Here is a 56,200-nt window from a genome sequence, read left to right on the forward strand (position 1 = left end):
CGGCTCTGGCCAGCCGGCGGCCAGGTCGCCGAGCTCGCCGGCCATGAAGGAGACGACCGAGTCGGGGATGTCGTAGTTCTGCGGGTTCTCTTCGAAGTCGGCCGGGTCGGCGTGCGCGGCCGCGAGCTGCAGGGCGAGGTCGCCGACGACCTTCGACGACGGCGTGACCTTCGGGATGCGGCCGAGGATGCGGTTCGCGGCGGCGTACATGTCCTCGATGAGCTCGAAGTCGTTCGCGAGGCCGAGGGAGATCGCCTGCTGGCGCAGGTTGGAGAGCTGCCCGCCGGGGATCTCGTGCCGGTACACGCGGCCCGTGGGCGCCGGCAGTCCGGACTCGAACGGGGCGTACAGGCCGCGCACGGCGGCCCAGTACGGCTCGAGGGCCGCGACGTTCTCGAAGTCCAGCGCGGTGGCCCGCTCGGTGTTGTCGAGCGCCGCGACGAGCGCGGAGGCGGACGGCTGGCTCGTGGTCCCGGACATGGGGGCGGATGCCACGTCCACGACGTCGGCGCCGGCGCGGGCGGCCGAAAGCAGGGTCGCGAGCTGGCCGCCCGCGGTGTCGTGGGTGTGCACGTGCACCGGCAGCTCGAACTCCTGGCGCAGCGCCGTCACGAGCTTCTCGGCCGCGGCGGGCTTCAGCAGCCCCGCCATGTCTTTGATCGCGAGCATGTGGATGCCGGTGCCGACGAGCTTCTCCGCAAGCCGCAGGTAGTAGTCGAGGGTGTAGAAGTCCTCCTTCGGCGAGTTCAGGTCGCCGGTGTAGCACAGCGCGCCCTCGGCGATCGCCGTGTCCTGGCCGAGGACGGCCTCGATCGCGGGCCTCATCTGCGCGACGTCGTTGAGCGCGTCGAAGATGCGGAACACGTCCACCCCCGTGCTCACGGCCTCGGCGACGAAGGCATCCGTCACCTCCGTCGGATACGGCGTGTAGCCGACCGTGTTGCGGCCCCGCAGCAGCATCTGGATCGCCACGTTCGGCAACGCCTCGCGCAGCGCGGCCAGCCGCTCCCACGGGTCCTCACCGAGGAACCGCAAGGCCACGTCGTAGGTCGCCCCTCCCCACGCTTCCACCGAGAACAGGCCAGGCGTGAGCCTCGCAACATAGGGCGCGACCGCGAGCAGGTCCTTGGTACGCACCCGGGTCGCCAGCAGGCTCTGATGCGCATCCCGGAACGTCGTGTCCGTCACCCCGAGCGCCGTCTGCGCGCGCACCGAACGGGCGAACGCCGCAGGGCCCAGCTCCAGCAATTGCTGCCTGGTGCCCGCAGGCGCCGGAACGGAGAGATCCAGCTTCGGCAGCTTCACCGCCGGGTCGGCGACGCCGAATGGCCGCTCGCCGTGCGGCTTGTTCACCGTCACGTCCGCGAGCCAGTTCAGGATCTTCGTGCCCCGGTCCTGCGACGGCCTGGCCCTCACCAGATCCGGCCGGTTGCCGATGAAGTCCGTCGCGATCTCACCGCGCACGAACTCCGGCTCCTCCAAAAGCGCCTGCAGGAACGGGATGTTCGTCGACACCCCGCGGATCCGGAACTCGGCCAGCGCACGCCTGGCCCGGGACACCGCCGCCTCGAAGGTGCGGCCCCGGCAGGTGAGCTTCACCAGCATCGAGTCGAAATGCGGGCTCACCTCGCTTCCCGTGCCCATCGAGCCGCCATCCAGCCGGATCCCCCCGCCGCCCGGCGAGCGGTACGTCGTGATCGTGCCCGTGTCGGGCCGGAAGCCCGCAGCCGGGTCCTCCGTCGTGATACGCGTCTGAAGCGCGAAGCCGTTCACCCGCACGCTGTCCTGCGACAGGCCGATCTGCGCGAGCGACTCCCCCGCGGCGATCCGCATCTGGGTCTGCACGATGTCGACATCCGTGACCTCCTCGGTCACCGTGTGCTCCACCTGCACCCGCGGGTTCATCTCGATGAACACATGCTCGTTCCGCCGCTGTCCCGCGGCCTCGACCAGGAACTCGACCGTGCCCGCGTTCTGGTACCCGATCGACTTCGCGAACGCCACCGCATCCCGCAGCAGCGCCTGCCGCACCTCCTCATCCAGCTTCGGCGCCGGCGCGATCTCCACCACCTTCTGGTGCCGCCGCTGCACCGAGCAGTCCCGCTCGAACAGGTGGATCGTCTCCCCCGAAGCATCCGCGATGATCTGCACCTCGATATGCCGCGGCTTCAGCACCGCCTGCTCGAGGAACATCGTCGCATCGCCGAACGCGGAATCCGCCTCGCGCATCGCCTCCTCGAGCGCGGGCCGCAGCTCGGCCTTCGTGTCGACCCGGCGCATGCCCCGCCCGCCGCCGCCCGCGACCGCCTTCGCAAAGATCGGGAAGCCGATCGACTCCGCCCCCGCCACCAGCTCGTCGATGTCGGTGGAGGGAGCCGTGGATGCCAGCACCGGAACGCCCGCCGCGATCGCATGCTCCTTCGCGGTCACCTTGTTCCCCGCCATCTCGAGCACCTCCTTCGGCGGCCCGATGAACGCGATCCCCTCCTCCCGGGCGGCCTCCGCCAGCTCCGGGTTCTCCGACAGGAATCCGTAGCCCGGATAGATCGCGTCAGCACCCGCCTGCTTCGCCACCCGGATGATCTCCGCCACATCCAGATACGCCCGAACCGGATGCCCCGGCTCGCCGATCTGATACGCCTCATCCGCCTTCATCCGATGCAGCGAGTTCCGGTCCTCATACGCGAACACCGCGACCGTGCGCGCCCCCAGCTCGAACGCCGCCCGGAAACCGCGGATCGCGATCTCCCCACGATTGGCCACGAGGATCTTCCGGAACATGCGCACTCACTTCCCGTCGGTGTGCTGACCATGCTAGAGGACGCTGTTCCGTCGACTGCCGGTTTTGTATACAACTGCGGCACTCGGCTCACAATGTATACATCACGGACGCGCAGCTACGTATAATTCGGCCATGCGAGCGAGCGACACCGCCTATCAGCGCCTCAAGGACGACATCATCCAGTGGCACCTCGAGCCGGGGACGCTGCTCGGCGAGATCGAGACCGCGCAGCGACTCGGCGTCTCCCGCACCCCGGTGCGCGAGGCGCTCTCGCGCCTCACCGCCGAGGGGCTCGTCGCCACAGGCAGCGGGCGCACCGCCATGGTCGCCCTCGTCTCGACGGCCGACGTGATGCAGCTCTTCGAGTACCGCGAGGCGCTCGAGACGCAAGCCGCCCGCCTCGCCGCCGGCCGCCGGGACACGGCCGTGTTCGAGGGTCTTCGCGAGCGCTTCCTCGAGGGACCGGGCGCCGACCACAAGCCCCAGGCCGAGCGGCCGTACTTCCTCGCCGACAAGCTCGACGAGGCGATCGACGCCGCGATCGGGAATCCGTATCTCGTCGGCGCGCTGCGCGACCTGCGCGGCCATCTCGCCCGCTACCGCCGCAACGCGCACACGAACCCCGTGCGCCTCGAGCAGGCGACGAGGGAGCACCTGCTCATCGTCGAGGCGATCCTCGCGGGGAACGCCACCCTCGCCGCGCAGGCGACGGCCGTGCACCTGCACCAGAGCCTGCAGAACATCCTCAGCACCGTCCCCGCGCTGCAGCGGGAGCCGGAGCCGACGGTCGCAGCGGTCTAGATGTATGTATACAAACTGGCGGTCCCTCGCTAGCATGGCGTCGTAACGCGACGGGCAGAGCAGCAGCTCCCGTTCAGCCGCTGACACCGTAGTCAGACCCCCGGCTGAGACCGCGGCACGGAAGGGTAAAACAATGGCGTTCACCACAGAATCGGTCGCAAGCATCGTCGGGCAGAAGGGCGAGCCCGTCGAGAGCTCCTGGACATCGAAAGATGCCCTGCTCTACGCGCTGGCCGTCGGCGCGAGCCAGGACGCGCCGTTCGACGAGCTCGAGTTCACGACCGAGAACGGGCCGAAGCCCCAGCTCGTCGTGCCGTCGTTCATCTGCGTGGCCGCGAAGGGCGGCAAGATCCCGGGGCTCGAGATCGATCTGCGCAAGCTGCTGCACGGCGGTCAGAGCTTCGAGCTGTTCGGCGAGCTCAAGCCGGACGGCCGGGTGCGCACCGTCGGCACGGTCGACAGCATCTACGACAAGGGCTCGGCGGCCGTGGTGAACACGAGCTCGGAGATCTATGACGCCGACACCGGCGAGCTGCTCGCGAAGACAGGCGGGGCGATGTTCCTGCGCGGCGAGGGCGGCTGGGGCGGCGAGCGCGGCGAGGACGAGCCGTGGGCGCAGCCCGAGCGCGAGCCGGACGAGACGGTCGTGTACACGACGCGCACCGACCAGGCTCTGCTCTATCGGCTGACGGGCGACCGCAACCCGCTGCACAGCAACCCCGAGTTCGCGAAGCTCGCCGGCTTCGAGCGGCCCATCCTGCACGGCATGTGCACCTACGGCTTCACTGTGCGCGCCCTGCTGCACGCGGTCGCGGGCGGAGACCCGAACCGCTTCGGCCGCTTCAGCGCCCGGTTCTCGAAGACGGTCACCCCTGGCGACACCCTCACCGTCTCGATCTGGAAGACCGAGGGCGGCGCACTGTTCCAGACGGCCAAGCAGACCGGCGACGTCGTCATCGACCGGGGGGTGCTGACCCTGCGATGAACGCTCTCGACGGAATCCGCGTCCTCGACTTCAGCTCGGGCGTCGCCGCCCCGATCGTCGGCATGTTCCTCGCCGACTTCGGCGCCGACGTCATCAAGGTCGAGCCGCCCACGGGCGACCCCTCGCGCTCCAAGCCCGGGTTCGCCGTGTTCAACCGCAACAAGAAGAGCGTCGTCGTGGACATCGACGACGGCGACGACCGGCAGTGGCTCGAGGCGAGCGTGCGCGGCGCCGACGTCGTGATCCTCGGCGCCGGCCAGGAGCTGCGCGACTGGGGAGCCGAGGTGGAGTTCGCCGCGCGACGCAACCAGGCCCTCATCACCGCGAAGCTGCCGGGCTTCCTGGCCGGCACCTACCCGTGGGGAACGGACAGCGAGTCCAACGGCCTGCTCTCGGCGGCGGGCGGCCAGGCGACCCGGCAGTCGTCCTACGAGGGCGGCCCCGTCGACTCCCCCTCGAGCTTCATCCTCTACGACCACGGCGCCTGGGCGACGACCTGCGTCGTCGCGGCGCTCGTCGAGCGGGAGAACTCCGGTCGCGGCCAAACGGTCACCGTCGGCGGCATGAACGGCATCGAGATCGGGACGATCGGCACTCTCACCGTGAACCCGAACGTGCCGACGCCGCCGACGAACCTCGGGCCGGTCGGCCGGCATCCGACCTACCGTCAGTTCCAGACGAGTGACGGCTGGATCTCGTCGGGGGCACTGGGCGCCAAGTTCGAGCTGCGCCTGCTGAAGGCCCTGGGCCTCAACGAGCTGCTCGATGACCCGCGCATCGAGGGCATCACCCAGCGCATGCTGCTGCCCGAGAACATGCCGTGGGTGACCGAGACCATCGAGGCGAGCTTCCGTGCGCGCACGACGGACGAGCTGCTCGAGATCTTCGAGACGATCGGGATTCCTGCCGGCCGCGTCCGCAGCCGCGACGAGTGGCTCGACGACGAGCAGGTGAAGGCGATCGGCATGAGCGTCGAGGTCGATGACCGCGAGCGCGGGAAGGTCCTCATGCCCGGAGTGCCGATCGTGCTGACCCGCACGCCGGGGCAGGTGCGCACGGGGGCGCCGCGACTCGGCCAGGACACGGGCATCGAGCCGTGGCCGGCGAAGCGCACGGTGAGCGAAAGCGAAGAGCGCTTCGTCGCGGGCCCTCTGAAGGGCATGCGCGTGCTCAACATGGGCACCTTCGTCGCGGGGCCCATGGCCGGGTTCCTGCTCGCCGAGCTGGGCGCCGACGTCATCAAGGTCGAGCCGTTGACCGGAGACCCGTTCCGTCCCTCCGCCTACACCTACAACCGCGGAATGCGCTCGATCGCGATCGACCTCGCCTCCCCCCAGGGCCGCGATGCGTTCCACGCGCTGGCGAAGCACGCCGATGTCGTCATGGACTCCATGCGCCCCGGCGTGATGACGAAGCTCGGCATCGACTTCGACGCCCTCTCGCAGACCAACCCGCAGATCGTGACCACGTCGCTGTCCGGCTTCGGCGAGGGCGGCCCGCTGACCGGCAAACCGCTCGTCGACATGGTGGTGCAGGCGATCTCGGGAATGATGTCGTCGCAGGGCGGCGACGACACGCCGGTCGCGAACACGATGCCGATCAACGACGTCACGACCGGCGCCCTCACCGTGCTGATGATCACGCTCGGCTACTTCAACCGCCTGCGCACCGGCGTCGGCCAGCGCTGCTGGAACTCCCTCATCGGGACGGCCACCTACCTGCAGTCCGCGGAGCTCGTGCGCTTCGACGGGCGCCCCGAGCCGTGCGTCGGCGGCCGCGACTTCCGCGGCCCGCACCCGCTGCAGCGCTACCACCGCGCCGCGAACGGCTGGATCTACCTCGACGCCTCCGACCTCGACGAGGACGAGGCGCTGGCGCGGCTCAGGAGGATCGGGGTGAAGACCCTCGACGCGCTCGCCGAGTGGATCTCCGAGCTGACCTGCTCGCAGGCGGCGCACACCCTGCAGAGCGCCGGGCTGCGCGCGGTGAAAGCGCGCGACGTCACCGAGGTGCTGCGCGATCCGCTGCTGATCGAGAAGGACATCATCCACTTCCGCAACGCCGCGGACGGCTCGTCGTTCGCGGTCCCCGGCTGCTACGGGCAGTTCAGCCGCACGCAGCGCCGCGGCCCGCTCTCGCCGGCGGGTGTCGGCGAGAACAGCGTCGAGGTGCTCGAGGCGGCCGGCCTCGATGCCGAGGTCATCGACGAGCTGATCGCCGACGACGTCGTGCGCGTCGGCGGCAAGATGGTGCACACGCTCGGCATCGCGTACCGGTAGCGGCACGACGAAGAGAGGGGGGCGGATTCCTCGCGGAATCCGCCCCCCTCTCTTGTATGCGCGCTACACACGCTCCTTCACGGGCACGTGCCGCTCCGCCGGCCCGTTGTACGCGCTCAGCGGGCGGATCAGCGAGTTCGACGCCAGCTGCTCGATGATGTGCGCCGTCCACCCGGTGACCCGGCTGGCCACGAACAGCGGCGTGAACTGCTCGGTGTCGTAGCCGATCAGGTGGTAGGCGGGGCCGGACGGGTAGTCGAGGTTCGGCTTGATGTTCTTGCGGCTCGCCATGGCCGCCTCGAGGGCGTCGTAGAGGTCGAGCAGCTCCTGCGCCTCGTACTTCTCGATCAGGGTGTCGAGGGCGGCCTTCATGGTCGGAACACGGGAGTCGCCGTTCTTGTACACCCGGTGGCCGAAGCCCATGATCTTGCGCTTGCCGGCGAGTGCCTCGTCGAGCCACTCCGCCGCGCGGCCGGCGGTGCCGATCTCGTCAAAGGTGTGCATGACGGCCTCGTTGGCGCCGCCGTGCAGCGGCCCCTTCAGCGCGCCGATCGCACCGACGACGGCCGAGGAGAGGTCGCTCAGGGTGCTCGTGATGACCCGCGCCGTGAACGTCGACGCGTTGAAGGAGTGCTCGGCGTACAGGATCATCGAGGCGTCGAACGCCTTCTCGACCACCGGGTCGGGCTCCTCGCCGAAGGACATCCACAGGAAGTTCGCGCTGTAGCCGAGGTCCTCCCGCGGCGGGACGAGCTCCTGGCCGCGTCGGCGGCGCTGGTCGTAGGAGACGATGGCCGGCAGCTTCGCGAAGAGCGTGAGCGCCTTGGCGAGGTTGGCCTCGGGGCTGGCATCCCCGGCCCTCTGATCGCTCGCGCCGATGAAGCTCACCGCCGTGCGCACGACGTCCATGGGGTGCGCGGAGGCCGGCAGCGCGTCGATCACCTGTCGCACGGCGGGGTCGAGGGCGCGCTGGGCGCGCTCCTCCGCGCTGAACCGAGCGGCCTGCGCGGAGTCGGGCAGCTCGCCGTGCCAGAGCAGGTAGGCGACCTCCTCGAAGGAGCAGTTCGCCACCAGCTCGGGCACCGGGTAGCCGCGGTAGAGGAGCGAGTTCGTCTCCGCATTGACCTTCGACACCGCGGTGTAGTCGACGACCACGCCCGCGAGGCCCTTGTGGATCTCTTCGTCTGCCATGTGCTGTGTGCCTTTCCATCGGGTCAGTTGGCGAGGACGCCGGGGATCTGGAAGTTGAAGACGCCGGCGTCGAAGTGGTTGTACCCCTCGTAGTCGATGAGCTCGTACAGCTCGGCGCGGTGCTGCATCTCGGGCAGCAGCCGGGTGAGCGCGCCTTCCGCCTGCAGCTCGTCGAGACCGCGCAGCGCAGCGCCCATCGCGAGCCGCAGCAGCGAGACGGGCCAGATGACGATGCTCACCCCGACGTCGCGCAGCTGGGACACCGTGAAGAGCTCGGACTTCCCGAACTCGGTCATGTTCGCCAGGATCGGGACGCCGACGGCCTCGCGCACCGCCTGGAACTCCGCGAGCGAGGTCATCGCCTCGGGGAAGATCGCGTCGGCGCCCGCGTCGACCAGCGCCTTGGCGCGGTCGATGGTCGCCTCGAGCCCGGCGACGCCGCGCACGTCGGTGCGCGCCATGATCAGGAGATCCGGGTCGCGGCGCGCGTCGACCGCCGCGCGGATGCGCTTCAGCGCGGTCGGCTCGTCGACGACCTCCTTGCCGTCGAGGTGGCCGCAGCGCTTCGGGTTGAGCTGGTCCTCGATGTGCAGGCCGGCGACGCCGGCATCCTCGAGCTCCTGCACCGTCCGCGCGACGTTCATCGGCTCGCCGAAACCCGTGTCGGCGTCGACCAGCGCGGGCAGCTCGGTCATCCGCGCGATCTGATGCGAACGCCCGGCGACCTCGCTCAGGGTCGTGAGGCCGATGTCGGGCAGGCCCAACTCGGCCGACAGCACCGCTCCCGAGATGTAGACGCCGTCGAAGCCGCGCTGCTGGATGAGCCGCGCGGCCAGCGGGTTGAAGGCGCCGGGGAACTGCAGCAGCTCGCCCGAGGCGAGTCGCTCGCGCAGCTGCCGGCGCTTCGCGGCGGGTGTGGACATGGAGTACAGCATCAGAACAGCCCCCTGGGAAGCGGAACCGCGTCGAGGTAGCCCTCGCGCGCGGTGATGGTGAGACCGCCGAGCTCCTCGGCGGTGAGGTCGGGCAGGCGCTCGGCGGTGGCGAGGAACCGCTCGATCTCGTCGGGCTCCAGAGCGTCGGCCGCGAGGGTGCGGAACTTGCGCACGTAGTCCGGGCGCCGGAACGGTCGCGCGCCGAGCGGGTGGGCGTCGGCCACGGCGATCTCGTCGACGATGCGGGAGCCGTCGGCCAGGGTGATCTCGACGCTGCCGCCGAAGGCCTGCTCCTTCGGGTCGAGGGAGTGGTAGCGGCGGGTCCACTCCGCGTCCTCGGCCGTGGCGACCTTGCGCCACAGGGCGACGGTGTCGGGGCGGGCGGCGCGCTGGGGCGCGTAGGAGGTGACATGGTCCCACCCGCCGTCCTGCAACGCGACCGCGAAGATGTACGGCACGGAGTGGTCGAGCGTCTCGCGGGAGGCCTCAGGCGAGTACTTCTGCGGGTCGTTCGCGCCGCTTCCGATCACGACGTGCGTGTGGTTGGAGGTGCGCAGCAGAACGGATGCCACATTGCTCGGGTCCCGCAGCTCGGGGTGCTGCCTGCCGAGCCGGATCGCGAGGTCGATCCAGGCCTGGGCCTGGTACTCGGCGGAGTGCTCCTTCGTGAACGAGTCGAGGATCGCCCTCTTGGGCTCGCCCGGCCCGGGCAGCGACACCTCGTAGCCGGCCTCCGGCCCGTCCAGCAGCCAGGCGATGACGCCGTCCTCGCCCTCGTAGATGGGTGACGGACTGTTCTCGCCGCGGATCGCCCGGTCGACGGCCTCGATCGCCAGCTTGCCGGCGAACGCGGGCGCGAACGCCTTCCACGACGAGATCTCGCCCTTGCGCGACTGCCGGGTCGCGGTCGTCGTGTGCAGCGCCTGGCCGATCGCGTGGAAGACCGTCTCCGTCGGCAGCGCGAGCAGCGTGCCGAGGGCGGCCGCGACGCTCGGGCCGAGGTGGGCGACGTGGTCGATCTTGTGCGCGTGCAGGCTGATCGCACGGGCGAGGTCGATCTGAATCTCGTAGCCCGTCGCGATCGCCCTGACGACCTCGCGGCCCGAGAGGCCGAGCCGGCCGGCCGCGTGCTGCGCCACCGCGACCACGGGCGGGATGTTGTCGCCGGGGTGCGAGTACTCCGCCGCGAGGAAGGTGTCGTGGTAGTCGAGTTCGCGCACGGCGACCCCGTTCGCCCAGGCCGCCCACTCCGGGCTCGACCGGCGCTCCGGTGCGAGCCCGAACACGGTCGCGCCTGGTGCGTAGGGGTGGTCCACGGCCTGGGCGCGCGCGGCGGACACCGGCCGGCGGGTGAGGGATGCCGCCGCGACCGCCGCGTTGTCGATCACGCGGTTCACGATCATGTCGACGACCTCCGCCTCGACCTCGACCGAGTCGGTCGCCACCTCGGCGATCTTCCACGCGAGCTGTTGCTCGCGCGAGGACGCCTCGCTGCTGCGCAGGACGCGCACGGTGTGGGTTTGCATGGCTGCCGCCTTTCAGTCGCGCCAGATCGTGGCGGCGTCGGTCGTCTCCTGCGGACCCGGCCCGGGGGCGCCGGGCGCCGTTCGCGAGAACCGCGGGGCCGTGCGGTGCTGCACTACGCCGTCGATCTCGGCAAAAGTGCTGCGCGCGGCGAGGTGGTCGTTGCCTGGGGCCTCGGCGAACGACAGCACCGGCGTCGTGCACGCGTCGCGCCCGACGAAGATGTCGGTCCACTCGGCGCGGGTCTTCGCCCTGAAGGCATCCGCGAATCTCTGCTTGGTCTCCGGCCAGTGGGCCCGGTCATGCTGAGGGGGAAGGGAATCGGGGTCGATGCCGAGCCCGTCGAGCAGCTCCGCGTAGAACTGCGGCTCGATCGCGCCGACCGCCATATAGAGGCCGTCGGCGGTCTCGTAGACGTCGTAGAACGGGGCGCCGGAATCGAGGGTGTTGGTCCCGCGCTCGTCCGACCAGCCGCCGAGCGCCGGACCGCGCCCGCGCGAGGCCCAGACGAGGTGCGACAGCGCCACCGCCCCGTCGACCATGGCCGCGTCGACGACCTGGCCCTCGCCCGAGCGCTGGCGCTCGTACAGCGCGGCCAGGATGCCGAAGAGCAGGAACATCGAGCCGCCGCCGTAGTCGCCGACGAGGTTGATCGGCGGAACGGGCCGCTCGCCGCTGCGCCCGATCGCGTTCAGCACGCCGGTGATCGAGATGTAGTTGATGTCGTGCCCGGCGCGCGCCGACCAGGGCCCCTCTTGCCCCCAGCCCGTCATGCGGCCGTAGACGAGGCGCGGATTCCTCACGAACGCGTCGGCCGGACCGAGACCCAGCCCCTCCATCACCCCGGGGCGGAAGCCCTCGACCAGCACGTCGGCGCGAGCGACCAGCTCGAGCGCCTCCGCCCGGCCGCCCGCGTCCTTGAGGTCGAGCTCGACCAGCGCCTGACGGCCCCGGCCGAACGGGTCAGGGCGCCCCTGCCGCCACGTGCCGGGGCGCTGCACCCGCACCACGTCGGCGCCGAGATCCGCGAGCAGGATGCAGGCGTGCGGCCCGGGGCCGATGCCCGCGAACTCGAGCACGCGCAGCCCGGAAAGGGGGCCGAGCCCGCTCGGCGCACTCGTGACCATCGTCGCCTCCTCGCGAACCCTCACCTGGCGTCAGCAGGCGCGGCTTTGACATTACGCGCCGTCCCGCAACGGCACAAGCAGTTTGTATACACAGCGTCACAAGCATAGCTGTCAGGGCACGATTCCTCTCGAACAGCCCGCGAAGCTGTATACACTCAGAGGATGCGAGCTACCAGCCCCGCCCAGTACGCCGCGTTCGAGCTGGGCGCGGTTCCGCCCGTCGAGCAGCTGCGCGACGGGGTGTGGTCGATTCCGAATCCGATGCCCGGTCAGAGCAACGGTCTGACCTCCACGCTCTGCTACCTCATCGAGGGCGGCGACGGCGCCCTCCACCTCATCGACCCGGGACTCGGCCACGACGCGGGCTATGACGCCGTGGCCGACGGCATCGCGCGCACCGGGCACGCGGTAAGCGAGCTGGCCTCGATCGTTGTGACCCATCTGCACACGGACCACCTCGGTCTCGCCGCCCGCCTGCGCGCGGAATCCGGTGCATCCCTTGTTCTGCACAGGCGAGAGCAGTGGGCCATCGACCATGCCGACGAGCTCGGCACCCCGCTCGACGCGCAGCTGCTCGACGAATGGGGCGTTCCGGCCGAGCGCAGAGCCGAGCTGCTGGCCGTGCCGAGCACGGCGGGGCATCCGGTCGCCCCGATCCGCGCCGACGTGCTGGTCGACGGCGGCGGCGAGCTGCCCATCGCCGGCCGACGGCTGCGCGTGGTCGACACGCCGGGGCACACCCCGGGCAGCATGTCGCTCGTCGATGATGAGAGCGAGCTGGTGTTCACCGGGGACGCCCTGCTCCCCACGATCCACCCGGGCATCGGCCTCGGCGGAACGGTGAGCAACCCTGTGGGCGACTACCTGCGCTCGCTGCGCACGCTCGAGGAGCACGACGACTACGAGGCGTGCCCCGGCCACGAGTTCCGCTTCACCGAGGTGGCGAGCCGCTGCCGGACCACGGGCGAGCACCAGCTGCGCCGCTCCCGCGAGGTCGCTGCCGCTGTCGTCGACTCCCCTGAGGCGACCGTGTGGCAGCTCGCCTCACGGCTGCATTGGACGGCCGGCTTCGCCCAGCTGCGCGACTTCTATTTGCGCTCCGCGCTCGCACAGACGCAGATGCACCTCGACTTCGTCCGCTCCCCCGCCGCCGCGGAGTTCCTCACCCCGGCGTCCGCCGCGCCCGTCGATGCCTGAGCTGCGCCTCGAGCTGCGCGACCACGTCGCCGAGCTCATCATCGACAACCCTGAGAGGCGGAACGCGCTCAGCCCCGAGATGTGGATCCGGCTGCCCGAGCTGCTCGCCGCCCTCGAAGCGGAGGACGACGTCCTCGTGCTGGTGGTCAGGGGCGCGGGCGAGCACTTCTCGAGCGGCGCCGAGATCACCGCGCTCGACCGCATTCTGTTCGACCCCGCGCTGCCGGACGGCGGCCTCGTCAGCAGGGGCGAAGACGCCCTCGCCGCATTCTCGAAGCCCGTGATCGCTGCGATCGACGGCTCGTGCGTGGGCGGCGGCATCGGCCTCGCGGCCGCGTGCGACCTGCGCATCGCGAGCGACCGCGCGCGCTTCGCCGTGCCGCCGGCGAAGCTCGGCATCCTCTACCCCGTCGGCAGCCTCGAGCGGCTCGTCGCCCTGACCGGGGCCGCCGCGGCGAAGCGGCTGCTGCTCACCGCCGAGAGCGTGGACGCGAACGAGGCGCTACGGCTCGGGCTGGTCGGCGAGGTCGTTCCCGCCGCAGAGCTCCACGCGCGCGCCCACGAGCTCGCCGCGCGGATGACGCGGCTGTCGCAGTCCTCGCTGCGCGCGGAGAAGCAGATCATCGCGCTGTGCGGTGTCGACATGGCGGCCGCGCGGCGCGCCGATGCAGACTGGCAGGCGAAGGCCGGCGCCCTGCGGGATCGCGCGGAAGGCGTCGCCGCCTTCCGCGAGGGGCGGCCGCCGGAGTTCGCCACGACGGAGGGAGACCGATGACCCAGGAGGCGCCGCTGCCCGTGCAGCCGCTCGAAGTGACCTCTGAGGCGCTGCACGCGGCGTGGTACCGGCGGACCTTCCCGCCCGTCGAACGCGTCCGCGAGGGCATCTGGTCGATCCCGATCCCGTTCGCGGGGAATCCGATGCGCTACACGATCTGCTACGTCCTGAGGGGCGACGGCGAGAGCGTCATCGTCGACCCGGGCTGGGACTCAGCCGAGGGCTTCGATGCCCTGACGGCGGGCCTCGCCGAGATCGGCGTCGGGTTCGACGAGCTGTCCGGCATCCTGATCACCCACGTGCATCCCGACCACCACGGCCTGACCCATTTCGTCACCGCTGCGGCCCCCAGCGCCTGGATCGGCATGAGCGAGGTCGAGGCGGACTCGCTCGCGGCGCACCAGACGTCGGCGGCGGATGCCGACCAGGCGGCCTTCGCCGCCCAGCTGGCCGCCGCGGGCGTGCCAGAGGGCGACGGCATGCGCACCTTCCGCAGCCGGGACGGCAACCGGATCTTCGAACGGATGCCCGTGCCCGCGCTCCGGCTGCGCGACGGCGACCTCGTGCCGCTGCCGGGCAGGCGCGTCCGCGCCCTGCTCACCCCCGGCCACACGCCGGGCCACCTGTGCTTCGTGGACGACGAGGACGGAGTGATCCTCACGGGCGACCACGTGCTGCCCCGGATCAGCCCGAACGTCGGACTCCACCCGCATTCGGCGACGTCGCCGCTGCGTGCGTTCCTCGACTCGCTCGCGAAGATCGGCGACATCGACCACGAGGTGCTGCCGGCCCACCAGTGGAGGTTCCGCGGTCTGCCCGAGCGCGTCGCCGAGCTGCGCGAGCACCATCGGGCGCGCCTCGACGAGATCCTGGGGCACCTCGAGCGCGCGGCGAGCTCGGCCTGGGATCTCGCGCGCGGCCTCACCTGGGCGCACGGCTGGGACGGCCTCAACCCGATGCAGCACTGGTCGGCGGTGGCCGAGACGACCGCACACCTCGTCTACCTCGTCGAAGACGGCGTCGTCACGCGATCGGGCGAGGCGCCCGTTCTGTACGCGTTGGCCTGAAGTCGGGCTCGCGCTTCTCGAGGAACGCCGCGATGGCCGTGGCGTTCTCGCCGACCATGCGCAGCACCGAGATGCCCTCGGCCTCCCGGTCGAGGGTCGCAGCGTAGCCCGCGGTCTCCGCGAACTCGAGGTTGCGCTTCATCACGGCGAAGGCCTCGACGGGGCCGGCGGCGAGCCGCTCGGCGAAAGCGAGGCCCTCCGTCTCCAGCTCGTCGTCGGGCACGACCGACCGCACGATGCCGAGCTCGAGCGCCTCGCGGGCGCTGAGCCGCGGCGACAGCATGAGGATCTCGAGCGCGCGGGCACGGCCGACGATGCGCGCCAGCCCCCAGGTGGCGCCGTTGTCGCCGGAGAGCCCGATGCGCGCGAAAGCCGAGACGAAGATCGCGGACTCGGCCGCGATGCGGAAGTCGCAGGCGAGCGCCATGCCGAAGCCGGCGCCCGCCGCCGGCCCGTTCACGAGCGCGACCGTCGGCTTCTGCATCGCGAACACGGCGCCGGACCACTGCGCGTGCAGGCGGCGCATCTGCTCGACGCCGCGGATATGACTCGGGGCCTCCGCCTCATCGCCGTCGGCGCGCCGGTCGGCCGATTCCTGCAGATCGGCACCCGCGCTGAATGCCCGCCCCGCGCCGATGATGACGATGACGCGCACCTCAGGGTCGGCATCCGCCGCGCGCAGCGCCTCGGCGAAGTCCGCGGCGATGGTGCCGCCGATCGCGTTGAGCCGCTCGGGCCGGTTGAGCCGGAGGACGCGCACGCCGCCCGCCCGCTCGTCGACCTCGACGTCGCTCACCGCAGACGCTCTCGCAGGGCGGCGCGCGCCGCGTGATATTCGCGCTCGAGCCGGTCGACGATCTCGGCCACAGGGGCGACGTCGTGGATGCCGGACGCCGAGTGACCCGCGCTCCAGATGTCGCGCCACTCGCGCGGGCCGCCGGGGTTCCGCTCGGCGTAGAGCGGGCCGCCCGAGGCGCCCTGCACGCCGAAGTCGCGCGGGTCGAGCCCGTTGGCGACGAGCGACTTCCGCATCATGCTGACGTTCATTCCGGAGAACACGTCGGTCAGTTGGATGTCGTCGAGCTCGCTGTCGACGATCATCTGCTTGTACGCGGGCTGCGCGCGTGACTCGGCGCTCGCGATGAAGCGCGTGCCGAGGTAGCAGAGGTCGCAGCCGAGCGCCTCGGCCGCGAGGATCGAGGCGCCGTCGCTCACTCCCCCGGCCAGCACGAGGGTGCCGTCGAAGCGCTCCCGCACCGCGCGCACGAAGGCGAACGGATTCGCCCAGCCGGTGTGGCCGCCCGCACCGGCGCCGAGCAGCACGAGGCCGTCCACGCCGGCTTCGAGTGCGCGCTCGGCGTGGTGCACGGTGGCGACATCGGCCCAGACCTGGGCGCCCGCGTCGTGCAGGGCGGGCACCACGTTCTTCGGCGAGCCGACGCTCGTGATGACGATCTCCGGCGCGTGCGCCACGACGGCCTCGAGCTGAGCGGGCAGCTGGGTGTTCGACGGGTGCACGACGAGGTTGGGCACGTAGGGGGCGACGGATTCCCCGGCATCCGCCGCCTCGGCCAGCTCGCGCTCGATCCGCTCGAGCCAGGCGTCGAGCTCGCCCTCTCCGCGCGGGTTGCCGAGCGGGAACGCCCCGAGGACGCCGGCGCGACAGGCGGCGATCACGAGCTCGGGGCCGGAGACGATCAGCATGGGCGCCGCGACCACCGGAAGACGGAGGGACTGCACGCGGCCATGCTATCCATCGCCGATCGCGTTGTATACACTGGCCCGTGCGAGGGCGGTTCGACGACGAACGCCCGGCGGGCGGCACCGCCCCGGAGGGAGCACGATGAAGATCGACGGATTTCTCGGAATCACCCCGAACGAGGCGGTCGCCACTGCGACCGAACTCCGCGGCCTGGGCTATGACGGAGCCTTCACCGCCGAGGTGCAGCACGACCCGTTCGTCGCGCTCTCCCGCATCGCCGACCCCGAGCTCGGCCTCGACATCGGCACGAAGATCGCCGTCGCGTTCGCGCGCAGCCCGATGACACTTGCATACACAGCCCATGATCTGAACGAGTTGAGCGGCGGCCGGCTCAAGCTCGGCCTCGGCAGCCAGGTGAGCGCGCACATCACCAGGCGGTTCTCGATGCCGTGGTCGGCGCCCGCCGAGCGGATGCGCGAATACGTGCTCGCGCTGCGCGCGATCTGGAGCAGCTGGCGCACAGGCGAGCGGCTCGACTTCGAGGGCCGGCACTACCGGCACACGCTGATGACCCCGAACTTCACTCCCCCGGTGACGGCGCCGAACCCGCCGCAGGTGTGGATCGCGGCGGTCGGCCCGAAGATGACCGAGGTCGCCGCAGAGGTGAGCGACGGCATCCTGCTGCACGGATTCTGGACGCCCGAGTACATGGCGCAGGTGCTCGAACCGGCCATCGCCCGCGGTCTCGCCCGCGCCGGCCGCTCCCGCCCCGAGATCGAGGTCACCGCGGGGGGCTTCACCATCACCGGCAGCACCGAGCAGGAGATGGCCGAGCAGCGCGAGCGGGTGCGCGCCCAGATCTCCTTCTACGGCAGCACGCCCACCTATCGCGGCGTGCTCGAGGTGCACGGCTGGGGCGAGCTCGGCGACCGGCTGCACGAGCTGTCGGTGAGCGGTGCGAAGGACAAGTGGCAGCAGATGGCCCGGATCGTGCCCGACGAAGTGGTCGACGCGTTCGCCGTCACCGCCGAGCCCGCTCGGCTGCCCGCGGCGCTGTTCGAGCTGCATCGGCGTTGGGCCGATCGCGTCGGCGTCAGCAAGCCGGGCTCGGTGAGCGACGCGGACTGGGCGGCCGCGCTCGAGCCGCTGCGCGCCGCGCCGGGCCTCGTTGCGCGCTGACGTGACCGCGGCAGAAGAGCTCAACGATGTCTGAGTCGGATGCCGCCGCCGAACGGCTCGTGGCGGTCGACTGCCACGTGCACACCGTGCACTCCGGCGACTCCGTGCTCCGCGTCGACCAGCTGGGGGAAGCGGTGAGCAGGGCGGGGCTCGACGTGGTCTGCATCACCGACCATCACGCCGTCGACGGCGGCTACGAGGCGCTCGGTGCGGGGATCGGCGCGCGGGTCGTCATCGGCGAGGAGATCAGGACGCCGAAGGGCGAGATCATCGGGCTGTTCCTCACCGAGCGCATTCCCTATGTGCTGCAGCCCCGCGAGGTGATCCAGCTGATCAGAGAGCAGGGCGGCCTCGTCTATGTGCCGCATCCGCTCGACCCCGAGCGGCTCGGCATGCGCGCCGACACGATCAGGGAGCTGCACGCGGAAGGCCTCATCGACGTCATCGAGGGCTTCAACGCGAAGATCGAGCACCAGCTCTACAACGAGCAGGCACGGCAGCTCGCCGAGGAGCTCGGCCTTCCCCAGGCGGCCGGCTCCGACGCGCACGACCCGCAGGGCGTCGGCGCCGCCCGCGTCGTGATGCCGGACTTCGACGGCCCCGAGTCCTTCCTGCGCGGCCTCGCCGCCGGGCGGGTCTCCGGCGTCTTCACGCCGCACGCCCGCCGCTACGGAGCGAACACCTCCACCGTGCCGGCCGCGACGAGCTCGTCGATCTCCGACTCCGAGTAGCCGAGCAGCTCGCCCAGCACGTGGCGCGTGTCCTCGCCGAGCGCCGGCGCCGCCTTGCTCAGCGTCATGGGCGTCGCCGACAGCGTCGCCTCCGGCCCCTGATAGCGCACGGGGCCCATCACAGTGTGCTCGAGCTCCACGAGGTAGCCGCGGTGCAGCAGCTGCGGGTCCTCGAGCAGGTCGTACGGATCGTTCACGGGCGCGGCGACGACATCGGGCTGCAGCAGCGCGACGACCTCCTCGCGGGTCCTGGTCGCGGTGAACGCGGCGACGATCGTCTCAAGCTCGTCTTCATTGGCTTTGCGGGCGGCGAGGCTCGCGAAGCGGGGGTCGTCGAGCTCCGGCATCCGTATCGCCGCGCGCAGCGCGTCCCACTGCCCTTCGGTCTCGGCGGCGATCGCGACCCAGCGCTCCCGCACACCCTCTCCCCCGCCCTCCGGCCATGCGCCGTCGAGGCAGCGGAAGACGCCGTGCGGGGCCGCCCACGGCGAGCGGTTCCCGTCGCGCTCGGCGAGGCGGCCGTTCAGCTCGACGTCGAGCAGCCACGGCGCGAGGAACTGCAGCGCTCCCTCGTACTGGGCCACGTCGAGGTGCTGCCCCTCGCCCGTGCGCCGGTGATGGTCGATCGCGGCGATGAGCGCGGTCGCGCAGATGCGCTGGCAGACGAAGTCGGTGTACGCGCCATAGGGCGTGCTGGGTGCCCGGTCGGGCCACCCCGTCAGATTGCTGAACCCCGACATCGGCGCCATGACCGTGCCGTAGCCCGCGAAGGTGGCGCGCGGACCGTCCTGCCCGTTCATGCAGGTGGACAGCATGATGAGGTCGGGGTGCACGGCGACGAGGTCCTCGTAGGCGAGGCCGAACCGGGCCATCACGCCGGGGGTGAACGCCTCGATGACGACGTCGGCCCATTCGGCGAGCGCCAGGCCCACTTCGCGGCCGCCTGGTGCGGCGAGGTTCAGCCCGAGCCCCAGCTTCGATGAGTTGTAGTCGGCCCAGAACTGCGCGGAGTCGGGGCCCGGCTCGCCCTTGAACGGCGGGGCGAAGCGCAGCACATCGGGTCGCGTGATCGTCTCGGAGCGCACCACCGTCGCGCCGTAGTCCGCAGCGCTTCGGCGCGCTCTGCCCGGCGTCTGACGTGCCCGAGAGCGCCTCCATGGAGAAGTCGCGCTTCGCGATGCCGAGCTCGCCGAGATCGAGGCCGTTGGCGAGCAGGGACTTCGTGAGCATGTTCGTCTGCAGACCGGTGAAGGCGTTGGTGAGGTGGATGTCGTCGAGCTCGCTGGCGACGATCATGTCGCGGTAGCGCTCGTCGGCGTTCGACTCGGCCGCCGCGATGAACCGCGTGCCCATGTAGCCGAGGTCGCAGCCCAGCGCCCGCGCCGCCCACAGCGCCCAGCCATCGGACTGGCCGCCGGAGACGATGACGACCCCGTCGAACATCGCGCGCACGGCACGCACGAAGGCGAACGGATTCGCGAAGCCGGTCTGGCCGCCCGCGCCACCGGTCAAGAGCACGAGTCCGTCGACGCCCGCCTCGATGGCGCGCTGGGCGTGGTGCACGTTCGCGACGTCCGACCACACCTCGATGCCGGCGTCCTTGAGAGCGGGCAGCACGTGCGCCGGCGAGCCGACGCTCGTGATGACGGCCGCCGGGCGGTGGCGCACGATGGCCTCGACGTCCGCCGCGAGGCGGACGTTGGAGGGGTGCACGATGAGGTTCGGCACATACGGGGCGACGGATTCCCCGGCATCCCTCGCCTCATTCAACTCTCGCTCGATCCGCACGAGCCAGCGCTCCAGCTCGCCGTCGCCGCGCGGGTTGGCGGTCGGGAACGCGCCGAGGACGCCGGCGCGGCAGGCGGCCACCACGAGCTCAGGGCCGGACACGATCAGCATCGGGGCGGCCACGACCGGCACGCGCAGTGACTCCAGGAATGCGGGCCGCCGACGCACGGGTGGCCGCAACGGTGTCGTCGTTGACATCAGGCCCTGCACTTTCCGTCTGGGTATACAAACTATGCGCGCTTGCGGGGAATCTTGCCAGCGATCGCCGGATTTGTCGATGGTGCTGTATACACCCACGGTGTCGCGGGCTAATGTGCAATACAGGTCTGCAGACACCGATGTCTGCAGGTGTCCGGCACCCGATGTAGAGGGATTCCCAATGACTATCACTGCAGAGGCCGAGAGCGACACCTCGGCCGCAGGCTTCGAGGCGCGGGCCCGCGCCTGGCTGGAGGCCAACGTCGAGCGCGCTGGCGCCGTCCGCCGCACCCGCGGCGAGGAGCTCGTCGCCTACGAGAGGGCCCTTCAGGCCAAGATCTTCGATGCCGGCTTCGCGGCGCTGACGCAGCCCGAGGAGTACGGCGGTCAGGGCCTCGGTGAGCCAGAGCGGCAGGCGTGGGAGCGCGCGGCCGCCGACTTCGCCGTACCCCGCATGACGTACAGCGTGAGCCACGGCATGTGCGGCCCCATCATCAACCTGCTCGGCACCGAGGAGCAGAAGGCCAAGTACCTCCCCCGCCTGTGGCGCGGCGACGACCTGTGGTGCCAGCTGTTCTCGGAGCCGAGCGCCGGGTCCGACGTCGCCGGCCTGCGCACGAAGGCAGAGAAGGTCGACGGCGGCTGGCGCATCACCGGCTCCAAGGTGTGGACCACGAGCGCCCAGTACTGCGAGCGCGGCGTCATCGTCGCCCGCACTGACTGGGACGTGCCGAAGCACCAGGGCCTCACGATGTTCCTCATCGACATGAAGGCAGAGGGCGTGCAGGTCAACCCGCTGCGCGTCGCGACCGGCGAGAAGCCGTTCAACCTGATCTTCTTCGACAACGTCTTCGTGCCGGAGGAGGACCGCCTCAGCGAGCTCGGCAAGGGCTGGGACGCCGCCGTGGCGATGCTGCGCTTCGAGCGCATCTCGATCGGCACCGGCTCGACCCGGAGCGAGGGGCCGTATGCCTTCGACAATGTGCTCGCCGCAGCCAAGAAGCTCGGCCGCACCGACGAGCCGGGCGTGCGCGCCGCGCTCGCCGAGCTGTACGTGCTCGAGCAGGGCACGAGCCTGCTGTCACTGCGCATGCGCGCGGAGGCCGCCGCCGGCATCGCGCTCAACGCCCGCGGCTCGATCGCGAAGCTCGCGGGAGCGCAGGCCAACCGCCGCACCGCCGAGCTGGTCAGCGAGATCCTCGGCACCGCCCTCGTCTCATGGAGCGGCTTCACGCCCGAGGGCGACGGGCTCTACCCCGGCATCACGGCCATGTTCGCCGGCAGCGCGTCCTCCTGGACGGCCGGCGGAACCATGGAGGTCCAGAAGGGGATCATCGGCGAGCGCGTGCTCGGGCTCGAGAAGGACCCGCAGGTCGACCGCGGCATCCCGTTCACGCAGATCCGCCAGGGCGCGTAGCGCGGCTCAGGCATCCCTCGATCTCTCTCTCGATCAATAAGGAAGACAAGACATGGCACTCACGCTCACTGAGGAGCAACTCGATTTCAAGTCGGCCGTCGATGACGTGCTCGACAGCGCAGGCGACACCAAGCGCGTCCGGGAGGTGCAGGAGGCCGGCGCGCCGTTCGACGACAAGCTGTGGAAAGCGCTGGTGGAGCTCGGTGTGCCCGGCATCCTGGTCTCGGAGGACCACGACGGCCTCGGACTCGGACTCTCGGAGGCGTCCATCGTGCTGCAGGCGCTCGGCGCGCACATCTCGCCGACACCGTATCGCGGCCTCGCGATCGCGACCGCCGTCATCGCGAAGAGCGGCGACGGGGCGCTGGCCGACGAGGTGCTGCCGAAGATCGCCGACGGCTCGCTGCTCGTCGTCCCGGCCTTCGCCGAAGGCAACGGCGGGTGGATCCCCGCCGCTCCTTCGGTCACGGTCAGCGGCGGCGCCGTGAGCGGCACCAAGAGCTTCGTGCTCGACGGGGTGGCCGCGCAGGCGTTCCTGGTGCTTGCGACAGAAGGCGGCACGCAGGGGCTGTATTACGTGGAGGCCGGCGACGGCGTCGAGGTGACCAAGCTCGACACCCTCGACCGCTCGACCTCGGCCGCCTCGGTCGCCTTCGCGAATGCGCCGGCGCGCAAGGTCGCCACCGCCGACTTCGGCGAGCTGCTCGCCTACGCCGACGCGGTCGCGTCGACCGTCATCGCCGCGAACCTGTACGGCGGCTTCGCGAAGACGCTCGAGATCGCCGTGCAGTATGCGAAGGACCGCTTCCAGTTCGGCCGTCCCATCGGCTCGTTCCAGGGCGTCAAGTTCCCCCTGGCGGAGCTTGCGATGGAGGACGAGCTCGCACTGTCGATCCTGCGTCAGGCCACGACGGCGGCCGATGAGGACCCGGAGGACTTCGTCGTCGCCGGCCTCACGGCCCTGAGCAAGCTGCAGGGCATCGCTCTGGAGGGCGCCATCCGCCTCGTGCAGACACTCGGCGGCATCGGCTTCACCTGGGATCACGACGCACACCTGTATCAGAAGCAGGCCGCGACGGTGCGGCTCGTGCTGGGCACCCCGGCAGAGCGCTCTGAGAGGCTGGCGCAGGCGCTCGGCATCTGAACACGCAGAAAGGAAGGGCCCCGGAGCGATCCGGGGCCCTTCCTTTATTACTGCGTCAGTCCTCGACGATGATCTCCTTCTCGGGAGCGCCGGTCACCTCACTGGAGGCGAGCATCAGCTCCTCGGTGAGACCGCCCTGATACTCGGCGTTCTTGTGCACGATGGCCAGCACGAGCAGGATGCCGCCGCCGATGGCGCAGACGATCCACGACCAGGTGAAGGCGCCCGCAGACGGCAGGGAGCCCAGCGCGGGGCTGGCCTTCAGCGCGGCGGCGGCCGCCTCGGCGGGCAGCTGGTGGATCAGCAGGTTGCCGGCGAGCACGGCGGAGAACACCACGGCGCCGAAGGAGCCGATGCTCGCGAACACCATGGTGCCCGCAGCGGAGAACAGCGAGGCCTCCTTGTCCTTCGCGGCGTGCAGGTACGCGGCGTTGGCGGCCGAGTAACCGAGCGCGAAGGCGAAGCCCCAGATCGCCATGCCGAGCATGTTCGCCCACCAGGTCGAGTGCCACATCGCGAGAAACGCGAAGCCGATGATGGTGAGCAGGGCACCGAAGACCATCGTCTGCTTGAGCCCCAGCTTCGTCATGATCGGCCCCATGATGAATCCGCCGAAGAGCACGAAGAACGCGGTGGGCATGAGGAACATGGCGGATTCCAGCACCGTGTGCCCCCAGTCGGTGAGGCCGTAGGCGAGCGGACCGAAGGCCTTGAGCTCCTCGGCGGGGATCTGGGCGAAGGTCGTGACGGCCAGGTTCGACAGGATCGCGAGCGCCGAATAGATGCCTGCGGAGAAGTAGGCGGGAACCGTGGTCTGCTTGAAGGTGATGCGCAGGTCGATGAGCGGCTCCTTGACCGACAGCTCGACCCACACCCAGATCGCCATCACGACCGCGCCGCCGATGAGCACACCGAGCGTCCCTGCGGATGTCCAGCCCCAGTCGGCGCCGTAGCTGATGCCGACCGCGATGGCCGTGAGCCCGATGATCAGCAGGACCGCACCTGCGTAGTCGATGTGCTCCTTCGCCTCGAGTTTGAAGTCGGGCACGAGGATCCAGGCGCCGATGAGCGAGATCGCGGCGAGCAGCGCCATGATCCAGAAGACGACGCTGACGCTGCCGTTGAGCGCAAGCACCGTGCCGCCCATCAGGAACGAGATCGCGACACCGAGGCCGATCGCCGCCGTGATGAGCCCCATGCCGCGGTTGGTGCCGTGCACATCGCGCGACTTCTCGCGCATCAGGGCGATCGAGATCGGGGCGGCTGCGCTGAGGCCGAGCAGGAGCCGCCCGATCAGCAGCAGCGTGAACCCGGGAGCCACCGCGCACAACAGGTTGCCGACCGTGGCGATTCCGAGGCCGATGATGAGGAAGCCGCGGAGGCTGATGCGCTCAGCGACGCGCGTGAGGACGGGGACGGCGCCGGCGCCCACGATGCTCAGGATCGACAGGACCAGCGGCGACTGGGCGGCCGTGAGGTGGTATTCGGCGGCCATCGTGCCGACCAGCGGGATGAGGGCGAGCGATTGGCTGTCGCCGACCAGCACGATGAGCGCGGCCACGATGGCCACGGCCGTGACCGGCTGCATGTGGATCTTCTGGAGACGGCGTTCGACGGCTCCGACCGGGGCCGGCGGGGTGATAGCAGTACTCGTCATTGCGTAGCTACCTATCTCTGCGAAAAGGGATCGGGGTATCGGCGAAGGAAGCGACTCGGGGCCGCGCTGCCCTTCGTATTGCGGGTCCGGGATTCTCCAGCGGACGACATCGTCCGCGGAACCGATCCGCCACCCGGCGAGATCCGTGGTCCGGCTTGGCTGGGACTGTACTCCCGAAAGGCCGTCTCTGTATACAGAAAACGAGATATTCGGCGAAATCGTCTCAGATCACGTCGCTGAGGTATACAGCGCGGCGGCCTCGGCGGCCCGTTGCCGCGCCGCAGCCGAGCGCTCGCGCATGGCCGCGCGCGACTTGCGCGGGCTGTAGTAGCCGCCCAGGCCGTACGCGCACAGCGGGATGAACGCCAGCATCATGGCCATGCACGCGATGAACCAGACGCGCCACCCGGCCTCGGTGGCGATGGGCGTGCCGATCGCCACGGGGATGATGAGCCCCGCGATGACGCTCGAGAAGCGGTTCACGACGCCGAAGACCGCGAACGCGGTGCCGACCAGCGCCGGGTTGCGCGCCTCGGCATCCTCGCTGTACGCGGCGTACCAGGGCGAGAACCCGCCGCCCATCCCGATCGACCAGCAGATCATCGGAACGGCCAGCCGCCAGTACGAGGCGTCGTGCGCGGTCATCACGAAGATCAGCGAGACGACCACGATGATCGCACCGGCGAACATGATCGGCTTGCGCACCGTGAGCCAGTCGGAGATCAGGCCGAAGCCGACGAGCGCGACGCAGTTCGCCAGCCAGAACAAGGCGCCGAGGCTGTTCGCCTGTGCGAGGGACAGGTGCTGGATCTCGGTGTTGTAGAGGATCAGGAATCCGCTCGCGGTCACGAAGATGACGAGATACAGCATCATGGCGGCGTTCGCGGAGAGCAGCCGCAAGGTGATGACGTCGCGCCAGCTCGACGTGCGCACCGTCACCTCGATGACCTTGCTGAGGTCGTTGACCTGGGTGACCTTCTCGATGACCTTCTCGTCCTCGGCCACCACGACGACCTGGGCCCGCAGATGCGCGGGCAGCTCTCTCATGAAGACGAACAGCACGACGAAGGCCGCGAGGCACACGCCGCCGGTCAGGTGGAGCATCACCCTCCAGTCGGTCGTGTGCGCCAGGAGGACCGAGGCGAAGAAGCTCACCCCGAGCGCACCGACCCCGGTGCCGAGAGTGTTCACGCCCATCGCGGTCGCCCGCCCGGTCTGCGGCGTGAGATCGCGCATCAGGGTCGCACTCGTCGCGATCGCGATGCCGTCGGCGAAGCCCATCACGCAGTACCAGACGGCGAACTCCCACTTGGTCGTCGCGCTCGGCACGCCGAAGAAGGCGATGAGGCCGGCAGCGAGGGCGCCGTAGACGAGCAGGTTCGAACGGCCGATCCGGTCGGAGAGGGCGCTGAAATAGCCCGTCAGCGCGCCCACGAGGCCCGCGACGACGAGCAGATACGAGTAGAAGGCGGTCGACATGTGCATCTGCCCCAGCAGCAGGGGCGAGATCGGGCTCAGAATCAGCCCGAGCGACGTCAGGCAGATGTTGGAGGCCACCACGAGGAACAGCAGCCACCACCGCAGCAGGCCTTTGGGGTATGCCCCGAGTTCGCGCCTCCACATCCAGGAGACGGGATTCCGGTTCGCCATTGAACACTCTCGCAATCTGTCGGAGGGGCCGACTTTTCGAGAGACTGTACTCCGCGATCTGCTTTGTGTATACAAATAGGCCAGAATTGGCGTAATTACGTCGAACTTGGGGATTTCAGGTATACAGATTGCCTTCTTTAAGCACGTTGGGGCCCACCGCGACGACGCGGTGGGCCCCGAAACGGGCGGTGCTGCAGACGGCTACTTCGCCGCGGCGTGCGCTACCTGGGAGGCGAACATCGAGTAGGGAAGACCGTCTGCTTTCGGCTGGAACTCCGACTCGATCGAGGACGCGAGGTTGTCGAACGACCACGGCTCGGTGCCGTCCAGCGCCGCGATCTCCTCGGGGTTGTTGTAGAGCCCGACGTGGTAGCCCGACGCCGAGAGCACGCGGCTGCTCAGCCAGTCGCTGCGCTCGCTCGCGAGGTAGGCGGCGAGGGGTGCGATGTTGTTGGGCGAGCGCTGCGGGTCGTCGTCGCCGTTGTCGGTCGAGCCGATCCGCTGCGAGTCCGGCACGGTCGCGGTGAGCCGCGTGGCGGCACCGGGGGCGATCGCATTCGCGGTCACGCCGTAGCGGGCGAGCCCCTGCGCCAGCGAGTACGTGAGGCCGACGATGCCCATCTTGGCCGCGGCGTAGTTCGGCTGGCCGGGCGAGCCGTGCAGGCCGGAGGCCGAGGTGAAGTTGATGACACGGTAGTGGCCGTCGGGGTTGCGCTGCTCGCGCCAGTAAGCCGACGCGGGGCGCACCGTCGAGTAGTGCCCGCGCAGGTGGACGCGGATGACCGCGTCCCAGTCCTTCTCGTCCAGGTTGAAGATCATCCGGTCGCGCAGGATGCCGGCGACGTTGACGACGATGTCGAGCTTGCCGTAGGTGTCGACGGCCGTCTTCACGAGCCGCTCGCCGGTCGCCGCATCGGCGATGTCGCCGCCGTCGGCGACCGCCTGCCCGCCGCCCGAGGTGATCTCGTCCGCGACCCGGTGCGCCGGCCCCTCGTCGCCGCCCGTGCCGTCGGGGCGCGTGCCGAGATCGTTGATGACCAGCGAGGCGCCCTCACGCGAGAAGTACCTCGAGATCGCGGCCCCGATGCCGTTGCCGCCTCCGGTGATGATCGCGACGCGACCGTCAAGTACACCCATTTCTGAACACTCCCTTGTGTGCGGCCGCCGGGATGATCGGCCGTGTCAAGACGAGGCTACACACGCGCTTCACAAATGTATACATTGAGGTCAACTCGATCGAACATCGAAAGGTGCTGCTGTGTCAGATGGACCTGTTCCCGTGCCGACGCCCGAGACAATGCCGTTCTGGGAAGGAACCAAAGAAGGGCAGTTGCGTATACAAAGGTGCAACTCCTGCGAGAAGTTCTATTTCTATCCGCGCCCGTTCTGCCCGCGGTGCGACTCCGACGACGTCGCATGGCAGACCGTCAGCGGCAAGGCGACGCTGGCGTCGTACAACATCAACTACCGCCCCCTGCCGATGTTCAAGACCGAGCAGCCGCAGGTCATCGCGCTCGTCGAGCTGGACGAAGGAGTCCGCATGATGTCGAACATCGTCGGCGTCGAACCCGTGCCGGAGAAACTCCCACTCGGCCTTCGCCTGCGGGTCACCTTCGAGCCGCGTGGGGACCAGTTCCTGCCGCTCTTCACGCCGGACGAGGAGGTCGCGCGATGACCGCCACGAGCATGCACGGCGGCAACATCGCCATCGTCGGTGCTTCGGAGACCGATCGCATCGGTGCGCTGCCCGATGTGTCGATGATCCATCTGCACACGAACGCGGCCAGGCGGGCGATCGCGGATGCCGGCATCGACAAGTCTGAGATCGACGGTGTCGCCACCGCGGGGCCCACGCCCATCGAGGTCGCGGACCAGCTCGGCATCCGCCCGCGCTGGGTCGACGGCACCATGATCGGCGGCTGCAGCTTCATCGCGCTGGTGCGCCACGCCGCTGCCGCGATCGCCGCCGGCGCCGCGAGCGTCGTGCTCATCACCCATGGCGAGTCCGGCCGCTCCCACGTCGGCACGCCGGCCTATGCCGGAGCGCCGTCCTCCCCTGCCGGGCAGTTCGAGCAGCCGTTCGGGGCGCTCGCGCCGTACTCCAGCTTCACCACCCCGGTGCTCGCCTTCCTCAAAGAGCGGGGCTTCACCCGTGAGGATCTCGCCGAGGTGGTCGTCTCGCAGCGGCTGTGGGCGATCCCGAACGAGCGCGCACTGAGGCGCGACCCCATCGACGTCGAGGGCGTGCTCGCCGCTCCCCCCGTCGCCTACCCCTTCACCCGCGACATGTGCTGTGTGGTCACGGATGCCGGCGGCGCGCTCGTCGTCACGAGCGCCGAGCGCGCCCGCGACCTGCCCTCCGCCGTCCGCGCGGTCTACCTGCTCGGCTCGGGTGAGGGCACCGAGAGCGTGATCGTCTCGCAGATGGACGAGCTCGACAGCTTCGGCCCCTTCCGCCGCGGCGCGCAGGAGGCCTTCCAGACCGCAGAGCTCAGCCACGACGACATCGACCACGTCATGTTCTACGACGCCTTCGCCCACCTGCCGCTCTACATGCTCGAAGACACCGGCTTCGTCGGGAAGGGCGAGTCCGCCGCCTTCTACAAAGAAGGCCACACACGGCCCGGCGGCGACCTGCCGATCAACACCCAGGGCGGCGGCCTCTCCTACACGCACTCCGGCATGTACGGCATGTTCGCCATCCAAGAAGCGGTCAGACAGCTACGCGGCGAAGCCGTCGTACAGGTGCCCGACGTGAAGACGAGCTTCGTACAGGGCGTCGGCTTCATGTTCGGTGCGGGCGCGACCGTCATCCTGACGAATCGAGCGGCTTAGGCGGGGCGGCGTCTGCGGAGCCTCGCCGTACGCAGGGAACGGTTAGGTTCCTCCGAACCACTGACGGTAAGTTTCTAGGCGTGCACGTACTCAGCGTCAGTTCCCTCAAGGGCGGTGTCGGCAAGACCACGGTGACCCTGGGACTTGCGTCGGCGGCGTTCGCCAAGGGTCTGCGCACCCTGGTGATCGACCTCGACCCTCAGTCCGACGTCTCGACCGGCATGGACATCTCGGTCGCGGGCCACCTCAATGTGGCCGATGTCCTCGCCAGCCCGAAGGAGAAGATCGTCCGCGCGGCGATCGCCCCCAGCGGCTGGACCCGGGGCCGTCCCGGCAAGGTCGACGTCATGATCGGCTCGCCCTCCGCCATCAACTTCGACGGCCCGCATCCGTCGGTCAAGGATCTGTGGAAGCTCGAGGACGCGCTGGTGCACCTCGAGCACGAGTACGACCTCACGCTGATCGACTGCGCGCCGAGTCTCAACGCCCTGACGCGCACGGCCTGGGCGGCATCCGATCGCGTCGCCGTCGTCACCGAGCCCGGGCTGTTCTCGGTCGCCGCGGCAGACCGCGCGCTGCGGGCCGTCGAAGAGATCCGCCGCGGTCTCGCGCCGCGCCTGCAGCCGCTCGGCATCATCGTGAACCGCGCCCGCGTGCAGTCCCTCGAGCACCAGTTCCGCATCAAGGAGCTGCGCGACATGTTCGGTCCGCTCGTGCTCTCGCCGCAGCTGCCCGAGCGCACCTCGCTGCAGCAGGCCCAGGGTGCGGCGAAGCCGCTGCACGTGTGGCCGGGCGAGTCCGCTCAGGAGATGGCGCACAACTTCGATCTGCTGCTCGAACGCGTGATGCGCACGGCCCGGCTCGGCGAGTACGCGCAGGAGGGCGCCGAGACCCCCGCGCCGCGCGGCCTCGGCCGCCCCGACGTCGCCGAGGCATAGGCCGGAGACCGACCGTTCCGCACGGCCGAAGAGCCCCGCAGCCGCGTTGCGCTACAGCTACGGGAATCCGCTACAGGCGTGACGCGCGCGCGTTCCCGTAGCTGTAGCGCGGAGAGCGCTACGAAACCTGCTTGCGCGCCGCCCGGCGCGCGGCGAGCTCGTCGGCGGGGTCCGCCGCCTCGACAGGGTCGATCTCGACGAGGCTCGCCTCGACTTCACGCAGCACGCGGCCGACGGCGATGCCGAAGACGCCCTGGCCCTGGCTGACGAGGTCGATGACCTCATCGTTCGAGGTGCACAGGTAGACCGATGCACCGTCGCTCATGAGCGTGGTCTCGGCGAGGTCGGTGACGCCCGACTCGCGCAGCTGATTCACCGCGACGCGGATCTGCTGCAGCGAGATGCCGGTGTCGAGCAGGCGCTTGACGAGCTTGAGCACGAGGATGTCGCGGAAGCCGTAGAGCCGCTGCGAGCCCGAGCCGGATGCCCCGCGCACGGTCGGCTCGACCAGCTCGGTGCGGGCCCAGTAGTCGAGCTGGCGATAGCTGATGCCCGCCGCCTTCGCCGCGACCGCCCCCTTGTACCCCACTTCGTCGGCCATGTCGGGCAGGCCATCGGTGAAGAGGTACTGCAGATCGAGGCGCCCTTCGGGGCCTGCGGCTTCGCTCATGCGCGTACCTTTCGTGTGGGGTGGAGCACTGAGTAAACGGTACTCAGCACCGGGAGGCCGGGCAATCACATCGGCCACCTGGCTCCGGCGTGTCGCGAGTTTCACCCTCAAGTTGAGGTTTAGGGCGTCAGTCTGTCGAGCCCTGCCTGCAGCAGCGTACGTCGCACGACGTCCAGCTGCCTGGCGATGTCTTGCGCGGTGTCGGCGGTCTTCGCGCGGCCGGACGCGTCGCGGCGGTGGGCGAGCGGCGCCACGGCGCTCTCGATGAGCCCGAGCTCGCGCTCGACGGCGGCGCGCACCGTGCGCAGGTGACGCGGCCCGATGCCCCGCGCGGCGAGCCCCACAAGCGCGGTGAGCACCTGCAGGGCATCCTCGCCGAAGAGCTCGGACGGCTGGATCAGCGACGCGCTCACGGCGTCGGCGAGCAGCTGAGGCGTCGCCCCGGACTCGCGCAGCAGCTCGTCGCGGGTGAAGCGGCGAGCCGTCGACAGCATGTTGGGCCGAGTCGGTCCGGCGCCGCCCGGCAGCAGCGGCCTGAGCCCCGCATCGAGGTCGGCAAGGTAGTCGCGGATCACCTTGAGCGGCAGATAGTGGTCGCGCTGCATGGAGAGCACGAGCTTGAGCCGCTCGAGGTCTTCTGCCGAGAACTTGCGGTAGCCCGACGGCGTGCGGGCGGGCGAGACGAGCCCCTGCTCTTCGAGGAAGCGCAGCTTCGACGGGGTGAGCTCGGGGTGCTCAGGGGTGAGCTTCGCGAGCACCTGACCGATGCTCAGAAGTACCGGCCCGGCGTCTTTCGCCTGGGCCGCGGTGCGCGCCACTACTTCTTGCCCAGGTCGGCGCGCGACGCGTAGAACGTGAAGCGGTACTTTCCGATCTGCACTTCGGCGCCGTCGACCAGCAGGGCCGACTCGATGCGCACGCCGTCGTAGTAGGTGCCGTTGAGAGAGCCGAGATCGCGGACCTCGAAGAGGGTGCCGTGCCGGGTGAACTCGGCGTGACGCCGAGAGACGGTGACGTCGTCGAGGAAGATGTCGGCGTCGGGGTGGCGGCCCGCGACGGTCGTGTCGGCGTCGAGCAGGAAGCGCGCGCCCGTGTTGGGCCCGCGGCGCACGATGAGCAGCGCAGAGCCCGACGGCAGCGCGTTGATGGCCTCGAGCTCGTCGGCGGTCACCCCGGTGCCGTCGACGTTCATGGCCTGGGCGAACTCCTCACCGAAGCGCGCAGTCGTCGCTTCGTTGGCTTTCGCCGGTTCGCGCAGGGGGTTCTCGTCGGCCACCATCGTCCTCCTTCGTGTGATTAGCGTATCGGAAAGGTCACGGCGGGGAACCGGGCAAACACGCGCCTACGATGACTCACGTGGCCCCTCTTCACGTGGATTTCTGGATTCTGATCGGCGTCTGCGCGCTCACCTGGGTGCTTTCGCTGATCACCCGCGAGCACTCATGGGTCGACCGGATCTGGTCGATCGTGCCGGTCGTGTACGTCTGGGTCTTCGCCGCTGAGGCGGGCTTGGACAACCCGCGGCTGCTGCTCATGGCGGGGCTCGTGACCCTGTGGGGCATCCGTCTCACCTTCAATTTCGCGCGCAAGGGCGGCTATGCGCGCGGGGGCGAGGACTACCGCTGGGCGATTCTGAGGGCACGGATGCCCCGGCCGCTGTTCGAGGTCTTCAACCTGCTCTTCATCGTGTGCTACCAGAACGTTCTGCTGCTGTTGATCTCGCTTCCGGCATACACGGCGTGGCGGCATCCGTCTGCACTCAACGCCCTTGACTGGATTCTCGCCGCCGCGTTCCTCGCCGCGCTCGTCGGCGAGACGGTCGCCGATCAGCAGCAATGGAACTTCCAGCAGTGGAAGAAGTCCGAGCGCGCCGCCGGCCGCGACCCCCGCCCGCGCTTCCTGCAGACCGGGCTGTTCCGGTTCTCACGCCACCCCAACTTCTTCTTCGAGCAGTCGCAGTGGTGGCTGCTGTTCTTCTTCGGGTGCGTCGCGGCCGGGTCGCTGTGGCAGTGGACGGTCATCGGCCCCGCCCTGCTCACGGTGCTCTTCATCGGCTCGACGCGCATGACCGAGCAGATCTCGCGCGAGCGCTACCCCGAGTACGCCGGGTACCAGGCACGCGTCTCAGCGCTCGTGCCCTGGTTTCGCCGCCGCGGGTCGGGGGAAGACCTCGCGCAGCTGGGCTGAGCCGAGGTAGGCGCCGATGCCGAGCAGGATCAGGCTGAACACGATCTGCTCGGTGATCATCCAGGCGGGGTACAGGTGCGGGATCGCGGCGAGCACCAGCGTCACGACCGGGAAGATGCGGGTGAACAGCACGAGCCGCTGATAGGCCCAGTACCAGCCGCGCGACGCGCGCCAGGTGAAGTAGAACAGCGTGGCCGTGATGCCGAGGACGACAACGGTGCGCATCCATACCGGAAGGGTGACGGATGCCCCGCGCGCCGCCATCGCGACCGCGATCACCACCGCGGCGAGCCCGAGCAGGAACTCGAGGGCGAGCAGCCACGCGACACGCGCGAACGCCCGCCGGGTGCGTGGGTGCGCGACTGCCTCTGGGGCGGCCATGACGCCGGCGAGCCTGCCGCCTGCCACGCGATCGAGGAACCGGAAGGTCGGCTCGAGGCGGGCGAGAAGGGCATCCATGGCTCGACCGACCCTAGCTTCCCGACCTTGGCGGAGTTCTGGGGTTACCGTGAAGACATGTCGTGCATCCGGTTCAACACCCCCGCCCAGCGCGAGCAGATGCGGCGGCTCGCGCCCTCGCAGCTGACTCCGGAGCAGGTGGCCGAGCTGCACCCCGCTCCCCCGGTGACCGAAAGCAAGATCCGCAGGCTGCGGCTGCTGGCCGCGGATCGGAACCCGAAGATCCGCGAGGCGGTGGCCTCGAGCTACAACACACCGGTCGACCTGTTCGAGAAGCTGGCGCGCGACGCGGACGAGGGCGTGCGCGGCTGCGTGGCACGCAACGAGGCGACGCCGTGCGATGTGCTGCGGGGCCTGGTCGACGACCCGAGCGAGCAGGTGCGCGGATTCCTCGCGATCAACTACTTCGTGCCGGAGGACGCGATGGAGCGCCTGCGGAATGACCCGAGCTCGACCGTGCGCTCGCTGGTGCGCTGGAAGACGGAACTCGCGACCGCCGACGCCTGACCCGGCATCCGTTCGCCGCTCCCAGCGCGCGTCGTCCACGCGAGAAGTGCGGCGATGTCGTGCCCATCGCGTCGAGGCAACATCCCCGCACTTCTCGGTAAAGCGCGCCGGGCTGAATGGATGCGACCGGTGACCGCCGCCTCCCGCGCGTCGGCTAGGGTCATCGCGTGCCCAACGTCAGCCTGATCCGGTCCGATGCGCTCGCCGAGACGCCCGGTTATGCGTATGCGTCATCCGTGGCGCCAGGAACGCGGCTGATCCACCTCGCCGGAGCGTGCCCGCTCGACGCCGACGGGACCGTCGGCCCGGTTGGTGACTACGCCGGGCAGGCCGCGAAATGCATCGAGAACCTGCTCAGCGCGCTGGGTGCCGCCGGTGCCGAGCTCTCAGATGTCGCTTACACGCGGGTGCTCGTCGCGACGACGCAGAACGAGGACCTGGGCACCGTCTGGAACGTCGTGCGGGCGGCCTTCGCCGAGCACGAAGTGCCGAGCACGCTGTTCGGCGTCACGGTTCTCGGCTACTGGAACCAACTGGTCGAGATCGAGGCCGTCGCGGCCGTCGCGGACACGCCGTAGCCGGCAACTACGAGCCGCCGACGGATGCCGGGGCGATTGTTCGAAGCGGCAGCGCAGCGAGTTCGGCCGGGCCCTCGACGGTCACCCAGCAGTCATCGACGCGCGCGTAGCGATAGCTGCGACCCTCGTGTTCGAGGCCCCACCGCTGAGGTCCCGCCCGTCGACGCGCAGCACGAGCGGCTGCCACACCGCCTCACCCTCGTTCGGCCGGAACAGGTGCCATCGCACACCGTCCTCGTCGCGGGCCTCAGCCTCCGTCGTGATCGTGAGGTCGGTACCGCTCCCGCACTCCTTCCCGGGCGGCAGGCACACGATGGACACCGTGGTGAGCTTTCCCCCGCTGCCACCCCGGCCGCCGAACGCGAAAGCGCCCGTCCATTCGGCCGGCGCGAAGAACGGCAGGCCGCAGCCCAGAAGTTCTGCCCGGTCCTCCGCGCGCCGGGCGACAGCACCGCGCCGCGGCGCGAAGGCTGCCAGCAATTCGGTGCGCAGGGTGTACGGATGCCTGCCGAAGCGGCCGCCCCAGAATGCCGAGCTGCCTTCGAGGAGCCACAGGGCGACGAGCAACGCGGCGGCGGGCCCACCACCACACCCCGAGCGTCAGCTGCAGGACGACTCCGATGACGAGGCCGCCGCCCACGACGATGACATAAATGATGGGCGTCAGCTCGACGACCTGCCGGCCACGCAGCGCCCGCCAGACCCGCTTCGGAATGCCCCAGCGGGTGGGCCGCCTCGGCCCCGAGTAGACCGCGAAGCGTCCGGGGCGGCGCCTGCCGCTGCGCAGCCAGCGCCAGATCGCAGCCCACGAGCGCGTGGCTCCGGCAGCTTCCGATCCAGCGCTCATGACACGACGCTATTGCCTGGGATCGGCACGGACAATCATGCGGGGGCGGCGAGATCAACCGAGGCGACGCGCTCCCCGCAGCGGGACGGCCGCGATTCCCGCCGCGACGGCGCACGCGAGTGCCGCGGCCCCGATGGGAGAAGTCGCGCCGAACGTGCCGACGAGCGCGCCCGCCACGACCGAACCGGCTGCCGACCCGGCAATGCTCGCCGCGACGACCCCGCTGTATGCGCTGCTGATCGCGTCCGGCACAAGGGTGTCGAGCTGAGTGGAGATGCCGATCGCGATCGGGCTGGAGAGCAGGCCGGCCAGCAGGATCGCGGAGCTCAGCAGCAGCGGAACCGAGGCGACCAGAGTCCCCGCGCAGTAGACCGCCGCGACGAGGAGCAGCGAGACGATGACGTGAGTCTGGGGCGTCCCCCGCATCCGGATCGAGCCGTACACGAGCGCGCCGACACCTTCTCCGATCGGCAGGCACGCCAGCACCCACCCGATGAGCGACTCGTGGGACGCCTCGTCGACCACCGCAGGAACGGCGACCGACAGCGCCCCGACCGGAAGCGCAACACCCGCACTGATGAGGAACAACGGGATCGCCCGCCGAAGGGATCCGGCGCGCGGGCGCGCACGCTGCGGCATCCGTGCACCGCCCTCTGACGAGCGTGCGAAGAACAGCAACGAGACGACGACGAGCGACGCAGCGACCCCGATGGCGCCGCGCGGATGCAGCACGGGCGCGAGCACCCCGGCGAGGACCGGGCCGCAGGCGATCGAGCCCTGGAAGGAGAGGGACAGGACCGCATACGCCGCGGTGCGCTCCGGCTGCCGGGAGAGCGCGATCGGCAGCTGCGCCCGCACAGCCGCGGTGATGGCCGGGAAGCCGAGCCCTGCGACGCAGAGCAGCACCAGATCGGCTACGGCGCCCAGAGGTGCGGCCGCCGCGAACATCCCGAGGCCTGCACCGGTCACGGCCGCAGACAGCGAGATCACCAGGCGCGGATCGTGCCTGTCCAGAATCCGGCCCTGCAGCAGCACGCCGCACGCGTTCCCCACGCCGAACGCACCGGCGGCCGTGGCCGCGAGGCTCAGGGACTCGGAGCGCAGCGAGAGGATGATCGCAAGGGGCAGCATGCCCAGGGCGAGTGCCGATGCGATGACGGCGACAAAGCCGGCGTGCAGGGCACGGGTGCCGACGACGAGGCGAATCGGGTTGGACATGGGCGCGCTCCATGATGAAGCCCGCCCACCCGGGGGAAGCACCCCCTCTGCGTCAGATCCGACGCGGCCAGTCTAGGGGCAGGCTAGATTCGTGGCATGCGTCGTCGGCTGGCAGTAGCGGTCGTGGCTCTGGGCATCACGATGGCCGTCGCCGGGTGCACCTCGCCGACCGCCCAGCCCCAGGCGGATTCCACCACGCCGGCTGCCGCCTCGAGCGCACCGCCCGCCGCGACGTCGACGCCGTCGCCGTCTCCATCAGAGACGCCGATCGACCCGGTCACGCTGCCGCCGAGCGCCGACCTCGGTCCGCGCGCCGGCGCAGAGGGCACCGTCATCCATGACGACGCCGGAAACCCCGTCGGCTACGTCGTCGCCAAGGGCGACACGACCTGGGGCATCGCCGCGCGCTTCGGCGTCAGCGTCGACGACATGATGGACCGTGCGAACGTCGGCTACTCGACGATCTACCCTGGCGAGAAGCTCAGCCTGGTCTGGTGACCCGCGGGCTGCGGCATCCCCCGGCATCCCCGGATCCCGCCCTACAGCGACCCGAGCAACTCCCCGATGCGCGCCCGCAGCCCCGGCCACGATGCCTCGAGACCCGGGTGCAAGGGCAGGCTGTCGACGTCATCGACCGGCACCCAGCGCAGCTCGATGCTCTCGGCGTCGCCGATGACGGGGGTGAACGGTTCGGCGACGTGGCCGACGACGGTCGTGTAGCTCCACCAGCCGAGATCCCAGACGGACTCGAAGTCGATCACGACCGCGTCGGCCGGCACGCCGGCTTCCTCGTTGGCTTCGCGGATGGCGCCCTGTGCAGCGCTCTCGCCCTCATGGCGTGCGCCGCCGGGAATGCCCCACGTGCCGCCGAAGTGGCTGTAGCCCGCGCGGTGCTGCAGCAGCACGCCGACCTCGCGGTTCACGAGCAGCAGGCCCGCCGAGCCGAAGGTGCCCCAGAACTTGCTGCCGTCGGGGCCCTCGACCCAGCCGTCGCCGCTTCCCAGCGGGCGCCGCGGCATCGGGTCGCTCGCATCGGCGTGAGCCGAGAGGGGCAGGTCAGCGTCGCTCACGCTCCTAGCCTCTCACTCCACCGCGGCACGGGGGCGCCCCGGCGACACCAGATGTCACTCAGCGGCCACGATTCCGACGTCCATTGTCGCCGCGCACGAGCACGAGCACGAGCACGAGCACGATCAGAGGAATGGTGCGTCAGGCGGCGTCTGCAGGGAACTCGACGGGGTACTCCTCGGCGAAGTCGGCCGAGCGGCTGACCGCCTGCCAACGCCGGGCCTCGGCGAGCTGCGCCTCGGAGTAGGCGATCGACATGTCGACCGCGTTCACGCCGAGCGGCAGGTGCGAGGGGATGTCCGCACGCTTCGCCGTCTGCACGATGATCTCGGCCGCCCGCTTCGGGTCGCCGGCGGGGCGCGAGCCGGTCTGGCGCATGCGCGTGTTCATCGCGCCGACGGTCTGCTCGTACTCGGCGGGCGCGTCGTGCACCGTCATCGAGGCGCCGGCCCAGTCGGTCGCGAAACCGCTCGGCTCGATGACCAGGGTGCGGATGCCGAACGGCGCGGTCTCGGCGGCGAGCACCCGCGTGAAGCCGTCGACGGCGAACTTCGCCGCCTGGTAGCTCGCGATGCCCGGCGATCCCCCCACCCGACCGCCGACCGACGAGAACTGCACGACGAGGCCTCCGCCCTGCGTGCGCAGCTGCGGGATCGCCGCTCGCGTCACGTTGTACACGCCCCAGAAGTTCGTCTCGAACTGGGTGCGGAAGTCAGCCTCCTCCCCCGTCTCGATAGGCGCGACGTTCGCGTAGCCGGCGTTGTTAACGAGCACGTCGATGCGGCCGAAGCGGGCGACCGCTTGCTCGATCGCGGCGCGGGCGGCTGCAGCATCCGTCACGTCCAGCGCGAGCGGCAGCACGCGCTCGCCGTATTCCGTTGCCAACTCGGCGAGCTGCTCCGGACGGCGCGCGGTCGCGACGACGCGATCGCCCGCCTCGAGCGCCGCCTCGGCGAGGGCGCGGCCGAAGCCGCGCGAGGAGCCGGTGATGAACCAGGTCTGAGTATTCGACGTCATGCGTTTATTACAACACCGTTTTATTATTAATGCAACTCAGTTGTGTTAAAATTGTGGCGTGGCCACGACCGAGTTCCAGCGCGCCCGCAGCGCGGATGCGAAGCAGCAGCGCGAGCAGACGATCCTCGATGCGGCGACGCGGCTGGGCGCGCGCGCCGGCATCCGCACCGTCACCCTCACCGAGATCGCCGCCGAGGTCGGCATGCACAAGTCGGCGCTGCTGCGCTACTTCGAGACGCGCGAGCAGATCTTCCTCAGGCTGACGGCGACGGGGTGGCGTGAGTGGGGCGGCGCACTCGTGCCCGCCCTGCAGGAGCAGACGGATTCCTCCCCCGCGGCCGTCGCGCGGGCGATCGCCGACTCGCTCGTCGCCCGGCCGATGTTCTGCGACCTGCTCGCGCAGGCGCCGCTCAACCTCGAGCGCAACGTCTCGCTGGAATCCGTGCGCGAGTTCAAACTCGTCACGCTGGAGGAGGTCGACGCGATCGGCGCGGAGCTCACCCGGTTGCTCGGGCTCTCGGAGCAGCAGCGCGTCGACGTCATCGCGACGGCCACGAGCATGGCAGGGGCGCTGTGGCAGATGGCCACGCCCGGACCCGAGGTCGAGGCGCTCTATCGCAGTGACCCGCGGCTCGGCCACGCGATCGTGGAGGTGGGGCCGCGGCTCACCCGGGTGCTGACCGCACTGCTCGGCGGGCTGTCATCGCACTAGTGCCGCCCGCCGGCCGGGGATACTGGTGACTGCCATGGCCAAGAAGAACGCTGCACCGACCACCGCCGCCACCGCAGCGCTCGTGCGCGCAGGCATCCGCTTCACCCCGCACAGCTACGTGCACGACCCGGGCGTCACCGATTTCGGCGCAGAGGCCGCGCGCGAGCTCGGCATCGAGGCGGCGCGCGTGTTCAAGACGCTGATGGTGGCGACGGATGCCCCGGGCGGTCTCGGCATCGGCATCGTGCCCGTCGACGCGATGCTCGACCTCAAGGCGCTCGCGGCCGCGCTGGGCGGGAAGAAGGCCGAGCTCGCCGAGTCCAAGGTCGCCGAGCGCAAGAGCGGCTATGTCGTCGGCGGCATCTCGCCCGTCGGGCAGCGCACGCCGCTGCCGACGGTGCTCGACGCGTCGGCGGAGGGGTTCGCGACGATCCTCGTGTCGGGCGGCCGGCGCGGGTTCGACCTCGAGCTGGCGCCTGGGGATCTCCTTGCCGTGACGGGTGGGGTCTACGGAACGATCAGGCGCAGCTAACGGGTCTCGATACGCGCGGCGAGCCGCGCTACTCGACCGCCGGGCTCACGCCGTGATCTTGATGAGCTCGCGCAGGCAGTAGTGCAGCAGCGGCTCGGGGAAGTCGGGCGAGAGCCGGTTGTAGACGACCCGGCCGTGCTTGCGCGTCACGACGAGGCCGGCCGCGCGCAGCAGGCGCAGCGCGTACCCGGCGGCGTCCTCGCTGACATCGAGGGCGAGGGCGAGGTCGCCGACGCAGAGCTCCTCGGTCTCGTCGAGGGCGAACACGATGCGCAGGCGCAGCGGGTCGGCCATCACCGAGAGCAGACCCGCGAGTCGGGCCGTCTCGTCGGCGCTCGGCACGGCGCCGCGCGCCTGCTCGACCGCGTCGGCGTCGATCGGATGCTCGTGCTGCAGCGTCATCTCGCCGCCAGGAACGCTTCGGGCTTCAGGTCGAATGCGGTGCGGCATCCGGTCGAGCAGAAGTAATAGGTCTGCCCGTCGTACTCGGCGCTCGCCGCCGCGGTCTCGGGGCTCACCGCCATGCCGCACACCGGGTCGCGATGCGTTCCGTTCGGGTCGTGGCTCATACCGTGGTGGTCGCTCATCTCATCGTTCCTTTCCTCGGGCAGAGCCCTCTCATCGAAGCGCCGGGCGCAGCGGTCTGAGCAGAAGTAGAAGGTCTCGCCGCCGCGGATGCGGGCGGCCGGCGCGTTCGCGATCTCGACCTGCATGCCGCACACGGGGTCCTTGGCGTACTTCCCCGCCGCCCCGGCGCTGCGACGGCGGGCGCGGTACAGCCCGTACATGACGGCGAACAGCACGAGCGCGGCGAGGTTGAGCCAGGTCGTGTGGTCCCAGGCGATGCCGTGGCCGGTCATGGCGTGGATGGGCTCGGGCTCAGGAATCCGTACCCACCGGAACAGGTACTCGACCGCGAGCCCCGCCGCGCTCATCGTCGCCCAGAACAGGGCGAGGATGCGCAGGGTGACGCGCGTGCCGAAGTAGCGGCGGTAGATCACGAGCAGCGGCAGCGCGATCAGGTCGGCGAACACGAAGGCGACGACTCCGCCGAAGCTCGCACCGCCATGCCAGAGCGTCGCGGCGAGCGGCACGTTGCCGACCGAGCAGACGAAGCTGATGATCGCGAGGAACGGACCGACGACGACGTTCTCGAGGCTCGACCAGAAGCCGTGACCGGTGGCGAACAGCGACTGCCACACGGCGTCGGGCACGAGCACGGTGATGAATCCGGCGACGACGAAGCCGATCACGAGCTCTTTGCGGATCATCGTCAGATCGCTGATCATGTAGCCCGCCGCGTCGCCCCAGCCCTCGCGGCTGCGCAGCCGCTGCCGTAGCGGAACCTCATCGTGCGCCGCGCCGCCGTGGTCGTGCTGGTGCTCGTGACTCCCGCCGCTCTCGAAGCGGTCGAGATGGTCGCGCGCCGACTCGCCCGTGCGGCCGCCCAGCACGCGCGGCCCGATCAGGCCGATCAGCGCGATCATGATCGCCCCGCCGACGAGCTCGGCGAGCGCGAACTGCCAGCCGAGCAGCAGCCACAGCACGAGCCCCAGCTCGATCACGAGGTTCGTGCTCGCGATCATGAACACGAGCGAGGTCGTGAAGTCGGCACCCCGGCGGAACAGCGTCTTCGCGAGCGCGCTCGCCGCATACGAGCAGGACGAGCTCACCATGCCCCAGAACGTCGCCTTCGCGAGCGTCGCGGGGCGGTGGTCGCCGAGCATGCGCTGCATGCGTGCGCGCGAGACGAAGGCCTGCACCGCCCCCGAGAGAGCGAAGCCGAGGAAGAGCGCCCAGAGCGTCTCCCAGAACATGGAGAAGGCATCGACAAGCCCATCCCCCAGCATCCGCAGCACATCCATCGCCGTCATGTTATCTGTAAATCCGTACGGATATCCAGTTATTCCGGATGCCGAAAAACGGGGCACGGGATTCCTCCCGCGCCCCGCTCCGGTCAGAGCGGCGTCACCCGGCGATCGGTGCGCCGAGTTCCGCGGTCTCCTGCTCGGCGTGCGCGGAGGTCTCCTCGGCCATCTGCAGGATGCCCTCGGTGCCCACCGAGCTGTGGACGGCCCAGAAGTAGATGACCAGGCTGAACGCCGCGGTCACCCCCATGTCCCACCCGAAGGGCAGCCAGTCGGGGCCCGTGATCGTGCCGTTCGCGTCCGTGTTCCAGTCGGAGAGGAAGACGATCAGGCCGAGGCCGATCAGGTACGGCAGCAGCCACTGCGCCGCCCGCCAGTTGAAGTGCACGGGGATCGGGTTGAGCTTGAACACGCGCGTCAGGATGATGATCGCGATGCCGATCAGGATGCAGATGCCGAGCTTGTAGTCGGTGAGCCAGCCCGTCCAGAGGATGATCCAGTTCGAGACGATGAACGCGATCGGGGCGAGAACGGCGCCGCCGGGAAGCCGGAACGGCCGCTCGACGTCGGGGATCCGCCTGCGGAATGCGCCGAAGGCGAGCGGGGCGCCGGCATACATGAGCACCGAGGCGCTCGTGATCAGGTTGACGAGCGACTGCCAGCTCGGGAACGGCAGGAAGCAGACGCAGCCGAAGATCCACGCGATGATGAGCCCGAACCACGGCACGCCGCGACGGGTCGTCGATTCGAACAGCTTCGGGAAGTAGCCGTTCTTCGACAGGCCGTAGGAGACGCGGCTCGTCGCCGTGAAGTAGATCAGGCCGGTGCCACCGGGCGAGATGACGGCGTCGACGTAGAGCACGACCGCGAGCCAGCCGACGCCGACCGCGGTGGCGAGCAGCGCGAACGGGCCGGAGGCGTACTGCGCGGCGGTCTTCGCCCAGGTTCCGAGCAGGTGGTCGCCGGGGATGGCGGCGATGAAGACCACCTGAAGGGCCAGATAGATGATGAGGCCGATGAAGACCGAGCCGATCACCGCGCGCGGGATGTCGCGCTTCGGGTTGGCGGACTCGCCCGCCAGCTGGTCGGCCTGCTCGAAGCCGAGGAGCGCGAAGACGATGCCCGCGGAGGGCAGCGCGGACAGGACGCCCTTGAGGCCGCTCGGGGCGAAGCTCTCGCCCGCGCCGAAGTTGCTGCCGTGGAAGTTGATGATGGCGAGCACGAAGATCGCGAGCACGGGCACGCCGATCTTCCACCAGGTCGCGGCGCTGTTGGTGTTCGCCAGCGCGCGGATGGAGAAGAAGTTGATCGCGGTGAACACCGCCATGACGATGACCGCGGCGACGATGCCGCTCGGCGTCAGGATCTCGGTCTTCGGATGCTGGAAGTTCGCGCCGAAGCCCCAGTGCTCCGTGCGCGCGAGGGACTGCCAGTAGCCGAGCATCGCCATGACCTCGATCGGCGCGACCGTCACGGCCTGCAGCCACGAGAACCAGCCGAAGGCGCCGCCCGCGATGCCGCCGAAGGCGAGGTGCGGGAAGCGCGCCGTGCCGCCGGCGATCGGGTACATGCCGCCGAGCTCGGCGTGCACGAGCGCCAGGATCAGGATGGCGACGGCGCCGATGATCCAGGACCAGATGACGGCGGGGCCTGCCGCGGCGAGGCCCTTCTGTGCGCCGTACAGCCAGCCGGAGCCGATGATCGATCCTGCCGAGGCCCACATCAGGCCGATGAAGCCGATCTGCCGCTTGAGACCGGTGTCCGGCAGGGACAGGGTCTGCGTTCGAGTAGTGGTCATGAAAGGTTCTCCTCGCACGAGGGCCGCGGCCCCCGGATGGGTTACGCGGACACCTTTCCAGATCATGTACTCTCGGTCAATTCACGGCGAGCGACCTTGGCGAATTCATAAGAACGTGTTATTTGCGCGAAAAGACACCGTGACCGGTAGTCAATCCACGTCGCTGGACCGCTGCCAGATGTTGATGCCCGCGTCGACCGCGTAGCGGTCGATCTCGGCGAGCTCGTCGGCCGTGAAATCGAGCCTCGAGAGCGCGGCGAGATTGTCCTCGAGCTGGGCGACGCTCGACGCCCCGATGAGAGCCGACGTGACCCTGGCGTCCCGCAGCACCCAGGCGATCGCGAGCTGCGCGAGGCTCTGACCGCGCGCTTCCGCGATCGCGTTGAGCGCGCGCACGCGCGCGAGGACCTCGTCGGTGAGGAATCCCTCGCGCCAGGACGGCGCCTTGGTCGCGCGCGATCCCTCCGGCACGCCGTTCAGGTACTTGCTCGTCAGCAGGCCCTGCGCGAGCGGGCTGAACGCGATCAGGCCGAGGCCGAGCTCGCCGACCGTGTCGAGCAGGCTCTCGCCGGCCTCGCCCGGCGCCTCGATCCAGCGGTTGAACATCGAATAGCTCGGCTGGTGGATGACGATGGGCGTGCCGAGCTCGCGCAGGATCGCGACCGCCTCGCGCGTGCGCGCCGGCGAATAGCTCGAGATGCCGGCATACAGCGCCTTGCCGCTGCGCACGGCCTGGTCGAGCGCGCCCATGGTCTCTTCGAGCGGGGTGTCGGGGTCGGCGCGGTGCGAGTAGAAGATGTCGACGTAGTCGAGGCCCATCCGCCCGAGCGACGCGTCGAGGCTCGAGAGCAGGTACTTGCGGCTGCCCCATTCGCCGTAGGGGCCGTCGAACATCTTGTAGCCGGCCTTGGTCGAGATGATCAGCTCGTCCCGGTACGGCCGGAAGTCATCCGCGAAGATGCGGCCGAAGTTGGTCTCTGCGCTGCCGGCGGGCGGCCCGTAGTTGTTGGCGAGATCGAAGTGCGTGACGCCGAGATCGAACGCGCGGCGCAGGATCGCCCGCTGGTTCTCGAGCGGCGCCGTGTCGCCGAAGTTCTGCCACAGGCCGAGCGAGACGGCCGGCAGCTGCAAGCCGCTGCGGCCGGTGCGGCGGTACGGGATGGACTGGTAGCGGTCTTCCGCGGCGGAGTACGGCACGTCCTCAGCCTTGCACGCCGGCGTCGCGCGGCAAGCCCAGCGCGCGGGCGAGGTGCGTGTAGCCTGCCGGCACGTCGTCATCGGATGCCTGCACCAGCTGCACCGCGACGTGATCCGCCCCCGCCCGCAGGTGCGCACTGAGACGTGCCTCGATCGCGGCGTCGTCGCCGTAGACCACGAGGTCGTCGATGAGGCGGTCGCTGCCGGGGCTCTCGACGTCCTCGGCGCTGTAGCCGAGCCGCTTCAGGTTGTTCACGTAGTTGCGCAGGCCGAGGTACGGCCGGTCGACGCTGGGGCGGCCGAGCTCGCGCGCCTCCTCGGCGTCTTCGCGCAGCACTGCGCGCTGCTCGGTGGCGAGCAGCTTGCCCGCGCCGAGGATCGCCCGGGCGCTCTCGTTGTACGACGGGGTGACGAGATAGGGGTGCGCACCCGCCGAGCGGTCGCGGGCGAGCTCGAGCATGCGCGGGCCGAGCGCGGCGAGCACGCGGCGGTCGAGCGGAACGCCCTCGTCGTCGAGCACGTCGAGGTAGTCGACCATGGCGCCGTAGGGCTTGAGCGCCCTCTCCCCCTGGCCCTCGGGGTGCCCGACGCCGACACCGACGAGCAGCCGCCCAGGGTGCGCCGCCTCGATGCGGTGGTAGGAGTCGGCGAGCTCGCGAGCGTCGGCCGTCCAGATGTTCACGATGCCCGTGGCCACCGTGATCGTGCTGGTGTTGGCGATCGCCGCCTCGACGAGCGCGAGGCCGGCGGGCTGGCCGCCGAGCCACAGCGCCCCGAAGCCGAGCGTCTCGAGGTGGTACGCGAGCTCGGGTGTCGGGTTCGCGCGGCCGCCCACCCAGATTCCGAAGCGGCCGAGTTCCGGTGTGGCCATGCTGTTCTTCCCTCTCGCTCAGAGCCCGAAGTACGGACGGATGCCCGCGGCGGCCTCGAGGAACACATCGACGTCGTCGGCGGTGTTGTACAGGTAGACGCTCGCGCGCACGCTCGCGGTGAGCCCGAGGCGGCGGTGCAGCGGCTGCGCGCAATGATGGCCGACGCGCACCGCGATGCCCCTCGAGTCGAGGAACTGCCCGGCATCGTGCGCGTGCACGCCCGCGACGTCGAAGGAGACGAGACCGGCGCGCTCCACGCCGGCGCCCGGGCCGATGAGCCGCAGGCCGGGAATCCCCGCCAGCCCTTCGTAGAGGCGCGTGGCGAGGGCGAGCTCGTGGTCGTGGACGGCGGCCACCCCGGCATCCGTCAGATATCCCACCGCCGCACCCAGCGCGACGGCTTGCGAGACGGGCTGCGTGCCCGCCTCGAAGCGCTGGGGCGCGGGCAGGAACTCGGCCTTCTCCATCGTGACGGTCGTGATCATCGAGCCGCCGGTGCGACCGGGCGGCAGCGCGTTCAGCAGCTCGCGACGGCCGTAGAGCACGCCGAGCCCGGTGGGCCCGAGCATCTTGTGCGCGCTGAACGCGGCGAAGTCGACTCCGAGCCGCCCCAGCTCGAGCGGGCGGTGCGGGGCCGACTGGCACGCATCGAGCACGGTGAGCGCGCCGACGGATGCCGCGAGCTCGACCAGCTCGGCGACGGGCGCCACCATGCCCGTGACGTTCGAGACGTGTGCGAAGGCGACGAGCCGGGTCTTCTCGGTGACGACGGCACGGGCGTCCTCGATCGTCCACAGCCCGTCGTCGTCGACGGGCACGAAGCGCAGCACGGCTCCGGTCTGCGCGGCGAGCTCCTGCCAGGGGATGAGGTTGGCGTGGTGCTCGGCCTCGGTGACGACGAGCTCGTCGCCCGGGCGCAGGGCGAACCGCCGAGCTGCCTCTCCCCCGCGCCCGCGCGAGGCGGCGCCGATGGCGAAGGCGATCGTGTTCAAGGCATCCGTCGCGTTCGCCTGCCACGCGATCTCGTCGGCGTGCGCGCCGACGAAGCGCGCGACGGCCTCGCGGGCGCCCTCGAACTCCTCCGTCGCCTCGGCCGCGAGCGTGTGCGCGCCGCGATGCACGGCCGCGTTGCGCTTCTCGAGGAACTCAAGCTCTGCGTCGAGCACGACCTGCGGGCGTTGCGCCGTCGCAGCCGAGTCGAGATAGACGAGCGGATGCCCGTTGACGCTCTGGTCGAGCAGGGGGAAGTCGGCGCGCAGATCGGCCAGCGAGGTCGGGCCGGCGTGCGGAGAGGTGAGGGTTGCCACGCCTCAACGCTATGCCGCGGCGTCCCGTTCTGTCAGAACATGACTCTCAGGCTGGCCGAAGCTGAACGGGAACTCGCGCCGCAGGACGAAGCCGAGGCGCTCGTAGACGCGCTTCGCGCTCTCATTGTCGGCGCGCACGTGCAGGAACGCGCGCTCGCCGCCTGTGCGGATCCCGGATGCCACAGCGCGTACCAGCCGGGCGGCGTAACCGCGCCCGCGGAACTCCTCATCGGTGCACACCGCGCTGATCTCGACCCACCCTGCCGGGTTCATGCGCCGGCCCGCCATCGCCGCGAGCCGGCCGTCGACACGGACCCCCAGGTAGCCGCCGAGTTCGATCGTGCGCGGCGCGAACGGGCCGGGCTGCGTGCGCTCGACGAGCGCGGTCATCTCGGGCACATCGGCGGCGGTGAGCGCGACAAGGCCCTCGCCGTCGTCGGCTCGCGGCTCGAAGCCCGAGTCGACCAGCTGCAGGCCGAGCCCCGAGTCGCCCGCCCAGCCCTTCGGCAGCTCGCGGCCCGGCAGCGCGATCTCCTCCCCCGGGGCGAGCAGCGCGGCGAGCGCCGCCCAGTCGTCGGCGGTCGCGTCATCGGGCACGGCGCCCCACACCGAGACCTCGGGGTCGTAGCGCAGCGCCCGGCCCGCGCCGCGGGCGTGACGGGCGTGCGCGCCGATCAGCGAGTACCAGGCGGGGTTGTCGAGCTGGGGAAGATCGGGGTCGTACGCGGGCACCCTGCCAGCCTAAATCTGCGCGCCGACACCGACCCGACCCGCACGGTTTGTTACGCGTGCGCCGAGCGGGCCGCGCTCGCGAAGCCGCTCACGGCAGGATGTACCCCGCGGCGGTGAAGAGGCGGTACCACTCGACCCTGGTGAGCGGGAGGTCACTGCCTGCCGCCGCTTCGCGCACGCGCTCCGGCTTCGTCGTGCCGAGCACCACCTGGAAGTTCGCGGGGTGCCGGGTGATCCATGCCACGGCGATCGCCGTCGGCGTCACCCCGTACTTCGCGGCGAGCTCGTCGATCGCGTCGTTGAGCTCTGCGTACTCCTCGCGGTCGCCGAGGAAGACGCCGTTGAAGAACTGCTTCTGGAACGGGGACCACGCCTGCAGCGTGATGTCGTTCAGACGCGCGTAGTCGAGGATGCCGTTGTCGCGGTCGATCGACTGGTCGAGCCCCGCCATGTTGGCCGCGACCCCTGCCGCGATCAGCGGGGCGTGCGTGATCGACAGCTGTACCTGGTTGAAGGCGAGCGGCTGGCGCACGAACTTCTTCAGCAGCTCGACCTGGCCCGGCGTGTGGTTGGAGACGCCGAAGTTCCGCACCTTCCCCGACGCCTCGAGCTCATCGAACGCCGCCGCGACCTCCTCCGGCTCCACGAGCGCGTCGGGGCGGTGCAGCAGAAGGACGTCGATGTAGTCCGTGCGCAGCGCCCGCAGCGACGCGTCCACCGACTCGAGGATGTGCTCCTTCGAGAAGTCGAAGGCCCCGGGCACGATGCCCGTCTTCGTCTGGATCTTCACCTGCTCGCGCTCGCTGGAGGTGAACGTCACGGCGTCGCCGAAGCGCTGCTCGCAGCGATGCGGCGCGCCGCCGTAGACGTCGGCGTGGTCGAAGAAGTCGATGCCCTCATCGCGGGCGGTGCCGACCAGGGTGCGGATCGCCTCGTCGTCGAGGTCGGCGATGCGCATCAGGCCGAGGATCAGGTTGGAGGCGGTGAGCTGGGTCTGCGGCAGTGCAAGAGTCTTCACCGTCTCATTCTGGTCGAATCGTTCCGATTCCGGTCAGGGCCGGCGCGTCGAGGCGTGTCAATGCTGGACGACGAGCGAGATCGGGGCGGAGATGTCCTCGAGGGACTTCCGCTCGGCATCCGTGCCCAGGATCAGCGCGATGATGCCGCCGACCATCATGATGCCGGCGCCGACGAAGTAGCCGATCGTGAGCGGTCCGCGCGACGAGCCGTCGCCGACCAGGGCGCCGAACAGGAAGGGCGCGACGGCACCAACAATCTGGGCGACGGCGAAGAAGTACGAGATCGCCTGCGCCCGCAGCTCGAGCGGGAACGTCTCGCTGACGGTCAGATACGCGCTCGAGGCACCGGCGGATGCCAGGAAGAACGCCACGCACCAGAAGATCGTCTGCGACACGGCGTTCAGGGCTCCCGCCTGGAACAGGATCGCCGAGATGGTCAGCACCACGCCCGCGCCGACGTAGGTGGTGAAGATCATCTTCCGCCGCCCGATCGTGTCGAACAGCGGGCCGAGCACGAGCGGGCCGACCAGGTTGCCGATCGCGAACGGGAAGAAGAAGTAGCCCGTGTGGTCGTTCGGGATGCCGTAGAAGTTCTGCAGCACGAGCGCGTAGCTGAAGAAGATCGCGTTGTAGAGGAACGACTGCGTGATCATCATCGCGGCGGCCGTGATGGTGCGCTTGGGGTAGATGCGGAACAACGTGCGCGCGATCACCCGGAACGGCACGTACTCGATCGGCTTGAGGTCGAGCGCCTTCGAATCGGACACCGGAGTCAGCTCACCACCCTGCTCTTTCACCAGACCCTCGATGTAGTCGGTCGTGTCGTTGGCCTCCTTCTCGCGGCCGTGCGTCACGAGCCAGCGGGGGCTCTCGGGGATGTGCCGGCGCAGGTAGATGATGAAGAGGCCGATCACGGGTCCGATCCAGAAGGCGATGCGCCAGCCCCAGTTCTCCGGGACGAGATCGTGGTTGAACAGCGGGATGCTCGCCGCCGCACCGATCGCCGCGCCCGCCCAGTAGGTGCCGTTGATCGCGATGTCGACCCGGCCGCGGTAGTGCGACGGGATCAGCTCGTCGATCGCCGAGTTGATCGCGGCGTACTCGCCGCCGATGCCCGCACCGGCGACGAAGCGGAAGATCAGTAGGAACCACAACGAGAACGCGAAGCCGCCGATGCCGCTACCGATCAGGTACACGGCGAGCGTCAGGATGAACAGCCGGCGTCTGCCCAATCGGTCGGAGAGCCAGCCGAAGTAGAGCGAGCCGACCACCTCGCCCACGAGGTAGATCGTGCCGACGAGGCCGACCTGCGCACTCGAGAGGTGCAGCGTGTCGGCGTAGCCGTTGGCCGCGACGAGCTGCACTTCCAGACCGTCGAGGATCCACGCCACCCCGAGACCCACGACGACCGACCAGTGGAACTTCGTCCACGGAAGCCGGTCGAGCCGGGCGGGGATGAGGCTGCGAACCGTTCCCCCTGTTGCTGATGATTCCGATGCCGACGCCGTCGTCATGTTGGATGCCCTTCCCTGTCACACCCGAACTGCACTCATCACTTGCCCTTCTCTTCTACACCTCTTCGCGCTCCCAGACACGGTGCGACGGCAGCAATTCGAGGACTCCGGCCGTGACGGCCGCCGGCTCGCCCGTCACGATTCCCGGTGCCGTCGGTGCGATCGCGGCGTCCGCGAGCAGCGCCGCGGCGTCGCCCGCGAAGCCGATCGCCTTGTCATGCCGGAACGCCTCGCGCAGCAGCTCGAGCACCCGCGGGTCCACCACCGGAGCGAGCACGACGACCGCGTCGAGCTCGACGCTCGTGGCGGTGTGGAAGCTGCGCTGCACGGTCAGCTCGCCCAGCTTGCCGCCGTGCGGCGCGATGACGAGCGGCGTCGCGCCCGCCGCGTGCAGGGCCTCCTGAACGGATGCCACGGCTGCGGCATCCGTCTCGTCATCGACGATGATGCCGACCTGGCGCCCGTCGGCCGGCCAGCGCTCTGCGGTGACCATGCGCAGCGCCGGGCTGGGCTCGACCTCGGGCACTTCCTCGCTCGCGGCGGGCACGGGCAGGCCGAGCTGGTCCGCGACGAACGCGCACAGCTCGCCGTCGATGTTCGCGAGGCACTGCAGCTGCCGCTCCTTGATCGCCTGCTCGTAGACCTTGCCGAGCTCGAACGCGTACGCCTGCCTGATGTGCAGCTGCTCGACGGGCATCAGCGAGCGGTAGAACAGCCGCGCCTGTGAGAAGTGGTCGTCGAAGCTCGCGGGCTGCTCACGAGTCACGATGTCGCCGGTCGCCTCGCCGCCGATGGGCTGCGGAACGTCCACGAACGCGTCGCCGCCTGCGACCATCGCGGGGAACGGGCAGCCGCCGTCGAGGGAGTTCGGGTGGTAGGGGGCGACGCCGGAGTGCACCGCGGTCTGGTGCATCCCGTCGCGCAGCATGTCGTTGATCTCGGCGTGCGGCCGGTTGATCGGCAGCTGCGCGAAGTTGGGGCCGCCCAGGCGGCTGATCTGCGTGTCGAGGTACGAGAACAGCCGCCCCTGCAGCAGCGGGTCGCTCGTCACGTCGATGCCCGGCACGAGGTGGCCGGGGTGGAAGGCGACCTGCTCGGTCTCGGCGAAGTAGTTGCTCGGATTCCGGTCGAGGGTCATCGTGCCGACGATCCTCACCGGTGCGAGCTCCTCAGGCACGATCTTGGTCGGGTCGAGCAGATCGATCCCGTGGAAGGTCTGATCCTCGGTATCCGGCAGCACCTGGATGCCGAAGTCCCACTGGGGGTGGGCGCCCGCCTCGATCGCGTCGGCGAGGTCGCGACGGTGGAAATCGGGGTCCTTTCCGGCGATCAGCTGCGCCTCCTCCCAGGTGACGGCGTGGGTGCCGAGCCGCGGCCGCCAGTGGAACTTGACGAGCGTCGTCGCACCTTCCTCGTTCACGAGGCGGAAGGTGTGGATGCCGAAGCCCTGCATCATGCGGTAGGAGCGGGGGATGCCACGGTCCGACATGTTCCAGATGGTGTGGTGCTGCGCCTCGGTGTGCAGCGAGACGAAGTCCCAGAAGGTGTCGTGCGCGGACTGCGCCTGCGGGATCTCGCGGTCGGGGTGCGGCTTGCCCGCATGGATGATGTCGGGGAACTTGATCGCGTCCTGGATGAAGAACACGGGGATGTTGTTGCCGACGAGGTCGTAGACGCCCTCGCTCGTGTAGAACTTCGTGGCGAAGCCGCGGGTGTCGCGCACCGTGTCGGCCGAGCCGCGCGAGCCGAGCACGGTCGAGAACCTGACGAAGGTCTCCGTCACGGCGCCCGCCTTCAGGAACGCGGCGCGCGTGTACGGCTCTGCCTCGCCGTTCGCCTCGAAGCGGCCGTGCGCGGCCGCGCCCCGCGCGTGGACGACGCGCTCGGGAATCCGTTCATGGTCGAAGTGTGTGATCTTCTCGCGCAGGTGGTGGTCCTGCAGCAGCACAGGGCCGCGGCGACCTGCCTTGAGCGAGTGGTCCGTGTCGCGCAGCGGCAGGCCCTGCGCGGTGGTGAGCCGCTCGCCTTGCTGGGCCACCGCATCCTGCGGTGCGGTGGTGGCGACACCGGTCGGCGTGAACGTGGCGGGGCCCGACTGGTCGGGCTTCGACGGCAGCGGCCCACGCGCTTCGCTCGGCTCATCGAATGAGGGCGGTTCGGATGCCGGGGCACCCGGGATCTTGATGGAATCTGCGTCGCTGGTCATGCCGGGGCAGTTCCCGCCGCCGTGGTTCGCTAACCGGCACCGGCCGTCCGGCCGCGGGCAGGGACGTCCCCGGAGCCCCACCCGGCTTCGAAGACGTGCGCTGGGACCGGCACCTCACAGTCCCATGGGGTCGGCGACCACTTCGTCGTAGTCGTTGCTCGACGTGCCGGCGCTTGCGCGATCCCCCGGATCCCCATTGATCCGCACGTCACTCTGCACTGGCTGTCGGCCGCGGTCAAGTGGGGTCAGATCACGATCGGGTCAAGGTCCTGGTACGCCTCGCCCTGGGCAGGGCGCCTGTCCTGCTCGCCGCGATGCGGCCAGAGCGCGAACGCCCGCTCGGCCTGCGCCGTGATCGTGAGCGCGGGATTCACGCCGAGGTTGGCCGAGACGGTCGAGCCGTCGACGATGTGCAGGCCCGGATAGTTCCAGACGCGGTGATAGGCGTCGACGACGCCGCCTTCCGGGTCGGCTGAGATCGTCGCGCCGCCGAGGAAGTGCGCGGTCAGCGGCACCCCGAACAGCTCGAGCCAGGTGCCGCGCGGCAACGAGCGGATTCCGGTGTCCGCTTCGAGCTGCTCGGCCATCGCCTCGGTCGCGCGGTGCGCCTGCGGCAGCCAGTCGGGGTTCGGCTCGCCGTCGCCCTGCCTGCTGGTGAGACGGATGCCGCCGAGAAGCCCCCTCTTCGGAGACACCGTCAGCGAGTTGTCCACGCTCTGCATCACGAGTGCGATCACGCCGCGCTCGGTCGCGCGCCAGGGCACGCTCGCACGCAGCTCGGTGATCGGATGCCGGGCGAGGCGCCCCACCAGGAATCCGAGTCGCTGGTGCAGCGGCTTCCCGCCCGGCGCGAGCGCCGTGACGAGCGCCATCATGGCGTTCGATCCCCTGCCATAGCGCACGTTCTGCACGTGCGTCTTCTCGTCGACGTAGAGCGAGGTCGTGATCGCGGAGCCCTCGGTGAGGTCGATCCCCTTCGGCACGCGTACGGCGAGCGCGCCGTCGAGCGCCTCGGAGTTGGTGCGGGTGAGCCGGCCCAGCGCGTCCGAGAGCGCCGGCAGCTCGCCACGCTCCTTGAGCGTGTGGAGCAGCTTCTGAGTGCCCCACGCGCCTGCGGCGAACACGACCTGGGCGGCCGTCACCGTGCGGCGGTCCTTCGGGGTGAGTGCGGTGCCGGTGCGCTCGGTCGTCACCCGGAAGCCGCCGGCTGAGTCGTTCTCGTCCAGCGGCTGCACCGAGACCACCGTGCGCATCGGCTGGATGACGGCGCCGCGCCGCTCGGCGAGCCAGAGGTAGTTCTTCACGAGGGTGTTCTTCGCGCCGACACGGCAGCCGACCATGCAGTTGCCGCAGAGCGTGCAGCTCGTGCGCGCCGGGCCCTCACCGCCGAAGAAGGGGTCGGGCACCGTCACTCCCCTGCTCTCGGCGCCGCGCGTGCCGTAGTAGACCCCGGTCGGTGCGGTGCGGAAGGTCTCCGGCACCCCGAGCCGCACAGCGACCTTCCTCATGAGCTGCTCGGCGGGGCCGTCGTACGGGTAGTGCTCGACGGTGCCCAGCATCCGTTTCGCCGTCTCATAGTGGGGTGCCAGCTCGCGCTGCCAGTCTGTGACGCCGGCCCAGCTGCCGCTCGTGAAGAAGGACTCCCCCGGCACGTACTGCACATTCGCGTAGTTGAGCGAGCCGCCGCCGACACCCGCCCCGGCGAGGATCAGCACGTCGGGCAGCTTGTGCAGGCGCTGCGGGCCGTACCAGCCGAGGGCCGGAGCCCAGAGGGCGTTGCGCACATCCCAGTTGGTCTTCGCGAACTCGTGGTCCTCGAAGCGGCGGCCGGCCTCGTAGACCAGCACGTCGTAGCCCTTCTCGGCCAGCCTGAGCGCGGCGACCGAGCCGCCGAAGCCGGAGCCGACGACCACCACGTCGTGGTCGAACGCGGTGCCGGGCACTGTCGCCGGCATCTCTGGCGTCGCTGCCGTCATGGCCCCTGATGCTACTACTACTGACTTGCAGTCAATAAGGAGGGGCGACTCGGCTGCCGTCGGCGCGCTTCCCAGCGGAAGGGATCCGGGCACCCCATCGGCGTGTCGCCCCTCGCCCGCGGCGTGTCGGCCGAAATCCCTTCCCCGCGGTGACGAGGCACGGCGCGGCACGACTCCCCTTTGCGCCCCTGACACTCCGATGACGTCGGTGCCGTGATCTCCCCCGCATCGAGCCAGGTTGCCGCTCGCGCTCGCAGGGCGCAAAGCCGTGCGGATGCCTCAGGCCGCGGGCACCTCGGCGAGCAGCGCGTCGATCTGGCTCAGCGCCAGCTTCGAGCCCTCTTCGTGGCCCATCGCGAGCATCTTCTCCATGTAGGGAACGGAGTCGAAGACGGTCACCGCCGTCATCCGGGTGCCTGCCTCAATAGACTCGAAGGTGACGGTGCCGTGCATCGAGCCGTCGGGGTCGTGCTCCTTCGTGTCGTTGTCGGCGAGGCCGCCGTCGAACTCGAGGCGGCGCGGCCTGTCGACCGCGGTCGTCGCCCACCAGGCGCGCTGGAACTCGCCGTTCGGGCCCGTGCTGAAGTAGTCCGAGGTGCCGCCCGGTGTCAGGTCGTGCGTCTCGAAGGTGGCCGGGTAGGGATCGGGGCACCACCACTTCTCGAGCTGGCGCGGGTCCTCCCACAACTGCCAGATGCGTTCGACGGGCGCGGCGAACTCGCACACGATCGTGAGGCTGAGCGCCTCGGGGTCGCGGGTGGATGAAATGACGGGCATGATGCCTTCTCCTTATTTGTGGTGTGGTGTTTCTGACTCTGTCTGCGTCTCTGCGGCGAGCAGAGCGTCGATCGCGCTCGCGCGTGTGCGCCACAGCTGCTCGTAGCGGCCGAGCAGCTCGCGGGCGCGGCCGATGGTCTCGACCTCGCCGCTGACCTGCTGCTCGCGGCCCTTCCTGCTCTTACTCACGAGTGCCGCCTTCTCGAGCACCGCGACGTGCTTCTGCACGGCCGCGAAGCTCATCGCGTAGCCGGCCGCGAGTTCCGACACGGAGTGCGGTCGCTGCAGCACGCGGGCGACGATGTCCCGCCGCGTGGCGTCCGCCAGCGCGTGGAAGATGCGGTCAATCTCGTTATCTACAACCATTTGGTTGCACGTTAGCGAGATCGGATGCCGCGCGCAAGGGTCACGGTTCACGAACCTTCCTCTTCGACAGTGGGGCCGCTACACCATTTCGGAAAATATATAGACCGGTCTATTATTGGAACATGGCATCCAAGGGAGACCTGACCAAGGCACGGCTCACAGAGTCCATGCTCGAGCTCATCCAGACCAGCGGCTATAGCGGCACGGGCCTGAACGCCGTGATCGAGCACGCCGCGGCTCCAAAGGGCTCGATCTACTTCCATTTCCCCGACGGGAAGGAAGGGCTGGGTGTCGCAGCGGTCGAACTCGCCGCGCAGCAGTTCGAGGCGCTGATCGCGGAGGCCGCGGCCTCCGCGGGCGGTGCGGCCGGGGCGGCCCGCGCCGCGATCGAGGCGCTGGCGGCCATCGTCAGCGAGGGCGATTTCCGGTTGGGATGCCTGGTCTCCGTCGTCACCTTGGAGATGGGCGCGGAGAGCGATCGGCTGCGGCAGGCGTGCGTCTCTGCCTTCGAGTCGTGGATCGCGCCGACGACCGCGCTCCTCACAGCGAGCGGTATCAGCGCCGAGGAGGCCCGATCCCTGGCGACGGTCGTCGTGTCGACGATCGAGGGGGCGACCATCGTCTCGCGTGCCATGCGGAGCACCCAGCCCCTGATGTCGGCCGCGGACGTGGTGGCAGAGCTCATCAGCCAGCGCAGCCAGACCGCTGGGGGGACGCGATGACATCACACGAAGACTTCCGCCACGCCCTGGTGTTCGGGGCCTCGGGGCTGGTCGGGCGGCACCTCGTCCTGGCCCTTGCCGAGGCCGGTGCGAACGTCACGGCAGCCGTTCGGAGCGCCGAGTCCGGCACCCACGTCGAGCGGTGGCTC

The 56,200-nt window shown here is 69.9% G+C and carries 53 protein-coding genes and 1 pseudogene (2 of these 54 running past the window's edge); 21 read left to right on the forward strand and 33 right to left on the reverse strand.

Features of this window, described 5'->3' with window-relative positions; all coding sequences use genetic code 11:
• Positions 1–2,781: the 5' portion of a pyruvate carboxylase gene (locus tag ABD708_RS07945; RefSeq protein ID WP_344753054.1), read on the reverse strand. The gene continues 627 nt to the left of window position 1, outside the view; only the first 2,781 of its 3,408 coding nucleotides appear in the window; its start codon is at positions 2,779–2,781; its stop codon lies beyond the left edge, outside the window.
• Between the two features lie 133 nt (positions 2,782–2,914).
• Between ABD708_RS07945 and ABD708_RS07950 the strand changes: the two genes are divergently transcribed.
• The 3 genes from ABD708_RS07950 (at position 2,915) to ABD708_RS07960 (ending at position 6,847) form a co-directional block, all read left to right on the forward strand.
• Positions 2,915–3,583: a GntR family transcriptional regulator gene (locus ABD708_RS07950; RefSeq protein WP_344753056.1), complete on the forward strand. Its 669-nt coding sequence runs from the start codon at positions 2,915–2,917 to the stop codon at positions 3,581–3,583.
• Between the two features lie 133 nt (positions 3,584–3,716).
• Positions 3,717–4,568: a MaoC/PaaZ C-terminal domain-containing protein gene (locus tag ABD708_RS07955; RefSeq protein ID WP_344753059.1), complete on the forward strand. Its 852-nt coding sequence runs from the start codon at positions 3,717–3,719 to the stop codon at positions 4,566–4,568.
• Positions 4,565–6,847: a CoA transferase gene (locus tag ABD708_RS07960; protein WP_344753062.1), complete on the forward strand. Its 2,283-nt coding sequence runs from the start codon at positions 4,565–4,567 to the stop codon at positions 6,845–6,847. The genes ABD708_RS07955 and ABD708_RS07960 overlap by 4 nt, the downstream gene beginning before the upstream one ends.
• 63 nt (positions 6,848–6,910) lie before the next feature.
• Here ABD708_RS07960 and ABD708_RS07965 read toward each other — a convergent pair whose 3' ends face one another.
• The 4 genes from ABD708_RS07965 to ABD708_RS07980 are packed head-to-tail and all read right to left on the reverse strand — an operon-like array spanning position 6,911 to position 11,624.
• Positions 6,911–8,038: a bifunctional 2-methylcitrate synthase/citrate synthase gene (locus ABD708_RS07965; RefSeq protein WP_344753066.1), complete on the reverse strand. Its 1,128-nt coding sequence runs from the start codon at positions 8,036–8,038 to the stop codon at positions 6,911–6,913.
• Positions 8,039–8,061: 23 nt separating this feature from the next.
• Positions 8,062–8,973: a methylisocitrate lyase gene (gene prpB / locus ABD708_RS07970; protein WP_344753070.1), complete on the reverse strand. Its 912-nt coding sequence runs from the start codon at positions 8,971–8,973 to the stop codon at positions 8,062–8,064.
• Complete coding sequence (locus ABD708_RS07975) at positions 8,973–10,499, reverse strand: MmgE/PrpD family protein (protein ID WP_344753074.1); 1,527 nt, start codon at positions 10,497–10,499, stop codon at positions 8,973–8,975. The genes prpB and ABD708_RS07975 overlap by 1 nt, the downstream gene beginning before the upstream one ends.
• 12 nt (positions 10,500–10,511) lie before the next feature.
• On the reverse strand, positions 10,512–11,624 hold the full coding sequence (locus ABD708_RS07980) for a CaiB/BaiF CoA transferase family protein (RefSeq protein ID WP_344753078.1): 1,113 nt from the start codon (positions 11,622–11,624) through the stop codon (positions 10,512–10,514).
• Between the two features lie 162 nt (positions 11,625–11,786).
• On the opposite strand from ABD708_RS07980, the gene ABD708_RS07985 reads away from it, so the two are divergent.
• From ABD708_RS07985 to ABD708_RS07995, 3 genes are read left to right on the forward strand one after another with little or no spacing between them, the layout of a single operon-like run.
• Positions 11,787–12,821 carry an MBL fold metallo-hydrolase gene (locus ABD708_RS07985; protein ID WP_344753081.1) on the forward strand — a complete coding sequence of 345 codons (1,035 nt, stop codon included), beginning with the start codon at positions 11,787–11,789 and terminating at the stop codon, positions 12,819–12,821.
• Entirely contained in the window at positions 12,814–13,596 is a 783-nt protein-coding gene (locus ABD708_RS07990; protein ID WP_344753084.1) for an enoyl-CoA hydratase/isomerase family protein, read from the forward strand. Before ABD708_RS07985 ends, ABD708_RS07990 begins: the two co-directional genes overlap by 8 nt.
• Entirely contained in the window at positions 13,593–14,663 is a 1,071-nt protein-coding gene (locus tag ABD708_RS07995; protein ID WP_344753086.1) for an MBL fold metallo-hydrolase, read from the forward strand. The genes ABD708_RS07990 and ABD708_RS07995 overlap by 4 nt, the downstream gene beginning before the upstream one ends.
• On the opposite strand, the gene ABD708_RS08000 is transcribed toward ABD708_RS07995, so the two are convergent.
• A complete protein-coding gene (locus tag ABD708_RS08000; RefSeq protein ID WP_344753088.1) occupies positions 14,620–15,459 on the reverse strand; it encodes an enoyl-CoA hydratase-related protein in 840 nt (279 codons plus the stop codon). The two genes, ABD708_RS07995 and ABD708_RS08000, sit on opposite strands and share 44 nt — an antisense overlap.
• Positions 15,456–16,403, reverse strand: a complete 948-nt coding sequence (locus ABD708_RS08005) for an NAD(P)H-dependent flavin oxidoreductase (protein WP_344753090.1) — start codon at positions 16,401–16,403, stop codon at positions 15,456–15,458. Before ABD708_RS08005 ends, ABD708_RS08000 begins: the two co-directional genes overlap by 4 nt.
• Positions 16,404–16,506: 103 nt before the next feature.
• On the opposite strand from ABD708_RS08005, the gene ABD708_RS08010 reads away from it, so the two are divergent.
• Together ABD708_RS08010 and ABD708_RS08015 are read left to right on the forward strand one after the other, a co-directional pair.
• Positions 16,507–17,544: a TIGR03617 family F420-dependent LLM class oxidoreductase gene (locus tag ABD708_RS08010; protein ID WP_344753092.1), complete on the forward strand. Its 1,038-nt coding sequence runs from the start codon at positions 16,507–16,509 to the stop codon at positions 17,542–17,544.
• A gap of 26 nt (positions 17,545–17,570) precedes the next feature.
• Positions 17,571–18,275, forward strand: a complete 705-nt coding sequence (locus ABD708_RS08015; RefSeq protein WP_344753094.1) for a PHP-associated domain-containing protein — start codon at positions 17,571–17,573, stop codon at positions 18,273–18,275.
• On the opposite strand, the gene ABD708_RS08020 is transcribed toward ABD708_RS08015, so the two are convergent.
• On the reverse strand, positions 18,212–19,471 hold the full coding sequence (locus ABD708_RS08020; RefSeq protein ID WP_344753393.1) for a CaiB/BaiF CoA transferase family protein: 1,260 nt from the start codon (positions 19,469–19,471) through the stop codon (positions 18,212–18,214). The genes ABD708_RS08015 and ABD708_RS08020 overlap by 64 nt on opposite strands.
• A gap of 79 nt (positions 19,472–19,550) precedes the next feature.
• Positions 19,551–20,261 (reverse strand): annotated as a pseudogene (locus tag ABD708_RS19455) (NAD(P)H-dependent flavin oxidoreductase); the annotation flags it as partial.
• A gap of 181 nt (positions 20,262–20,442) precedes the next feature.
• On the opposite strand from ABD708_RS19455, the gene ABD708_RS08030 reads away from it, so the two are divergent.
• Positions 20,443–21,678: an acyl-CoA dehydrogenase family protein gene (locus ABD708_RS08030; RefSeq protein ID WP_344753098.1), complete on the forward strand. Its 1,236-nt coding sequence runs from the start codon at positions 20,443–20,445 to the stop codon at positions 21,676–21,678.
• Between the two features lie 52 nt (positions 21,679–21,730).
• Positions 21,731–22,822 (forward strand): acyl-CoA dehydrogenase family protein, encoded by a 1,092-nt coding sequence (locus ABD708_RS08035; protein WP_344753100.1) that lies wholly within the window; start codon positions 21,731–21,733, stop codon positions 22,820–22,822.
• A 55-nt stretch (positions 22,823–22,877) separates the two neighbouring features.
• Here the strand turns inward: ABD708_RS08035 and ABD708_RS08040 are convergent, their stop codons facing one another.
• The 3 genes from ABD708_RS08040 to ABD708_RS08050 form a co-directional block, all read right to left on the reverse strand.
• Entirely contained in the window at positions 22,878–24,479 is a 1,602-nt protein-coding gene (locus tag ABD708_RS08040; RefSeq protein WP_344753102.1) for an MFS transporter, read from the reverse strand.
• Positions 24,480–24,707: 228 nt separating this feature from the next.
• The gene (locus ABD708_RS08045) at positions 24,708–26,129 is read right to left on the reverse strand and encodes an MFS transporter (RefSeq protein WP_344753104.1); all 1,422 of its coding nucleotides are present in this window, start codon (positions 26,127–26,129) and stop codon (positions 24,708–24,710) included.
• 201 nt (positions 26,130–26,330) lie between these two features.
• Positions 26,331–27,266, reverse strand: a complete 936-nt coding sequence (locus ABD708_RS08050; RefSeq protein ID WP_344753106.1) for an SDR family NAD(P)-dependent oxidoreductase — start codon at positions 27,264–27,266, stop codon at positions 26,331–26,333.
• 121 nt (positions 27,267–27,387) lie between these two features.
• Between ABD708_RS08050 and ABD708_RS08055 the strand changes: the two genes are divergently transcribed.
• The 3 genes from ABD708_RS08055 to ABD708_RS08065 all read left to right on the forward strand — a co-directional run bounded on the left by ABD708_RS08055 (position 27,388) and on the right by ABD708_RS08065 (position 29,902).
• Positions 27,388–27,804: a Zn-ribbon domain-containing OB-fold protein gene (locus ABD708_RS08055; protein ID WP_344753108.1), complete on the forward strand. Its 417-nt coding sequence runs from the start codon at positions 27,388–27,390 to the stop codon at positions 27,802–27,804.
• Positions 27,801–28,964, forward strand: a complete 1,164-nt coding sequence (locus tag ABD708_RS08060) for a thiolase C-terminal domain-containing protein (RefSeq protein ID WP_344753110.1) — start codon at positions 27,801–27,803, stop codon at positions 28,962–28,964. Before ABD708_RS08055 ends, ABD708_RS08060 begins: the two co-directional genes overlap by 4 nt.
• 80 nt (positions 28,965–29,044) lie before the next feature.
• Positions 29,045–29,902, forward strand: coding sequence for a ParA family protein (locus ABD708_RS08065; protein WP_344753112.1), 858 nt, complete (start codon positions 29,045–29,047; stop codon positions 29,900–29,902).
• A 118-nt stretch (positions 29,903–30,020) separates the two neighbouring features.
• Here the strand turns inward: ABD708_RS08065 and ABD708_RS08070 are convergent, their stop codons facing one another.
• From ABD708_RS08070 to ABD708_RS08080, 3 genes are all read right to left on the reverse strand, one after another.
• Complete coding sequence (locus ABD708_RS08070; protein ID WP_344753114.1) at positions 30,021–30,572, reverse strand: MerR family transcriptional regulator; 552 nt, start codon at positions 30,570–30,572, stop codon at positions 30,021–30,023.
• A gap of 119 nt (positions 30,573–30,691) precedes the next feature.
• Complete coding sequence (ftsR, locus tag ABD708_RS08075; protein WP_344753116.1) at positions 30,692–31,390, reverse strand: transcriptional regulator FtsR; 699 nt, start codon at positions 31,388–31,390, stop codon at positions 30,692–30,694.
• The gene (locus tag ABD708_RS08080) at positions 31,390–31,851 is read right to left on the reverse strand and encodes an FHA domain-containing protein (RefSeq protein ID WP_425553256.1); all 462 of its coding nucleotides are present in this window, start codon (positions 31,849–31,851) and stop codon (positions 31,390–31,392) included. The genes ftsR and ABD708_RS08080 overlap by 1 nt, the downstream gene beginning before the upstream one ends.
• A 68-nt stretch (positions 31,852–31,919) precedes the next feature.
• Between ABD708_RS08080 and ABD708_RS08085 the strand changes: the two genes are divergently transcribed.
• Positions 31,920–32,759: a DUF1295 domain-containing protein gene (locus ABD708_RS08085; protein WP_425553257.1), complete on the forward strand. Its 840-nt coding sequence runs from the start codon at positions 31,920–31,922 to the stop codon at positions 32,757–32,759.
• Here the strand turns inward: ABD708_RS08085 and ABD708_RS08090 are convergent.
• Positions 32,697–33,218 (reverse strand): hypothetical protein, encoded by a 522-nt coding sequence (locus ABD708_RS08090; RefSeq protein ID WP_344753122.1) that lies wholly within the window; start codon positions 33,216–33,218, stop codon positions 32,697–32,699. The two genes, ABD708_RS08085 and ABD708_RS08090, sit on opposite strands and share 63 nt — an antisense overlap.
• 57 nt (positions 33,219–33,275) lie before the next feature.
• On the opposite strand from ABD708_RS08090, the gene ABD708_RS08095 reads away from it, so the two are divergent.
• Together ABD708_RS08095 and ABD708_RS08100 are read left to right on the forward strand one after the other, a co-directional pair.
• On the forward strand, positions 33,276–33,725 hold the full coding sequence (locus tag ABD708_RS08095) for a hypothetical protein (RefSeq protein ID WP_344753123.1): 450 nt from the start codon (positions 33,276–33,278) through the stop codon (positions 33,723–33,725).
• A 167-nt stretch (positions 33,726–33,892) separates the two neighbouring features.
• Positions 33,893–34,303: a RidA family protein gene (locus ABD708_RS08100; protein ID WP_344753125.1), complete on the forward strand. Its 411-nt coding sequence runs from the start codon at positions 33,893–33,895 to the stop codon at positions 34,301–34,303.
• 81 nt (positions 34,304–34,384) lie between these two features.
• Here ABD708_RS08100 and ABD708_RS08105 read toward each other — a convergent pair whose 3' ends face one another.
• Both ABD708_RS08105 and ABD708_RS08110 read right to left on the reverse strand, forming a co-directional pair.
• A complete protein-coding gene (locus tag ABD708_RS08105; RefSeq protein WP_344753127.1) occupies positions 34,385–34,870 on the reverse strand; it encodes a hypothetical protein in 486 nt (161 codons plus the stop codon).
• Between the two features lie 334 nt (positions 34,871–35,204).
• Entirely contained in the window at positions 35,205–36,368 is a 1,164-nt protein-coding gene (locus tag ABD708_RS08110; protein ID WP_344753129.1) for an MFS transporter, read from the reverse strand.
• A gap of 96 nt (positions 36,369–36,464) precedes the next feature.
• Between ABD708_RS08110 and ABD708_RS08115 the strand changes: the two genes are divergently transcribed.
• Positions 36,465–36,866, forward strand: a complete 402-nt coding sequence (locus tag ABD708_RS08115) for a LysM peptidoglycan-binding domain-containing protein (protein WP_344753131.1) — start codon at positions 36,465–36,467, stop codon at positions 36,864–36,866.
• 41 nt (positions 36,867–36,907) lie between these two features.
• Here ABD708_RS08115 and ABD708_RS08120 read toward each other — a convergent pair whose 3' ends face one another.
• Positions 36,908–37,438, reverse strand: a complete 531-nt coding sequence (locus ABD708_RS08120) for an NUDIX domain-containing protein (protein WP_344753133.1) — start codon at positions 37,436–37,438, stop codon at positions 36,908–36,910.
• Positions 37,439–37,577: 139 nt separating this feature from the next.
• A complete protein-coding gene (locus ABD708_RS08125) occupies positions 37,578–38,453 on the reverse strand; it encodes an SDR family NAD(P)-dependent oxidoreductase (RefSeq protein ID WP_344753136.1) in 876 nt (291 codons plus the stop codon).
• A 58-nt stretch (positions 38,454–38,511) separates the two neighbouring features.
• On the opposite strand from ABD708_RS08125, the gene ABD708_RS08130 reads away from it, so the two are divergent.
• Both ABD708_RS08130 and ybaK read left to right on the forward strand, forming a co-directional pair.
• Entirely contained in the window at positions 38,512–39,165 is a 654-nt protein-coding gene (locus tag ABD708_RS08130) for a TetR/AcrR family transcriptional regulator (protein ID WP_344753139.1), read from the forward strand.
• 34 nt (positions 39,166–39,199) lie between these two features.
• Positions 39,200–39,697: a Cys-tRNA(Pro) deacylase gene (gene ybaK / locus ABD708_RS08135; protein ID WP_344753142.1), complete on the forward strand. Its 498-nt coding sequence runs from the start codon at positions 39,200–39,202 to the stop codon at positions 39,695–39,697.
• A gap of 45 nt (positions 39,698–39,742) precedes the next feature.
• On the opposite strand, the gene ABD708_RS08140 is transcribed toward ybaK, so the two are convergent.
• The 13 genes from ABD708_RS08140 to ABD708_RS08200 form a co-directional block, all read right to left on the reverse strand.
• A complete protein-coding gene (locus ABD708_RS08140) occupies positions 39,743–40,099 on the reverse strand; it encodes an ArsR/SmtB family transcription factor (RefSeq protein WP_344753146.1) in 357 nt (118 codons plus the stop codon).
• Entirely contained in the window at positions 40,096–41,571 is a 1,476-nt protein-coding gene (locus tag ABD708_RS08145; protein WP_344753149.1) for a permease, read from the reverse strand. Before ABD708_RS08145 ends, ABD708_RS08140 begins: the two co-directional genes overlap by 4 nt.
• A gap of 94 nt (positions 41,572–41,665) precedes the next feature.
• Entirely contained in the window at positions 41,666–43,363 is a 1,698-nt protein-coding gene (locus tag ABD708_RS08150) for an APC family permease (RefSeq protein ID WP_344753152.1), read from the reverse strand.
• A 150-nt stretch (positions 43,364–43,513) separates the two neighbouring features.
• On the reverse strand, positions 43,514–44,560 hold the full coding sequence (gene mgrA, locus ABD708_RS08155; protein WP_344753155.1) for an L-glyceraldehyde 3-phosphate reductase: 1,047 nt from the start codon (positions 44,558–44,560) through the stop codon (positions 43,514–43,516).
• A gap of 4 nt (positions 44,561–44,564) precedes the next feature.
• The gene (locus tag ABD708_RS08160) at positions 44,565–45,431 is read right to left on the reverse strand and encodes an LLM class F420-dependent oxidoreductase (protein WP_344753158.1); all 867 of its coding nucleotides are present in this window, start codon (positions 45,429–45,431) and stop codon (positions 44,565–44,567) included.
• A gap of 18 nt (positions 45,432–45,449) precedes the next feature.
• Positions 45,450–46,739, reverse strand: a complete 1,290-nt coding sequence (locus ABD708_RS08165; protein WP_344753160.1) for a SufS family cysteine desulfurase — start codon at positions 46,737–46,739, stop codon at positions 45,450–45,452.
• A gap of 9 nt (positions 46,740–46,748) precedes the next feature.
• Positions 46,749–47,471, reverse strand: coding sequence for a GNAT family N-acetyltransferase (locus ABD708_RS08170; RefSeq protein WP_344753162.1), 723 nt, complete (start codon positions 47,469–47,471; stop codon positions 46,749–46,751).
• 88 nt (positions 47,472–47,559) lie between these two features.
• Positions 47,560–48,489: an aldo/keto reductase gene (locus tag ABD708_RS08175; protein WP_344753164.1), complete on the reverse strand. Its 930-nt coding sequence runs from the start codon at positions 48,487–48,489 to the stop codon at positions 47,560–47,562.
• A 57-nt stretch (positions 48,490–48,546) separates the two neighbouring features.
• Positions 48,547–50,004, reverse strand: coding sequence for an MFS transporter (locus ABD708_RS08180; RefSeq protein ID WP_344753166.1), 1,458 nt, complete (start codon positions 50,002–50,004; stop codon positions 48,547–48,549).
• A 55-nt stretch (positions 50,005–50,059) separates the two neighbouring features.
• A complete protein-coding gene (locus ABD708_RS08185) occupies positions 50,060–52,210 on the reverse strand; it encodes a catalase (RefSeq protein ID WP_344753168.1) in 2,151 nt (716 codons plus the stop codon).
• Between the two features lie 245 nt (positions 52,211–52,455).
• Complete coding sequence (locus tag ABD708_RS08190; RefSeq protein WP_344753170.1) at positions 52,456–54,186, reverse strand: GMC oxidoreductase; 1,731 nt, start codon at positions 54,184–54,186, stop codon at positions 52,456–52,458.
• Positions 54,187–54,465: 279 nt separating this feature from the next.
• Positions 54,466–54,963: an SRPBCC family protein gene (locus ABD708_RS08195; protein WP_344753172.1), complete on the reverse strand. Its 498-nt coding sequence runs from the start codon at positions 54,961–54,963 to the stop codon at positions 54,466–54,468.
• Positions 54,964–54,975: 12 nt separating this feature from the next.
• Positions 54,976–55,329 carry an ArsR/SmtB family transcription factor gene (locus ABD708_RS08200; protein ID WP_344753174.1) on the reverse strand — a complete coding sequence of 118 codons (354 nt, stop codon included), beginning with the start codon at positions 55,327–55,329 and terminating at the stop codon, positions 54,976–54,978.
• A gap of 122 nt (positions 55,330–55,451) precedes the next feature.
• Here ABD708_RS08200 and ABD708_RS08205 point away from each other — a divergent pair, with 122 nt between their 5' ends.
• Both ABD708_RS08205 and ABD708_RS08210 read left to right on the forward strand, forming a co-directional pair.
• Positions 55,452–56,051: a TetR/AcrR family transcriptional regulator gene (locus ABD708_RS08205; protein ID WP_344753176.1), complete on the forward strand. Its 600-nt coding sequence runs from the start codon at positions 55,452–55,454 to the stop codon at positions 56,049–56,051.
• Positions 56,048–56,200, forward strand: the beginning of a protein-coding gene (locus ABD708_RS08210; RefSeq protein ID WP_344753178.1) for an alpha/beta fold hydrolase. It continues 1,653 nt past the right edge of the window; only the first 153 of its 1,806 coding nucleotides appear in the window; its start codon is at positions 56,048–56,050; the stop codon falls past the right edge of the window. Before ABD708_RS08205 ends, ABD708_RS08210 begins: the two co-directional genes overlap by 4 nt.

It is taken from the genome of Gryllotalpicola koreensis (assembly GCF_039538185.1).
Lineage (GTDB): Bacteria > Actinomycetota > Actinomycetes > Actinomycetales > Microbacteriaceae > Gryllotalpicola > Gryllotalpicola koreensis.

Bases quoted from the DNA above. Each gene is read 5' to 3' on its own strand.
- ABD708_RS08085 (WP_425553257.1), top strand. From the start codon at position 31,920: ATGACTCACGTGGCCCCTCTTCACGTGGATTTCTGGATTCTGATCGGC.
- prpB (WP_344753070.1), bottom strand. From the start codon at position 8,973: ATGCTGTACTCCATGTCCACACCCGCCGCGAAGCGCCGGCAGCTGCGC.
- ABD708_RS07950 (WP_344753056.1), top strand. From the start codon at position 2,915: ATGCGAGCGAGCGACACCGCCTATCAGCGCCTCAAGGACGACATCATC.
- ABD708_RS07960 (WP_344753062.1), top strand. From the start codon at position 4,565: ATGAACGCTCTCGACGGAATCCGCGTCCTCGACTTCAGCTCGGGCGTC.
- ABD708_RS08050 (WP_344753106.1), bottom strand. From the start codon at position 27,266: ATGGGTGTACTTGACGGTCGCGTCGCGATCATCACCGGAGGCGGCAAC.
- ABD708_RS08070 (WP_344753114.1), bottom strand. From the start codon at position 30,572: ATGAGCGAAGCCGCAGGCCCCGAAGGGCGCCTCGATCTGCAGTACCTC.
- ABD708_RS08205 (WP_344753176.1), top strand. From the start codon at position 55,452: ATGGCATCCAAGGGAGACCTGACCAAGGCACGGCTCACAGAGTCCATG.
- ABD708_RS08010 (WP_344753092.1), top strand. From the start codon at position 16,507: ATGAAGATCGACGGATTTCTCGGAATCACCCCGAACGAGGCGGTCGCC.
- ABD708_RS08185 (WP_344753168.1), bottom strand. From the start codon at position 52,210: ATGACCAGCGACGCAGATTCCATCAAGATCCCGGGTGCCCCGGCATCC.
- ABD708_RS08060 (WP_344753110.1), top strand. From the start codon at position 27,801: ATGACCGCCACGAGCATGCACGGCGGCAACATCGCCATCGTCGGTGCT.
- ABD708_RS08200 (WP_344753174.1), bottom strand. From the start codon at position 55,329: ATGGTTGTAGATAACGAGATTGACCGCATCTTCCACGCGCTGGCGGAC.
- ABD708_RS08160 (WP_344753158.1), bottom strand. From the start codon at position 45,431: ATGGCCACACCGGAACTCGGCCGCTTCGGAATCTGGGTGGGCGGCCGC.
- ABD708_RS08180 (WP_344753166.1), bottom strand. From the start codon at position 50,004: ATGACGACGGCGTCGGCATCGGAATCATCAGCAACAGGGGGAACGGTT.
- ABD708_RS08145 (WP_344753149.1), bottom strand. From the start codon at position 41,571: ATGACGGCGATGGATGTGCTGCGGATGCTGGGGGATGGGCTTGTCGAT.
- ABD708_RS07965 (WP_344753066.1), bottom strand. From the start codon at position 8,038: ATGGCAGACGAAGAGATCCACAAGGGCCTCGCGGGCGTGGTCGTCGAC.
- ABD708_RS08150 (WP_344753152.1), bottom strand. From the start codon at position 43,363: ATGACCACTACTCGAACGCAGACCCTGTCCCTGCCGGACACCGGTCTC.
- ABD708_RS08090 (WP_344753122.1), bottom strand. From the start codon at position 33,218: ATGGATGCCCTTCTCGCCCGCCTCGAGCCGACCTTCCGGTTCCTCGAT.
- ABD708_RS07980 (WP_344753078.1), bottom strand. From the start codon at position 11,624: ATGGTCACGAGTGCGCCGAGCGGGCTCGGCCCCCTTTCCGGGCTGCGC.
- ABD708_RS08190 (WP_344753170.1), bottom strand. From the start codon at position 54,186: ATGACGGCAGCGACGCCAGAGATGCCGGCGACAGTGCCCGGCACCGCG.
- ABD708_RS08195 (WP_344753172.1), bottom strand. From the start codon at position 54,963: ATGCCCGTCATTTCATCCACCCGCGACCCCGAGGCGCTCAGCCTCACG.
- ABD708_RS08080 (WP_425553256.1), bottom strand. From the start codon at position 31,851: ATGGTGGCCGACGAGAACCCCCTGCGCGAACCGGCGAAAGCCAACGAA.
- ABD708_RS07990 (WP_344753084.1), top strand. From the start codon at position 12,814: ATGCCTGAGCTGCGCCTCGAGCTGCGCGACCACGTCGCCGAGCTCATC.
- ABD708_RS08110 (WP_344753129.1), bottom strand. From the start codon at position 36,368: ATGTCCAACCCGATTCGCCTCGTCGTCGGCACCCGTGCCCTGCACGCC.
- ABD708_RS07955 (WP_344753059.1), top strand. From the start codon at position 3,717: ATGGCGTTCACCACAGAATCGGTCGCAAGCATCGTCGGGCAGAAGGGC.
- ABD708_RS07985 (WP_344753081.1), top strand. From the start codon at position 11,787: ATGCGAGCTACCAGCCCCGCCCAGTACGCCGCGTTCGAGCTGGGCGCG.
- ABD708_RS08030 (WP_344753098.1), top strand. From the start codon at position 20,443: ATGACTATCACTGCAGAGGCCGAGAGCGACACCTCGGCCGCAGGCTTC.
- ABD708_RS07975 (WP_344753074.1), bottom strand. From the start codon at position 10,499: ATGCAAACCCACACCGTGCGCGTCCTGCGCAGCAGCGAGGCGTCCTCG.
- ABD708_RS08125 (WP_344753136.1), bottom strand. From the start codon at position 38,453: ATGACGTCGAATACTCAGACCTGGTTCATCACCGGCTCCTCGCGCGGC.
- ABD708_RS08140 (WP_344753146.1), bottom strand. From the start codon at position 40,099: ATGACGCTGCAGCACGAGCATCCGATCGACGCCGACGCGGTCGAGCAG.
- ABD708_RS08040 (WP_344753102.1), bottom strand. From the start codon at position 24,479: ATGACGAGTACTGCTATCACCCCGCCGGCCCCGGTCGGAGCCGTCGAA.
- ABD708_RS08015 (WP_344753094.1), top strand. From the start codon at position 17,571: ATGTCTGAGTCGGATGCCGCCGCCGAACGGCTCGTGGCGGTCGACTGC.
- ABD708_RS08095 (WP_344753123.1), top strand. From the start codon at position 33,276: ATGTCGTGCATCCGGTTCAACACCCCCGCCCAGCGCGAGCAGATGCGG.
- ABD708_RS07995 (WP_344753086.1), top strand. From the start codon at position 13,593: ATGACCCAGGAGGCGCCGCTGCCCGTGCAGCCGCTCGAAGTGACCTCT.
- ABD708_RS08035 (WP_344753100.1), top strand. From the start codon at position 21,731: ATGGCACTCACGCTCACTGAGGAGCAACTCGATTTCAAGTCGGCCGTC.
- ybaK (WP_344753142.1), top strand. From the start codon at position 39,200: ATGGCCAAGAAGAACGCTGCACCGACCACCGCCGCCACCGCAGCGCTC.
- ABD708_RS08115 (WP_344753131.1), top strand. From the start codon at position 36,465: ATGCGTCGTCGGCTGGCAGTAGCGGTCGTGGCTCTGGGCATCACGATG.
- ABD708_RS08045 (WP_344753104.1), bottom strand. From the start codon at position 26,129: ATGGCGAACCGGAATCCCGTCTCCTGGATGTGGAGGCGCGAACTCGGG.